The organism is Saccharococcus sp. Marseille-Q5394 (assembly GCF_946901335.1).
Classification (GTDB): Bacteria; Bacillota; Bacilli; order Bacillales_A; family Planococcaceae; genus Sporosarcina; species Sporosarcina luteola_C.
In genome coordinates this window covers 1,325,801-1,383,471 of the sequence record NZ_CAMPPQ010000001.1, presented here as the reverse complement: position 1 = coordinate 1,383,471, position 57,671 = coordinate 1,325,801, and the positions used below count along the sequence as shown (strand labels likewise).

Here is a 57,671-nt window from a genome sequence, read left to right as displayed (position 1 = left end):
GGTGACGTGCAAACACGTCACCTCAACATTTGATTTAGAACTTTAATTTTGAGGTACTCGGATAACCCACTTAGAGAAATCAGGATTATCTTTTTTAATCATTTCCTTTGGATAGATGAATGTCCAGGGTTTTGACGTGTTAGCCTTTACTTCCAGTTTTCCTAGATTGAACGAACCGTGTGCAACTACATCACCAGTGGCATCCAATAATTCTAGTGGCAGCTGTTCTACATTTATGTGTTTTGAGTGTCCGTTACGAATGAACAGGGATACAGCAATACTGCCATCATCCTGTTGCTTTACCTGGAAACCGGCAAAGTTCACTTCGCGTGGGTTCAATTTAGGCAATTGGTCAACGACTTTTGTTAGTGCATCCTTCTGGTCAGTTGTAAGTCCATCTTCCCATGCTTGTTCAAGTTCGAGTTTATGAGGTGCCATAGATTGGACATTGAAAGCAAGTTTCCACTTTTCCGCTGGCGGTTCCTCCAAAAACGTATTCTCTTTCTGGAAAACAAAAACCCATGGGCGTGCACTACGTGCCGGAAGTTCGCCTAATTCATTCAAGTCGAACTCTTGGGAAGCTATCACTTCACCTTTGTCATCCAATAGTAATAATTCAACTGGCCCAATCGAAATTTGCTGATCAAGAGAAGATCTGAAGAACGCTTTGACTAACCAGTCTCCATTTGCCGGTTCGACGTCAATGTCGATCCCGGAGAGGGAAATCTGGTTCGGCTTCAAAGGCTCCAGTTCATTTGCAAGGAAGCGGAATACGTATTCCTGTTCTTGCGAAAGTGTCCATTGGGGGTGAAAGGAAAGAGTTGTTTCCACTTCATCCGTATCTATTGATTGTGCGCTGCCTTCAAGGATTTCTTCTGAATCAATTGTGCTGTCTGAACCCGTTTTTTCGGTTTTTTTGAATAGATTGAAAAGTTTCATGATTATTGGACCTCCTGTTGTTGTGAAATAAGCTTCATAAAGCCGATAACTTCGGATGCGATATTCCGGCGAAGCTTCTGATAGTGCGTGCCGAATAATTGCAAGCCTTCACGTTGATAAATACGCATCGGATCCTCTTGGCCATATGACCGCAAACCAATACCTTCCTTAAGTCGTGCCATCACATCCAGATGTTTCACCCACATCGTGTCGATATGGCTCAACATCACTTGCGGGATGATCTCGTTCACCTGTTCATTATCAGCGAACGTATCAAGATACGCAAACAGGGCAGCAACCGGCTCTTCATAAAACTTCAATATGTCTGCAGGCTTTTCCAAGTTGCGCGGCAACGTTAACGGCTCCAATAATAGTCCATCCATCGTACGTTCAATTCGATCGAAATCGTAGTTCTCAGTGGTTTCGTGTTCCGGGCAGCTATCATAGACGACGAATTCCACCGCCTCGGACATCATCGTTTTCAATTGATCAAAAAGGTTTACGCGCTCAAGCACTTTATCCCGCAGTGAATAGAGCACACCGCGCTGGTCGTTGATTACATCATCCAGCTTCAGATTGTATTCGCGCATGGAAAAGTGGGCACCTTCGACGATGCGCTGTGTACGCTCAGTGAGCTCGTTCACGTCGGCGTTTTGGACAAGTCCGTCCGCGTTTACGACAATTTTTTTACTGAATTTCTCAAGATCATCCTTCGCAAAACGTTTGAACATATCATCTTCAAGCGAGATGAAGAATTGGCTTTCTCCGTGGTCTCCTTGACGTCCGGAACGCCCGCGCAGTTGGTTGTCGATTCTTCGGCTTTCATGTTTTTCCGTTCCTAGCACATACAATCCGCCGATCTCCTCGACGCCTTCACCGAGAACGATATCCGTTCCGCGTCCTGCCATATTTGTCGCGACCGTAATATGGCCAAATTGACCCGCTTGGGAAATGAGGTCCACTTCCTGCTCGACACTTTTCGCATTTAATAGATGATAGTTTAAATTCTCTCGATCCAAATACTCCGCAACCTTTTCAGATTGGAGAATGGAAGTGGTTCCGACAAGCACCGGTTGTCCTTTTTTATGGCGCTCCGCCACTTCTTTGGCAACCGCTTCGTATTTCTGTTCAATCGTTTCGTAGACCCGATCCGGTGAATCAACGCGGATACGTGGGCGGTTCGTCGGTATCTGGATGACTTCCATATTATAGACTTCACGGAATTCCTTTTCCTGTGTCTTCGCAGTTCCAGTCATGCCGCTGAGCTTCGGATACATCCGGAAATAGTTCTGGATTGTAATTTGCGCTTGTGCTTTATTCTCATCAGTGATCGGCAATCCTTCCTTCGCCTCGATCGCCTGGTGAAGACCGTCTGAAAGCGTTCGGCCTTCCATGATACGGCCTGTGAACATATCGACAAGTTCAACTTTTTCGTCCTTGACGATGTAATCCACATCGCGTTTGAAAATGACGTAAGCGCGAACGGCTTGAATCATATAATGATAGAGCGTCTGGTGCTCGAGTTCGTATAGATTGTCGATGCCGAACGCCTTCTCCACTTTCTCGATTCCTGCTTCCGTAAGTGAAGTCGCTTTTGTTTCATCATCAAAATCAAAATCAACGCCTTTTTTGAATCGTTTCGCGAGTCTTGCGGCTATGAAATGAAGATCAGGATCAGCCTTCATTTTGCCGGCGACGATCAAAGGCGTTTTTGCTTCGTCGATCAATACGCTGTCGACTTCATCAATGATGGCGAAATGATACGGGCGCTGAACTTTTTGGGAAGTGTGCTGGACCATATTGTCTCGAAGGTAATCAAAACCGAACTCGGTTCCGACACCATATGTAATGTCCGACATATAAGCATTTTGCTTCGCAGGTCCTTGCATCATCGGGACGTTCAAGCCGACCGTCAATCCGAGGAATCGGTGGATCTGGCCGATCTGGTCATAGTCACGTTTAGCAAGATAATCATTGACCGTAATGACGTGCACGCCCTTACCTTCCAGCGCGCGCAAGTAGGAGGGGAGGGAGGCGACAAGCGTCTTACCTTCACCCGTTGGCATTTCCGCGATATTGCCCTCGGATAGAACCATGCCGCCGATGAGCTGAACGTCAAAATGACGCATGCCCAATACCCGTTTCGATGCTTCACGGACAATGGCGAATGCGTCTGGAAGGATTGCCTGAACGGTTTCCCCTTCCTGGATCTGCAGTTTGAACACTTCTGTCATATGTGCAAGTTCTTCATCTGACAATGTTTCATACTTTGATTCCAAGTCATTTATGTGTTGGACAACTTTACGATATTTACGAAGTTGTCTTTCGCTTGTTTGATTTGAACGTTTGAATATAGATAACATATGATTGGCGCTCCTTTATCTTATCCTTCTATTAAGGATATAGGTTCTATTTTATCAAACTATATACGAAATGACTACCTTGTTACGAAATTGCCCCCGGTAAGATAAGGATACTCTATCTTACAAAAGGGTAAGGTAGTATCGAGTGCCTAGATTGACTAACTGGGATGCTTTCCGTTGACAGACGTGCTATAATACTTGTGGTTAACTAAATTATTGTTATTTACGGGGAGGAAGGACATGTTATTCCTTGCAATGGCTGCTGCATTCATAGCTTCCATCATACTGACTCCGCTCGTCATAAAATTCGCGTTCCGTATCGGGGCGGTCGATCATCCGAATTATCGGAAGGTGCATGCTTCTGTCATGCCGCGTATTGGGGGAATAGCAATTTTCGGTGCATTCGTCATCGGTTACCTATTATTGACTCCTTCAGATGAGCATGCGATCGGAATTCTTGTAGGAGCCGTCATCATCATTATTACAGGCTTCCTCGATGATATGCTTGAAATCACCGCCAAGGCGAAGCTGTTCGGCCAGCTGGCTGCAGCGATCGTCGTTGTCACATGGGGCGGTTTACAAATCGAATTCATTAACTTGCCGTTTTTCGGGCCATTTGACTTTGGCTATTTAAGTATCCCAATCACGATTCTTTGGATCATCGGCATTACCAATGCTATCAATCTCATCGATGGATTGGATGGGCTTGCTGCAGGCGTTTCCACGATTGCCCTCATTTCCATTACGGTAATGGCCATGATCATGGGCGACGTGTTCGTTGTGGCGACCGCTGCCATTTTGGCTGCGAGCACACTTGGCTTTTTATTCTACAATTTCCACCCCGCGAAGATTTTCATGGGGGATACCGGAGCGCTATTCCTAGGCTATATGATCTCCGTATTGGCATTGTTAGGCTTTAAAAATGTCGCGGTTGTTTCACTTATCATCCCGATCATTATGCTCGGTGTACCGATTTCCGATACATTCTTCGCAATCGTCCGCCGGGTTCGGATGAAGCAACCAATTTCAGCTCCGGACAAATCGCACTTGCATCACTGCTTGCTGAGGGCAGGGTTTTCTCACCGGCAGACTGTCATGATCATCTATGGACTGGCTATCCTTTTCGGTGTAGCAGCAGTGCTCTTCTCGCAAGCAACTGTATGGGGCGCCATCGTCCTGATCGCCGTCATGCTAATTGCGATTGAACTGTTCGTCGAAATCATCGGCCTTGCGGGAACAAATTACCGGCCTTTATTGAATTTAGTTCGTATGATTGGAAAATAAATGAATGCACTAAAACAGGGTGATATGCGAAATTTCGCATATCACTTTTTTTGTTTAGGAGGGGAGGAGTGGAGCGAAGATATCCACTTGGAAAGTTATCGATCATTTCTCACGGTTAATCGATCATTTCCGGGAGGTTATCAATCAATTGCCGTGAGTTATCGATCATTTCCGGACAGTTATCGATCATTTCCCAAGAGTTATCGTCATTTCGGGACCTTTGGCTCACCGTGATTCATACTCCAATTTTCTCCACGAATAAAAAAATCCCGGCTGAGAGGAATTCAGTCGGGATGGAAGTTCATTCAACTATTCAACTTAATAATCATCGCTGCCTTCAGCAGTTTCGTCCGCTGTCACGATGACATTTGAATTGCCGCTATCGGTCAACGAAGAAGAATCCGGTATTAAGCCCAAATGAGCTTTTAGCAGCTGACTCACATTCTCTAAGTCACTGTCTTTCAACTTATAATAATAGGCGCCTGTTGACCAATCGTCATAACCTTGCAAATTGATTGTGTCGATTTGCGGCATACCGCCTTTTGCATACTCCCAGAAGGAAGTCATTTCTTTGAAGGTCATGTCGGTTTTCATATTGTCTCCAACCGCTTCGATGACGTCACCATATTTTGATATGGATTTCACAGATACCATTTCTTTGATGACCGCCTGCAAGATCATTTGCTGCCGTTTTCCACGCTCGAGATCACTGTCAAGCTTACGTGTACGCGCTAGTGCGAGCGCATGTCTGCCGTCAAGCTCATGCCGCCCTTTAACTAACTGAATCGTGTTTTTGTCATTTTCATCTTTTTCAAGTCTGTTATACGGAACGTCGACTGTAATACCACCGAGTGCATCCACTACTTCAATGAAAGCATTGAAGTTCATCTTCACATAATAATCAATCGGGATATCAAGCATTTCTTCAACCGACTCGATTGCCGCATGTGTGCCGCCAAAAGCATGGGCATGGGTGATTTTGTCCCTATACCCGACCTTCGGGATATAGACATAGGAATCACGCGGAATGCTCAAAAGTTTAACTGATTTCTCTTCGGGATTGAAGGTGGCGACGAGAAGGGCATCGGAACGGCTATTGCCGTCTCCTTGCATACGTGCCTCGCTATCATCCACGCCAATTAATAGAAGGGAAACATTGTCCTTTGAAGGTTCCACTCTTGCCTCGCCCCTCATATCGGATTTCTGTGTGGCGGGAACTGCTTCAAACGCTCTATCAACTGCCTGTTCCGCTTGGTTGCGCAGCGATAGACCGTAAGCTGCAACCGATAGCAAGGCAGTTAGCGAAACTAATAGCCCGACCTTAATAGCGAGCCTCGCTTTCGACGTCTTCTTTTTCATTTTTCTATAGTCTCTTCTATTCATAGCTTGTATAGGCCTCCACCATCGGCTAAGGATTCTTCCCAAGCAGATTTAATGTTCCATGAAAAAACGGAAAGTTGACGCACACATAGATGGAATCCGCAGAATACACAATGAATCGTCAACTTTCACTATTATACTATTAATTTCCTTTGTCGTATACTGTTATTACAAATCGAATTCAAGGAAAGATGTCGAGACTTCTGAAATTTCTGCTTGCCCGTTCGTCAATTCCGTCATCCAACTGATAAATGCATCCGTTTCCACAATTGGAACGTGAAGCAGCAAGCTGACGTCCTCTTCGTAGAGGATCTCTTCGAGCGGATAAGGCGATTGCCTTGCTTCATTCTCCACTTTGCCAAGCCATGTATAATCTATAGATACTTTCATAAGTCTATGAAGCTTACGCTCGACGACGCCTGTCGCGGCAATCCCCTCGGTAGTTGCGCGGCCATATGCGCGGATGAGACCGCCGCCTCCTAATTTGATTCCACCGAAATAACGAGTGACGACAACGGCCGTATCCTTCAACCCTTGCTTCTTTAGGACCTCAAGCATAGGGAATCCTGCCGTTCCGGATGGCTCTCCGTCGTCATTCGCCTTCTGGATCTGATCATGCTCACCGATAATATAGGCAGAACAGTTATGTGTGGCAGTATGATGCATCTTTTTGATATCTTGAATGAAGTCGATTGCTTCGTCCTCGGTTTCCACGCGTTTGACGTACGTGAGGAACCTGGACTTTTGGATGACGATCTCACTTTCGCCGGAAAATTTTACCGTTTTGTAATCCGCTCGCATTTGCAGCACTCCTGTCACTTGTAATACAATCTTAATACGCAAAAAGTTTTATGATGATATAATAATAAAGTGTATAAGGAATTAAGGAATACTGCAACATTGCCTACGTTTCGATTTTTAGCATTCCAGGAGGGAGGGGTGGAGATGGCAGAAAAGACGATGGATATCCAGAATTTGGAAAAAATATTTGATAATATGGTTAATGTGATGGATCAATCCAAAAATGACATTTTCACAATAAGCGAACAAAGCCGTCAAGCCTTCCAGGAGATGCAAACAGAACTGGTTATCATTAAAGAAGATATTTCCCGGGTAATCACTGAAGGGGATTATTTGGAAGATATGACCCGCCAATCTCGAAGGCGTCTGGCCGATGTTTCCAAAAACTTCATGAATTATACCGAAGAAGAAGTACGTCAAGCCTATGAGGTGGCTAACGATTTACTCGTCAGGCTATCGATCAACCGAATGGAAGAAAAGCAATTGCGCGTTAGGCGGGACGAGTTGGACCGTCGCATTGTGGCCCTTTTGGAAACGATTGAGAAGGCGGATCATCTGGTCAATCAAGTGACGACGGTCATTACATATTTGACATCCGATTTGAAGAAGGTCGGAGAAGTGCTGGAAACAGCCCGACAGAAACAGGAGTTCGCCATTCAAATCATTCAAGCGCAGGAAGAGGAACGCAAAAGGCTCTCACGCGATATCCATGACGGACCTGCTCAGATGCTTGCCAATGTACTGCTTAGATCGGGGCTCATTGAAAAGACCTATTCCGAAAAAGGCCCGAATGCCGCGCTATCCGAGTTGAACCAGCTGAAGGAAATGGTCAGAAATGCCCTTCTTGAAGTCAGACGCATCATCTATGATCTTCGTCCGATGGCATTGGATGACCTTGGATTAATTCCGACGCTGCGAAAATATTCTTCAACAGTCATGGAATATGAAAAAGGTGTCACGATCCATTTCATGAATAATGGAACGGAGAAAAGGTTCGAGTCCAACATCGAAGTTGCGATTTTCCGTCTCGTGCAGGAATGTATTTCAAATGCACTTAAACATGGTAAATCAAGAGATGTTTGGGTGAAAGTCGAATGGCTTCGTGATACAATGAATATTGTCGTGAAGGATAATGGCGAAGGGTTCGACCCGAGTCAAACTAAAGATAAATCATTTGGCATTATAGGGATGCGGGAGCGCGTCGAACTGCTAAAAGGCGAGATGAAAATCATGTCGGCAATTGGCAATGGAACCACTGTGTTATTCCGTATTCCGTTACATGAAAATATAATTGAATAGGGTATTGGGAGGGAAATGACCATGACGAAAATTTTAATTGTAGATGATCATCAGCTATTCCGCGAGGGAGTAAAGCGAATCCTTGATTTTGAAAACTCATTTGAAGTGGTGGGAGAAGGGGACGATGGCAATGAAGTGGTTGAATTATACCGCCGCTTTGAGCCGGATGTCGTCTTGATGGATATTAATATGCCAGGCATGAATGGAGTGGAAGCAACGGAACTCCTGAAAAATGAATTTCCGGAAGCGAAAGTGATCATGCTTTCCATCCATGATGATGAATCATATGTTTCACATGCATTGAAATCGGGTGCGCTCGGTTATATGCTGAAAGAAATGGACGCAGACGCGATTGTACAAGCAATCAAAGTCGTTGCGGCAGGTGGATCTTATTTACATCCGAAAGTGACGCATAATCTTGTGTCGGAATTCCGCCGTCTTAGCGAACGTGAACATAAAGGATCTTTCCAACAAAATGACATCCGCCGTCCGCTTCATTTATTGACGAAGCGCGAATGCGAAGTTTTGCAGCTGTTGACAGATGGACAAAGCAACCGGACAATCGGGGAAACGCTTTTCATTTCCGAGAAAACGGTAAAAAACCATGTTTCGAGCATCTTGCAGAAAATGGGTGTCAACGACCGTACACAAGCGGTTGTCACAGCAATCAAAAACGGCTGGGTCGAAGTAAAGTGATGGTATACTGAAAGGGGCCTCCTACTAGGAAGGTCCCTTTTACCGTATAGGAGGAAGAATGATGAAAAAAATTCTTGTTTTTACAATGCTCATCTTCGTGCTCGTCCTTGGTGCTTGTTCGAAAAAGGAAGACGCAACGAATCAAGGATCAGTGAATGACGGGGAAGCGCCGAGCGAATTCGGTTCAATCGATCACGGCGTGGATGAGAATAAAGTAGGCTTCAACTTATCGGGTGGCACAATTGAAGAGGCGGCAAACGTGCCAGCAAAAGAGAAAGAGCTGATCATCCAATCGTTCGACACATATATCCATGCATTCAACAACCAGGACATCGATGAATATATGGGAACGCTATCCGAGAAGCCTAAAAGCTTCAACTTGGATGAAGAGCGCGAGTATATTGAAAGCGTCTTTGATCAATACGAACTATCCCGTGAGGCAAAAGATGTTACAATCGTGAAATTCGACGAAAAGACGGGTGAAGCCCAAGTGTTTGCAAACTTGGTAACGAACATGAAACAGAAGTCCACGGGCTTGGAGACGAGCCGCGATGGCAGGCAAGTGACCGTCTTTACAAAAGAGGGCGCAGATTGGAAAGTCAATTCCGTTTATTATATGGAAGAACAGAAATAACGTTTAGTTACAATTAAATCTCCACAGACTAAAACTGCCAAGCTATTGCCGGGCAGTTTTTTCATTCCTGAAATTACCTTCCCTCACCATATTGCTTTCCCGAAATGAAAAAGGTATAATGAGAACAAATGTTCCTTTTGAAGGGAGGAAACTGTAATGCCTTTAATTCCGGCAAAGGCATTGCCTCATTTTGAAAACATGATCTACTTGCCGATGGTCCTAATCGTGCTGCAGAAAGATCGGGAGCTATTTGAGAAAGGCCCGTTCAAGTTGAAGGGCCCTTACTTGAAGATTGTCGACAATACGGTGAAGCAAGTCCAAAGTGAGCTGCAGGAAACGACTTTTTATTTGCGGCGCAATAATATGAAAGTGATCCGGAAAACGAGGGATAGTATGTTCACGGAATACATTTTCATAAATGGCGGCTATGAAGACCACCGTCGCTACTTAAATGTCCGGCTCCGCAACCGGACGGAAGAATTATTGGACCTCTATTTTACAAGGTCGGGTAATCAGTTGGCGGGTCAGTAGGCGGAAACAGGAAAGAGGTACGGTCGTAACTCCTCTGCCTTTTCAAAAAGTCCCTCTCGAGCAATTTTGCCAATGCGTACTGCCGATTCATCGTCGGCACCGAAATGTCCAACTTGTATTTCATCCCATTCTCCAAAGTGACGGAAGTACCAAGGCCGTCAGCTGCGTAAAAATCGATTGCATGGTAGGAAATCCATACATTTTGATCCGATGAAGGAGATAATGTCGGTATGAAGATGAATGGAATGCCAAAACCATTCGTCAACAAGAAAGGCGCCTTCTGCTTATTATCCCCAAATAACCGCTTGGATGTATTCATGACGGTTGTATAACTGGAGCCATAAAAATTGCAGGAACTGGTCACGATATGTATCGATTTTTTTAGAACCGTCAATGTCCTGTTCCGCTCAATAACCCTCGTAAAAACCTTATTGCCATCTATCTTCGGCTGTAACATGAGGGTATCAAACGATAGATAATACCTTGGTTCGAATTCAGTCACATCCACTTCCCCCTATCCTATTATTTCCATCCCTCACTAGTATTATAGGATAAGGAACTAGAAAAACAAGTATTTTGTATGAATAATTAGAACTATTCGATTAAAACTACAAATTCACTACAAACGCATAAAAAAACCCCCATAATCAAAGGGGGATTTGATGATTTAGTCAGCCTGATAATCCAAAGCGGCAGCGCCAAGCGTTTTCGCAGCGAGCAGCATCGCCTGCTCTTCAAAATCGAACTTCGGATGATGATGGGGATATGTGTCAGCTGGCTGGGCACCTGTGAAGAAGAATGTGCCAGGCACCTTCTCCAAATAGTAAGCGAAATCCTCGCCGCCCATTTGCGGCTTGCCTTCCACGACGTGCTCGACGCCGGGAACGGATTCGGCAATGCCTTTCAAGAACTCGGTTTCTTCTTTATGGTTCACGACGGCAGGATAGCCGCGGAAATAGTCGAACCGAATTTCACAATCATTGGCAAGTGCGGTGCCTTCCACGACCCGGGCCATTTCCCGCTCCATCATGTCGCGGACATCTGGATTGAAAGTTCGCACCGTGCCGCCAAGCTTTGCGGAATCGGCGATGACATTGAACGCGTTGTCCGCAACGAATGAACCGACGGACAATACGGCCGACTCAATCGGATCGACGCGGCGGGATACGAGCTGCTGCAAGTTCATGACGAGTTGCGCACCGATAACGATGGCGTCCTTCGTCTGATGCGGCGCCGCTCCATGGCCACCTGCCCCTTGAATCGTAATTTCAAAACGGTCCGCAGCCGCCATGACCGGACCTGTTAAATATTCGATAGTTTTGTAGGGGATGAGCGACCAAAGATGTGTGCCGAAAATCACATCGACACCCTCTAGGCAACCGTCTTCGATCATTGAGATGGCCCCACCCGGCGCAAATTCCTCGGCATGCTGGTGAATGAAGACGTATTCTCCTGCGAGATCTTCCCTCAGCTCATGGATTGCCTTCGACAATTGCAGCAATGCTGCAGTATGGCCGTCATGTCCGCAAGCGTGCATGACGCCGGGTACTGTCGATTTGTAAGGGACGTCTTTTTCATCCTGAATCGGCAATGCGTCAAAATCTGCACGCAAAGCGACCGTCTTGCCGGGACGCGCTCCTTTGACCCTGGCCACTACGCCATTGCCGCCGACGCCTGTACGGACATCGACACCGAGATTTGCGTAAAAATCATGGATGTATTGCGCTGTTTTTTCCTCTTTGAAAGATAATTCCGGATGCATATGCAGATATCTGCGAATGACAATCATTTCTTCGTAAGCACAATCCAATTTTTCGAACAGTTGCTCATTCATTCCCATAACCCCTCTCGAAATGCATTAATTCTCTTACAATTATAACAATACGTTTCGAGTGACGCAATCAGGTCAGGAATCATTGGTCTTCATCAGGTTTTGCGGTATAAGTCGTAATATACGACGCACTTGAGAAAATATGTGTTGTATTGCCGGCGAATTCCTTCATGTCAGTCGATTGATGTGATTCCTTGAACGCCGGCGAATGCTTCCAACGGTCAAAGTCTGACGCATCCTCCCATTCAGTCAGGACAATATACGTGTCCGAATCGAGCGGGCGGAGAAGGCGGAAAGCGATGAATCCTTGCTGGCTTTCAATTCGTCCGCCACCGCCGGAAAATCGGTGTTCAAATACAGGCCGCCCTTCATCCGTGACGGGAATGTTATTGAAAACGAAGTAGCCCTCATCGGTCAATTTGCCGAAAGAACTTACCACTTCATACCGTCTTGGTGTCTGGAAGACCGACTTTCCTTCAGTTTCATGAACGAGCAACGACTGGCCGCCCCCATGCATGAGGACCATCCCTTTATCTGCATGGCGCTCCTGAAGTTTCTTCATGAAATCACTTGTTCCAGTAGTCAAATACATATACATTCCCTAAACCTCCTCAGAAACTTAATTAAAACATTCATTACCTATCAAACCGATTGCCGACGGTCCGAAAGAATAGATACTCTTTCATATTTTCCCTGATCGGGACAATTAAAACAAACATTGTCGATTTGGTGGCGGTGAGCAGGAAATATGAGCACAAATTGATGACAATTCGGCTCAATCACTATACATTTCAAGGGGAAACGTCTATATTTGAAGACGAATAAGTGAACTTCGATAATTATTATAAAGAAAGTGGGAATCGATTTATGACAACATTTAACGATACACTGCTTCGTGCTGCAAGAGGAGAAAAAATCGACCATACACCGGTTTGGTTCATGAGGCAAGCGGGCCGTTCGCAGCCTGAATACCGCAAAATAAAAGAGAAGTATTCATTAGAAGAAATTACTCATCAGCCGGAGCTTTGCGCTTATGTGACAAAGCTTCCTGTCGACCAATACAATGTCGACGCTGCCATTTTATATAAGGATATCGTGACGCCGCTTCCGGGAATCGGAGTGGATGTAAAAATAAAAGCGGGTGTCGGCCCTGTCATTTCAAATCCGATCCGTTCAGTGCAAGACGTCCATAATCTCGGAGAGCTTTCACCAGAGGACGATATCCCATTTGTCATCGACACGATCAAGATCTTGAAAGAGCAATTGAATGTACCGTTGATCGGATTTGCTGGAGCGCCATTCACATTGGCTAGCTACATGATTGAGGGCGGTCCTTCAAAAAGCTATAACTTAACGAAATCGTTCATGGTGTCTGAGCCTGAAGCATGGTTTGCACTCATGAATAAATTGGGCGATACAATCATTACATCGATCAAAGCACAAGTAGCAGCCGGAGCGGCAGCGATCCAAGTGTTCGATTCATGGGTCGGCGCATTGAACGTCTCCGATTACAGGATTTTCATCAAACCTGTCATGACACGCATCTTTAATGAACTTCGCGAATTGAATGTTCCATTGATTACATTCGGTGTCGGAGCAAGCCACTTGGCAAACGAATGGCATGACCTTCCAGTGGACGTCGTCGGTTTGGACTGGCGTTTATCCGTCAAGGAAGCCGGGGAAAGAGGATTGACGAAGACATTGCAAGGCAACTTGGACCCTGCATTGCTTCTAGCAGATTGGGATATCATCGAAGAACGTGCGAAAGTCATCGTTGAACAAGGCGTCGAGCACGGCAGCCACATCTTCAACCTTGGTCACGGCGTCTTCCCTGAAGTCCAACCTGCGACATTGCAGCGATTGACAGAATTCGTTCACGAATACAGCACGCAGCTTCGCAAATAAATCAAGTAAATACATTGTAATGAGGTGCAACAGATGACAAAAAGGAAAATGGGACTTTTAGTCATGGCGTACGGAACGCCATACAAGGATGAGGATATCTTACCGTACTACACGCATATCCGGCGCGGCCGTCCGCCTGCACCGGAACAACTGGAAGATCTGAAGGCCCGCTATCAAGCGATTGGCGGTATTTCCCCGCTCGCGAAAATTACGGAAAACCAGGCAAATGCACTTGGCGACCGTCTGAATGCGATGCAGGATGAAATCGAGTTCAACGTCTATGTCGGCTTGAAGCATATTACGCCATTTGTCGAAGAAGCGGTTGAACAGATGGAAGCTGACGGAATCAAAGAAGCGGTGTCGATCGTATTGGCACCCCATTACTCTTCATTCTCCGTGAAATCATACAATGAACGCGCGAAGGAAGAAGCTGAGAAGCACGGTATTTCCATGACATCGGTCGAAAGCTGGTACAAACAGCCGAAGTTCATCGAATACTGGGCGGATAAGATTCGCAACACATATGCAGGTATGAGTGATGCAGAACGTGAAAAAGCATGCCTCGTCGTTTCGGCGCACTCTTTGCCTGAAAAGATCAAGCAATTCGGAGATCCGTATCCGGAACAACTGGATGAGACAGCGAAATTGATTGCGGAAGCGGCTGAAGTTGAACAGTATGCAGTCGGCTGGCAAAGTGAAGGGCAGACGGGAGAGCCATGGCTCGGACCGGATGTCCAAGACTTGACGCGCGACTTGCATGAGCAGAAAGGCTATGAAGCATTCGTCTATACACCGGTCGGCTTCGTTTCAGATCATTTGGAAGTCCTTTATGATAATGACCATGAATGTAAAGTTGTATGCGATGAAATCGGTGCTTCTTATTACCGTCCCGCAATGCCGAATACGGACCCGCTATTCATTAACGCAATGGCGGATGCGGTGCTTGAACAATTGAAGGAAGCCTGAGGGCAGCTAGGAAGTGATGACATGAGTGAACAAAAGAAGAGAGTCGTCATCGTCGGTGGAGGGATCACCGGGCTTTCCGCAGCATTTTATTTGCAAAAAGCGGCCCGTGAACAAAACTTGCCGATTGAAGTGACACTAATTGAAGCGACGAATCGACTGGGCGGTAAAATCCAGACGGTCCGCCGTGACGGCTTTGTCATCGAACGCGGGCCGGACAGCTTCCTCATTCGAAAGAAAAGCATGGACACGTTCGCGAAGGATGTCGGCATTGGCGACGATCTTGTACGCAATGCGACGGGCCAAGCGTATATCCTCGTGAACGGTCGGTTGCAACCGATTCCGGGCGGCTCTGTCATGGGCATTCCTACGAAGGTCGGCCCGTTCCTGAAATCTGACCTGTTTTCATTGGCAGGAAAATTAAGGGCGGCAGGGGATTTCGTATTGCCGCGTTCAGGAATAGAAGGAGATCAGTCACTCGGCCACTTCTTCCGTCGCCGATTCGGCCCGGAAATCGTTGAAAACCTCATCGAGCCGCTGTTATCGGGAGTGTATGCAGGTGATATCGATCATATGAGCCTGCAATCAACGTTTCCGCAATTTTACGAAGTGGAAAAGAAACACCGCAGCCTCATCCTCGGTATGAAAAAGACGACGCCAAAGCAGGTTCCGCAGAAGGATGGACATGGCGCCTCCAAAAAAGGGGCGTTCCATTCGCTTCGGAACGGGCTTGAATCGATCGTTGAGGCGGCGGAACAGCGGTTGGAACCCGGCACAGTGAGAAAAGGCATCCGCATCGAAAGCATTTCCAAGCAGGGGAATCAAAATATTCTAAAGTTGAATACCGGTGAAACGATTGTGGCGGATTCCGTCATCTTGACGACGGGTCATGCGGCGGCAAGCCAACTATTCGCTCCCCACGGTCTGTTGGAAGGGCTGAAGGAAATCCACACGACATCCGTCGCGACAGTCGCACTCGCATTTCCTGCGGAGAATATCGTCCAAGACACGGAAGGAACAGGTTTCCTCGTTTCCCGAAGCAGCGATTACTCCATCACCGCCTGCACATGGGTCCATCGGAAATGGCCTACGACGACGCCGGAAGGGAAAGTCCTTCTGCGCGCGTTCGTCGGACGCCCGGGAGAAGATGCGATTGTCGATTTGCCCGATGGCGAGATCGAGCGGATCGTCCTCGAAGACTTAGGGAAGATCATAACAATCAAAGGCAAACCGGATTTCACAGTCATTACGCGCTTTAAGGATGATCGGCCGCAATACCGGGTCGGGCATCGCCAACGTATAGACGCCGCCCGTGCAGAACTGAAAGATGCTTTTCCGAACGTCAAATTGGCAGGAGCCTCATATGACGGCGTCGGACTGCCGGACTGTATAAATCAAGGCAAAGCGGCTGTGGAAGAGGTCATTGCTGATTTGATTACGAAATAAAATCGAAAGAGTCCGCCCTGCGCGGACTTTTTCAATTGGAAGGAAGTATATATGAAAAAACTGCTAGTCTTAATTAGTACAGCTATCCTATTAACTGCTTGTTCCATCGGAAATGAGTGGGACAATCCGATGCCGGAGGAAGACTTCCTCATCATCGGGCATCGCGGCGCTTCGGCATACGAACCGGAAAACACGATTCCTGCCTTTGAGCTTGCGGAAGACCTTAATGCGGATTACGTAGAGCTTGACGTCCATTTGACGAAGGATGGGGAATTGATCGTCATGCATGACGATGACGTGAAACGGACAACAGAAGCAGCCGGGAAGATAAAGGATTTCACATTGGCCGAATTGAAACAGCTGACCGCGGATGAGAAGAAAGGCGAGAAAATCGCCGTCAGCGGCAGAGACGAAGAAGCGTATGAAATCCCTACATTGCGGGAAGTGGTCGAACAGATGAAAGGAGACATCCGCTTTGTCATCGAGTTGAAAGATACAGAGCAATACCCAGGCATCGAGGAGGAATTGGTCCGACTCATGGAAGAGCAGGAGTTGATCGGTATCGACGCCGAAGGGTATCCGAAAGCGGTCATCCTTTCATTTGACAAGAAGGCGTTGAAGCAAGTGCATAAGATCGACCCTGAGATTCCGCTGATTCAATTGGTCTCCTTCGACGAAGGGGAGGAAGCGGCACTAACAAAGAAGGAATTGAAGGATATTCTATCGTACGCTTCAGGGATCAACGTGAGCTACGAAGCATTGACGCCTCCTTTCGTCAACACAATGCACGGCGAGGGTCTCGCGGTATATGCTTACACGGTGAATGACGCCGAAGCCGCCTTGCGGTTGAAAGCGATGGGCGTCAACGGCATCGCTACGGACGAACCCGATATTTTGGACGAACAAAACAGTCGGTGAGTGATCATAAAAGCTGGTGATTGATCATAACGGCTAGGTGAGTGATCATAAACTCCGGTGAGTGATCATAAAAGCTGTTGAGTGATCATAAAAGCTGGTGAGTGATCATAAAATCCGGTGAGTGATCATAAAAGCTGGTGAGTGATCATAAAAGCTGTTGAGTGATCATAACAGTCGGTGAGTGATCATAAAAGCTGTTGAGTGATCATAAAAGCTGGTGGGTGATCATAAAAGCTGTTGAGTGATCATAAAAGTTGGTGAGTGATCATAAAATCCGGTGAGTGATCATAAAATCCGGTGAGTGATCATAAAAGCCGTTGAGTGATCATAACAGCTGGTAAGTGATTATAACAGCTGCTTCATACAAAAACAGGACTGCTACGGGAAGACGATTAATCGACTTTCCGGGCAGTCCTCTTTTGTATTAGATGATGTTGCACTCATCGCATTTATTGCTGTAGCATTCATGCTGTTCCTCAATTTCTTTTCCGCATTCGGCACAGGTTTTCGCAGGCAGGTTCTTGAAAAACTCAATGACATTCTCTAGCATCGGTATTCCCTCCTGTCTATTTGTACTAATACTAATTAGGTAATTGGGCTAGTGTAATATAACAGCATGGGTAAAAAAATTAGACGATATTGCACTCGTCACATTTAGTACTGTAGCATTCATGCTGTTCTTCAATTTTCTCTCCACAAACTTCACAGGATTTAGCGGGCAGGTTTCTGAAAAACTCTACGATACTCTCGACCATTTCATCTTCCTCCTCTTGTTCTATAACTAAATTTGTTAGAATGATTGTATTATAACAGCGGATCAAATGTCAACACTTTTCTGTTCATTTCGGATAAAATAGAAATGAATTCATTTACATAGGGAGCGATTATTGTGTATTTCGTTGATAATAAAGGTATTACCGATCCGAGGATCAACCTTGCGATCGAGGAGTATGTATTGAAAAACATGGACATCGACAAAGATCCGTTTCTGCTGTTCTATATCAACGAACCGTCGATCATTATCGGAAAGAACCAGAATACGGTCGAGGAGATTAATACCGAGTACGTCGATGCGAATGGAATCCATGTCGTCCGTAGGCTTTCAGGCGGAGGTGCAGTCTACCATGATTTGGGGAACTTGAATTACAGTTTCATTACAAAAGACGACGGAGAGTCGTTCCGCAATTTCAAGAAATTCACCGAGCCGGTCATCAAGGCATTAGGTGAAATGGGCGTTACAGCGGAATTACTTGGCCGTAATGACATCCTCGTCGAAGGGCGGAAAGTTTCGGGGAATGCGCAATTCGCGACACAAGGCCGTATGTTCACTCACGGGACGTTGATGTTTGATACGGAAATCGAGCGGGTCGTGTCTGCATTGAAAGTGAAGAAGGACAAAATCGAATCGAAAGGGATCAAGTCGATCCGCAGCCGTGTCGCAAACATTTCGGAGTTCATCGAAGGACCGATGACGATCGAACAATTCCGCATGGAAATTCTAAAGTCGATATTCGAAGGCGAAGAGAATATCCAGTATTGGGAACTGACCGACGAGGACTGGGATAACATCCGGGCTTTATCCGCAGAGCGTTACGGCAACTGGGACTGGAACTACGGCAAATCCCCGAAATTCAATATGCAGCATTCCCACCGCTTCCCTGTTGGGGGAATCGATGTGCGCCTGCAAGTCGAAAAAGGGAATATTATTAATGACGTCAACATTTTCGGAGACTTTTTCGGCGTCGGTGATGTGGCAGTAGTCGAAGATAGTCTGAAGGGCGTCCAATACGATCGCGAATCAATTACGAAGGCTCTCGACGCGGTCGACATTCCTACCGTGTTGGGCGGAATTACGAAAGAGGAATTCATTAATTTAATCTATTAAGTTGAAAACCGGTGCAAAGCCGGTTTTTTCTTTTGCCATAGTATATGCGGAATTGGCCGGAGGGGTGTGGTCATCTCAGTTTTGAACGGAAGTGAGAGTTGAGTGGTGATAACCCTCTCCTGAGTGGTGATAAACTCCGCCTGAGTGGTGATAAAGTCGAGAATCGGTGGTGAAGTCGCCTGAATCGGTGATAACCAGTCGAGAATCGGTGATAAAGTCGCCCGAATCGGTGATAACATGCCGAGAATCGGTGATAAAGTCATCCGAATCGGTGATAACTAGCTGAGTGTCGGTGATAAACTCACGCTAAGCGGTGATAAAGTCGAGAATCGGTGGTAAAGTCCCTCGAATCGGTGGTAACGAGCCAAGAATCGGTGGTAAACCCTCGAGAATCGGTGATAAACCATTTTCAAACACAGCCTCCTCGCCCGCCGAGCGTGCATTCCGTTTTTGCGATATAATAGTTGGAATAGCGAAGGGGGAATTTGCGATGAGGAACCATCGTATCTTCATTGTTGAGGACGATAAAAAAATTGCGAAGCTGTTGGCGGATACGTTGCGTAAATATCAGTATGACGTAGCGATTGTCGAGGATTTTGATAATGTGGAGGCGGAATGTTCGGCGTTCGATCCGCATTTGATTCTCCTCGATATCAATCTGCCTTCGTATGATGGCTATTATTGGTGCCGGCAGCTTCGGCAGACGACGACATGCCCAATCATTTTCATCTCCGCGCGTTCAGGCGATATGGACCAAGTGTTTGCGCTCGAGAACGGAGGGGATGATTTCATTACGAAACCTTTCCATTACGAGATCGTCCTTGCGAAGATCAGAAGCCATTTAAGAAGGGCGTTCGGGGAATACGCACCGAGCCAGGGGGAGCGGACGGTGAAGCTCGGTTCACTTGAGCTGTTCATCGAACGGATGGAGCTGCATTTGCGCGATGAGGAAATACCGCTTCAGAAGAAGGAGTGTGTCATCCTTGAGCTGCTTATGGAGGCGTCGCCGAAAGTCGTTTCACGGGAGACGCTGCTCGAAGAATTATGGGACGATCAGTCATTTGTCGATGAAAACACGTTGAACGTGAATATGACACGCGTGCGGAAAAAGCTGACCGATTACGGCGTACTGTCTGTCATTGAGACGGTCCGCGGGTCAGGTTACCGTTTCCTCATTGCGCCGGAGGAATCATGAAGCAGATTGTTTTATTCCTGAGAGAGCATTTATCCTGGATCATTTTCGAGGTGATGCTTGTAACATTCATCCTCGTCCTCTATTGGTTGGACGGCTTCCGCGGAATCAATACGGCAATCTACTCAATCATTATGAGCTTGCTGCTGACGGGGGGCTTCCTCATCGGGAAGTTCATCACCAGGCGACCGTATTACGAAGCGATCTTGCGAAAACCCGAAAAGATGGAAGATGCGCTCATCCGCAATATACAGACGACGGAGCAGCGCCAATCGACAGCGTTCATGCGCGATTTGTATACATTGTATCAAGCCGAAGTGCAATCACTGTACGCATCGCAGCACCGTCAGTTACAGTTCGTCAATCAATGGGTGCATCAAATGAAGACGCCAATTTCTGTCATCAACTTGCTGTTGCAGGAAGACGGCGAACTCGACAAGCGCAGCCTCCGCGAGGAAGTCGATAAAATCCAGCGCGGACTTGATGTCGTACTCGTCAACGCGCGGCTTGAGACGTTCGAGGAAGACATGCAGATCGAACAAGTCGGCTTGAAGAGTCTCGTTCAGCAAATTGTGACGGACCATAAGCGGCTGTTCATTACAAATGGCGTCTTTCCGGTCATTTCAATTAATGAATCGCTCGTCGTTGCGACCGACGAGAAATGGATGAAAATCGCCATCGGCCAGTTCATTACAAATGCTGTGAAATATACGTTTGAAAAGGGGAAGCGACTTTATCTGTCGGCGAAACAAACAGCTATCGGCTTCGAGCTGACAATCCGCGATGAAGGTGTCGGCATTCCGGCTTCCGACTTAAAGCGGGTGACGAAGGCGTTTTTCACAGGTGAAAATGGCCGGCTGACCGGTGAATCGACAGGGATGGGGCTGTACATTGCCGATGAAGTCTGTTTGAAGCTCGGCCATCCATTGACGATTGAATCGGAAGTGGGGCAAGGGACTACTGTCAAGATTCTGTTTACAAATGGAGAGATAGGTGAAACGGATGAAGAACTCGATCGTGAAATTGGAGCAAGTGACGAAGATCTATGAAGGAAAAGTGATGCACCGCGCGCTGAAACGCCTTGACTTCGAGGCGGAAGCCGGGGAATTCATCGCTATCATGGGGCCCTCCGGAAGCGGAAAGACGACATTGCTGAACATCATTTCGACAATCGACATGCCGACATACGGACGAGTCATGATTGACGGCATCGAGCCCGAAACATTGAATGCGAATGAACTGGCACTGTTCAGACGTCATAATTTCGGCTTCGTCTTCCAGGACATCAATCTGCTTAAAAGTTTGACAGTGGAAGAGAATCTCGTGCTGCCGCTCACATTGGACGGGCTGCCGATCATGGAAATGAAAAAACGGGTCACCCGGCTGGCGGGTCAATTGAGGTTAAAAGAGATCCTCAACCGGCGTCCGGATGAGCTGTCGGGTGGACAGGCGCAACGGACCGCAGTCGGACGTGCGTTGATCCATAATCCTAAGCTTATTCTTGCAGATGAGCCGACAGGGAATCTCGATTCGAATTCAGCAAAGGAAGTCCTCGAATTGCTCAGCCTTGTCAATGAAACCGAGCGGACGACGATCATCATGGTGACGCATGACCCCATTGCGGCAAGTTATTGTGACCGCGTGCTGTTCATCAAGGACGGCGAGTTTTTCAATGAAATTTACAAGGATGAGCGGCGCCAGACGTTCTTCCAACGGATTTTGAATGTGCTTAGTTTACTTGGAGGGAATGTCAATGACTTGCGGATGCTGTAACAGGGACATTCGAATAGGGAGGAGTGCCTCATGACATTTCGCCAGTTCGCTTTCCGGAATGTCATGCGCAATCGGCGGATTTACGCAGCCTTTTTCATGGCAAGCGTTTTTTCGGTAATGGTGTTTTTCCTTTATTCCATGCTGCTGTTCCATCCGTCGATCGAAGGCAGTGCGCTCCAGGACATTGCGGTGCTCGGCATGAGCATCGCCGAAATCATCCTGTACATATTCACGATGTTCTTCCTGTTCTATTCGATGCGGGCGTTTTTGCAGGCAAGGACGAAGGAGTTCGGCATCCTCCTCCATTTAGGGATGGAGAAACGGCAGCTGCACCGGCTCATTTTCATCGAAACATTTATTATTGGCGCGGCGTCGATCGGGGTCGGCACCTTCTTAGGATATATGTTTTCGAAATTCTTCTTTATGGTTGTAAAAAGGATTGTCATGCTGCCAGCGCTACCCCTGTATCTATCTTGGGAGCCGTTCGCATTGACGGTCGGCGCTTTCCTGAGCCTGTTCATCATAATTTCATGGGTCGCACCGGTTTTCATCCGGACAGGCAAGCTTGATGAATTGATCCGTGGTGACGGTGGAGGCTTGGAGCAGCAAGGTTTTTCGAAGATTCGAGGAGTGTTGGGTATCGTTCTCCTTGGAATTTCCTATACGATGGCTGCTTTCACGTCGAATAGTATCGTTATCGAGCTGATTTTCCTGTTGCCGCCGCTTGCGACGCTTGGCACGTATTTCTTTTTCACGGATTCATTGCCATTCATCCTCCATCTATTCAAAGTGCGGAAGGAGTTCTATTGGCGGCATTTCCGCCTGCTCGCGATTTCCGAAGGCGTCATCCGGCTGAAAGAGAACGCCCGGATGTTTTTCATCGTGACGATCGTCTCAACGGTCGCGTTCATGTCCGTAGGAATCCTCGCATCGCTCACTTCATTCGCCTCCCAATACCGGGAAATGAACCCGCTCGGTCTTGTGTATGAAAGCTTTTCGGGCAATGAAATGGAGCAGAAGCATATCAATCAGCTTGAGCATGAACTGAGAAAGAATGAAATCGAGTACACATACGTCCAGTTCCCGGTGCTGAAACAGCGTTCGACGTTGACGGACTATACAGTCACGATCATCAAGCTCGAAAGCGTGAACAGACTGTCGAGGTCATTCGGCAATCAGGCATTTGAATTGAAGGAAGGGGAGGCGCTGTTCCTCCCGCCGACCGCTTCCACATACGAGCAGCTGAAAAGGCAATCCATCGAGACGGTGCTTGAGGAAAGCGGCATTGCGGTACGAATCAACGGCGCCTATCCATATGAACTGTTCCCAGCGCATGCGATCGGTACAAATACAATCATTTTGAACGATGCCGATTATGAAAATATAGCGTCTCTCATCGAGCCGTCATCCGTCTATCACGCGTTCGATATTCCGGACTGGCAAAAGACGAAAAACATCGGACTGACAATCGAGCATTCCGTGACGGAATCACTTTTGACAGGCACGCGAGAGAAACTTCATTTCAACTTCGATAATCCTGGCCTGAACTATTCCGTCATGCGGACGACCTTCACATTGCTGCTGTTCATCGGACTATTGCTCGCTGGCGTATTCCTCTTAGCTGCGGGAAGCTTCATCTATTTTCGGCTCTATACATCGCTCGACAGCGACCGGAAGCAGTTCAATGTGCTCCGGCGCATGGGCATTACCGACAAGGAATTCAAGAAAATCGTCAATCGGCAGCTTATCCCCCAATTTTTCGTCCCATGGGGCGTCGCGCTCGTCCATAGCTCATTTGCGTTCCTGTCGCTGCAAGTAATCTGGGACGCCCTCGCGGAAATCTCCATCGTCCGCGAACTCACAATGGTGCTCGTCGGCTTCACAGCACTGCAAGTCATTTATTTCTACCTCATCCGCTGGCGATATCTAGCGCACATCCGCACACCGGAGTAGTAGTGGAATGAAAAACGCATAAATGCCTCGAAATGTCCATAAACCGTTGCAGATACGCATAAACCGGTTTATAAGTCCATAAGTTGTACTAAATACGCATAAATCTCGCCAGACACGCATAAACGAAAATGTAATGCCTTCCCTCAACTTCCAGGGAAGGCATTTTTCAATTGTTTTCCTAAAATAAAAATAAAGCTTTCTCTCAGTTGTGATAACAGTAGTTTTCTAAAAGTATTGTGAACTTTTAATTTTTCTTATATAATAATAGTTGGGTTTACTGAATGGTGGTTCATTCAATGAAAAGGGAGGATGTTCAGTATGAATTTGGTTTCACAAGTTTATGAAACATCGAAGCTGCAACCTGGGAAAACGGCTTATCACTTTATGGGGAAAGACACTTCGTATGCCGAGTTCGACCAGTCCGTGTCCATGTTTGCTTCTGCATTGCAAGACTTAGGAGTCGAAAAGGGTGACCACATCGCATTGTTGTTAGGAAATACACCGCATTTCCTCATATCGCTCTATGCGACGATGCGGATCGGAGCGACAGCGATTCCGGTCAATCCGATTTATTCGCCTGATGAAATTTCATACATTCTACATAACAGCGATGCCAAAGCGGTCATCGCGCTAGACCAATTGCTGCCGCTAGTCGAAAAATCCGCGACACTGTTTCCTTCGATCGAGAACTATATCGTCTGTGAAATGAGCGCAGATATAGGGGAGAGATTGTCGGCGCTTTCAGATAAAGCAAAAGCTAAAGTCCAACTGTTTTCCAAACTCATTGCTACAGGCAAGCCGGATCTCGCTCCGATTGAAGTTGACGGAAATGAAACCGCTATCATCCTCTATACGTCCGGAACGACAGGCCGTCCGAAAGGTGCGATGCTGACGCATGAAAATCTGTACTCGAACGCGAGAGATGTCGGAGACTATTTAGGGTTCTCGGAAAACGACCGTATTGTTGCGACTTTGCCCGTTTTCCACGTGTTCGCGCTGACCGTCGTCGTGAACGCACCATTGCTGAAAGGCGCGACGATCTTGCTCGTCCCGCGTTTTAGCCCGGGGGAAGTGTTTGAGACAATTAAGGAGCAGCAGGCGACTATATTCGCCGGCGTACCGACAATGTACAATTTCCTCTATCAATACCCGGAAGGCGATCCAGCCGATTTCAACACAATCCGCATCGCAATATCGGGAGGTGCATCGCTGCCAGTCGCGTTGCTTCATAACTTTGAGAATAAATTCAATGTAAGGATCTCAGAGGGGTATGGCCTCTCCGAAGCGTCACCAGTCACATGCTTCAACCCGTTGGATCGTGAACGGGTCCCAGGATCAATCGGCACGAACATCATCAATGTGGAAAATAAAGTGTTCGACGAATATGGCGAGGAAGTGCCTGTCGGCGAAGTTGGTGAACTCGTCGTCAAAGGGCCGAACGTCATGAAAGGCTATTACAAAATGCCCGAAGAAACCGCTGCCGCCATCCGCGACGGCTGGCTGTACACGGGCGACTTGGCCCGGCAGGACGAAGACGGGTACTTCTATATCGTCGACCGCAAGAAAGACATGATCATCGTCGGCGGCTACAACGTCTATCCGCGCGAAGTCGAAGAGGTGCTGTTCACACATGACGACATCATCGAAGCAGCAGTCATCGGCGTGCCGGATCTTGATTTCGGCGAAGAAGTCCAAGCATTCGTCGTCCTGAAAAAAGGCGCTGTGGCGGATGCTGAGAAATTGAAGGAATTCTGTTCTAAACGTCTGGCGAAATATAAAGTGCCGAAGATCATTGAGTTCCTTGACGAACTGCCGAAGAATACAACGGGTAAAATTTTGCGGAGGTCGTTGAAGGATCAAGTTAGGCAATAAATGAAAGGGCCCTTCCACGGTGAGTCGCGGAAGGGCTCGTTTCTCTTGGCAAGGGCTCAATTAATTGCACAAGGGCTCAATTATTTGATTAAGGGCTCAATTAATCGCGCAAGGGCTCCATTATTTGATCAAGGGCTCAATTAATCGTACAAGGGCTCAATTATTTCAACAAGGGCTCAATTAATCACATCGAAGGTCCATTCTTCCGTGCTCAGGGTCCATACCTTCTCCGTCAGGGCTCATTCTTTCATTCCCACGGCCCGTTCTTTCTCGCCAAAGGACCATTCTTTCCAGTAAATCTCCCACACTAGCCAAAATAATAAGCCGAAATCTCCCGAATGAAATGCTCCTCCAATTCACCTTTCATTTTCACAAGAATAAACGTAGACACAACCGGCAACTGGAACAAATCAAAATGCGGTTGCATGAGCCGGCCTTCCGTAAGTTCGCGCCGGACAATCGAGTGGGGGAGGAACGAGACGCCGAGCCCTTCCTGGATGAACCGTTTCGCAATATGCGCCTGCGTCACCTTCATCGTGCGTACGCCCGGCACATGCTTATGCAAAATGACGAGCAAATCCTCCCAATAGACCGGATGATGATGCGTCAGCAAATAATTACCGAGCAGCGCCTCCTCCACATCAACCGGCGGGCCGCTTTCCTCGTCGTAACTATCCGTCGGTGTAATGAAAACAATCGGATCGTCATAAACTCGGATCGATTCGATGCCTTTCAAAGCCGCATCCAACGCCGAAATGCCCAAATGGACTTCTCCCGAATCGACGAGCCGCTCAATTACCTCGGACTCCTCTACTCGGATTGTCAGCTCCACATCGGCGTGCTTCTCCATGAAGGTCCGTAAGAAATAAGGCAAAATCGTTTCCGCCATGAGCGGCGAAATGGCGATTGTCCATAATCGGCGGTAACCTTGCGCGAATGCGTGCATCCGATTCACACTATCATCCAACCCGGTCAACAATTTTGCAGCCTCCGCATTAAACAATCTACCCGCGTCGGTCAACGTGACACGATTGTTGATCCGATCGAAAAGCCGGACGCCAACATGCTCCTCAAGCAGTTTGATGTGTACCGTGACGGTCGGCTGAGACAACAGCAATTTCTCTGAAGCCTTCCTGAAATTCAATGTCTCCGCAGCCACGATGAACGTACGTAACCATTGCGTGTCCACCACCGCACCCCCTTTTGATTAATAAAACTAATCAAATCATTCAAAAACATTTAATTTACCTAATTATACCTCCCGCTTATACTAAAAGAAAAGGAGGAATGGTCATGTTTCAAAAAGGCCTGAAAGATGTCGTTGCAGTACACACAAAAATCGCATCCGTAGAAGGTGATATCGGCGAACTCCGATATCGCGGAATACTTGTCGACGAATTAATCCCAAATCACTCATTCGAGGAAATTGCGCACTTCCTCTGGAACGGAAAATTTCCGGACGAAAACGAATCATATACTCTTCACGAAGGAAGGGATTTGCCTGCTCACGTAAAACTGATCATCGACGCCCTCCCGCCTGAAACGCCGGTAATGGACGCGATGCGCACTGCAATATCCGCATATTCTCACTACAATTTCACAAATCAAACAATCGAACAGCAGGCGCTCCATCTAACCGCGGCACTTCCATCGATCATCGCGAGACACTCCCGCAATGTGAAAGGTCTTCCGGTCATCGAACCCGACAAGAACCTAGCTCACACTGCCAACTACTTATGGATGCTCACAGGAACAAAACCCTCCAACGTCCACGTCGAAGCGCTCGAAACCTATTTGAAACTGACGATGGAGCACGGCATGAACGCCTCCACGTTCGCAGCACGTGTCACGGTTTCAACAGAATCCGATCTGACAGCGGCGGTCACTTCTGCGCTCGGCACGATGAAAGGCCCTTTGCATGGCGGCGCTCCTTCAGCGGTAATTGAACTGCTCGAAGAAATCGGCACGCAAGAAAACATCCGTCCTGTTATCCAGGAAAAGCTGCAAAATGGCGAGCGGATTATGGGGTTCGGCCACCGCATCTACAAAACCGAAGACCCGCGATCGATTTTATTACGAGACAAATGCGAAAAGCTCGCAGGACAAGATGGATGGCTGGATCTCGCGACAGCAGCCGAAACAGAAATCGTCACATTGCTAGAAACATACAAGCCGGGCCGGAAGCTGTATACCAACGTCGAATATTACGCAGCTGCGATCATGCGGGCAATCGATATGCCGCCCGAACTCTTCACCCCGACATTCAGCGCGTCAAGAATAGTCGGCTGGACGGCCCACGCCATCGAACAGCTGAGCGACAACACAATCTTCCGCCCGCAATCCGTCTACATCGGAAAAAAATCATGAAATAAAAAGGGGAAGCTCCTCAGGGTGTCGAAATATGTAGAATAGATAATTGAAGGGGGAATACCTATGAGAAACCTACAAACAGATGATTTATTTAAACTTCAATCCGTCACGAACCCGCAACTATCTCCTGACGGAAAAGAAGCGCTGTTCATCAAAACGCATATTGACGTAGAGGAAAACAAATATATCGCAAACCTGTACCATATCGACCTCGAGACGAAAGAAACGACGCAATGGACATACGGAAAACACCGCATCAGCTCGCCAAAATGGTCGGCGGACGGCAAGCAGATCGCTTTTTTGTCAAATCGCGACGAGAAGAATCAGTTGTACATCCAATCCGCCCGCGGAGGCGAAGCGAGGAAACTCACATCTTTCGAAAATGGCGTATCCGGCTTCGAATGGTCGCCTTGCGGCCAGAAGATCTGGTTTGACGCTTCGGTGAAGGAAGGCAAGACGTTCACGGATAAGGAAGAAAAAGATGAAAAGAAGAAGCCGGAACCTGTCCGCGTGACGAAGATGAAATATAAAATGGACGGGATCGGTTTATTGCCGCAGGATTCATTCAAGCAAATCGGTGTCATCGACCTTGAAACAGAAGAGGTAACACAGTTTACGGAAGGGAATCACCAGCATACGTTGCAGGCGGTTTCGCATGACGGCAGCAAGCTCGTCATCGGTGTGAACCGGGATGAGGAATTGGACTGGGCATTCCGTCAGCCGCTCCATTTGGTCGATGTGGAATCGAAGGAAGAGACAGTCATCGTCGATGAGGAAGGCTATTATGGCGGCGCGAGATTTTCGTTAGACGACAATTATATCGCCTTTGTCGGCTCGGATCGCACGTTCCAAAACGCTACACATAGCAATTTGTATGTATACGATACGCCACGCGGCAATACGATTAACATTACGGAAAGCGTTGATGCTCCGGTCGGCGACTATACCGTTGCAGACCACCAGCAAGGGGCGAGCGCGCCAAGTGCTGTATGGACGAAGGACAATGATTTGTACTTCCAACTGTCTGCAATGGGCGACGTCCGCCTTTATTTCGCAACGCTCGAAGGGGAGCTGTACCCGGCATCCCAGGAAAATGAGCATGTGTATGGCTATGACGTGAACCGGGAAGGCGACTTCGCGTTAGTCGCAGCGAGCGATCCTGTAAATCCGGGCGAAATTTATCAATTGACGATTGCGACAGGCGAAAGGAAAGCCGTCACTTCATTCAATAAAGACTATTTGCAAGAAGTCAAACTCGTAGAACCGGAATCAATCTTCTTCAAAGGGGCAAAGGATTGGGACGTGCACGGCTGGCTCATGAAACCGGCCGACTTCAAGGAAGGCGAGAAATATCCACTCATCGTCGACATCCATGGCGGACCGCACGCAATGTTCGGCAACACATTCTTCCATGAGATGCAATTGCTTGCGGCAAAAGGATACGGAGTGCTCTACATCAACCCGCGCGGCAGCCACGGCTACAGCCAGCAATTCGTCGATGCAGTACGCGGCGATTATGGCGGGGGCGACTATGAAGACATCATGGCGTCAGTTGATTATGTACTGGCGGAAAATGAATGGATTGACGAAGATCGGCTTGGTGTAACGGGCGGCAGTTACGGCGGCTTCATGACGAACTGGATCGTCGGCCATACGAACCGTTTCAAAGCGGCCGTCACACAGCGTTCGATCTGCAACTGGATCAGTTTCTTCGGTGTATCCGACATCGGCTACTACTTCAGCGACTGGCAAATTGCTGCTGACATGAAGGACGTCGAAACGCTCTGGAAGCACTCTCCGTTGAAATACGCGGAAAACGTGGAGACGCCGCTATTGATTCTCCACTCGGAAAAAGACTTCCGCTGCCCGATTGAACAGGCGGAGCAGTTATATATTACATTGAAAAGCATGGGGAAAGAGACGGAATTCGTCCGCTTCCCGGATGCAGACCACAACTTATCGCGGACCGGCGCACCGAATCTGCGCATTGAACGATTGAACGAGATTACGGGCTGGTTCGATAAGTATCTATAAGAACCGGAGGAATTTGTTTGACTTATACACGAGACGGCGTGACAATTCGCCCAATAAAAGAAGAAGATTTGCACCACATGTGGGAATTGACGTTCAAAGAGGAAAATCCCGAATGGAAGAAATGGGACGCCCCGTACTACCCGCATAAAGCAATAACGTATGAAGCATTTCTCGAACGGAAAGACAATGTCGTCGCAACGGACGATTACTGGGGCATCGAAGTTGATGGCGAGCTCATCGGCATGGTGAGCTACTATTGGGAGCACAAGCCGTCCCTTTGGCTTGAAATGGGTATCCTCATTTACGAGCCGAAGTATTGGAGCGGCGGCTACGGAACGAAGGCACTCACGATGTGGATCGATCATTTATTCAACGAAATGCCGCTCGTCCGCGTCGGCCTCACGACATGGTCCGGCAACGAGCGGATGATCCGCGTCGCCGAAAAGCTCGGCATGACGATGGAAGCCCGCATCCGCAAAGTCCGCTACTGGAACGGAGTCTATTACGACTCGATCCGGATGGGCATGCTGCGTGAGGAATGGGAAGCGCATAAAGCTAAGAATTGAGAGGGGACTTTTCCTCTCTTTTTTTGTTGCTGTTCCTCTCATTGGTTGTGATGCGCCTAGTATTGCTTGTGCGTTGTTTGCGTTGCGCCCGCTTTTGATTGTATTGCTCTTGTCATCGTCTACATTTTGATTGAAAATTAATGAGTGATTACTCACTTTACAATGCTAACTTCATAGATTACAATGTAGTGAGTAATCACTCACTACTGAAAAGAGGTGGCAATTATGAACGAACACGAAGTCTGCGTCTCCATCCGCAACGTTTCAAAAAGCTTCGGCAAGCATCAAGTGTTGAAAGACATCAACCTGGAAATCAACGAAGGAGAGATCTTCGGACTGCTCGGACCGTCCGGAGCGGGGAAGACGACGTTAGTGAAGGAACTGGCGGGACTTGACGAACCGACAACAGGGGAGAATCATTTATTCAACGAGAAGATGCCTTCCCTAAATCTCATTAAACGGATTGGGTATATGGCACAATCGGATGCCCTATACGAGGAATTGTCAGCGAAGGAAAATCTTCAATTCTTTTCCGAACTGTACGGGTTGAAAGGACAACAACAAGCGCAGCGCATCAAGGAAGTGATGGAGCTCGTCCAACTTTCCGGCGACATGACAAAACTCGTATCGAACTACTCCGGTGGAATGAAAAGACGCCTCTCCCTCGCGATTGCATTACTCCACAAACCGGAATTGCTCATTCTCGATGAACCTACTGTTGGAATCGACCCAGTCCTACGGAAAAGTATCTGGAACGCATTCACGGATTTGAAGGCACAAGGAAAGACGCTTATCGTCACGACCCACGTCATGGACGAAGCCGCTAAATGTGATCGACTCGGACTAATCCGTGATGGAAAACTGATCGCGGTCGGCACACCCGCCGAATTGAAAAAGGAAACCAACTCTTCAACAATCGAGGAAGCCTTCCTCGTCTTCGGAGGTGTGGAACGATGAGAGTGACTGCATTGGTGAAACGGATCCTCCGTCAACTTAGCAGGGATAAACGGACAATCGGCCTCCTCATCTTCGCGCCGATTCTTGTGCTGACGATGCTTTATTTCGTCTTCAACGGCGACGACTATACTCCGAAAATCGGATTCGTCGATATACCGGAACTGCTCGCCGACCAAATCGATAAGGAAGGGGCACAAGTAACCTCCTTCAAAACGGAAGCGGAAGCGAAGGAAAAACTTGCTGCACAGGAACTCGATGGCTATCTAAAAATCGAAGGCAACACACCTTCCATTGTCATTGAAGGAAGCGATCCAAGCGTCACGGGCGCCACGATGAAATGGCTACAAAATGCATTGCCGAAACCAACGCAAACCGTTGACATTCCGGAACCGAAGATTGACTACTTGCACGGCTCAAGCGACATGGGACAATTCGATTATTTCGGACCGGTCCTGCTCGGATTTTTCGTATTCTTTTTCGTCTTTCTGATCGCAGGTGTTTCATTCTTGCGTGAACGGACAACGGGCACACTTGAGCGGCTACTCGCCAGTCCATTGCGCAAATGGGAAATCGTCGCCGGCTATGTCCTCGGCTTTGGAATTTTCACGACAATCCAGTCTACAATCATTTCAGCGTATGCGATATATGTGCTCGGCATGGTTATGGAAGGAGCCTTCATCTATGTGCTCCTCATCATCCTCATCCTCGCGTTGACCGCACTGACGCTGGGCATCCTGCTATCATCATTCGCACATAACGAGCTGCAGATGATGCAATTCATCCCGATCGTCGTCGTGCCGCAAATCTTCTTTTCAGGATTGTTCAACTTGGAGACAATTGCCGAATGGCTCAGCTGGATCGGCTACTTGACACCTCTCTATTACGCCGCGGAAGCATTGCGCGACGTCATGGTGAGGGGTGCCGGATTTAGCGACATCATGATAAACTTGCTTATACTAGCAGGATTCTGCCTTCTGTTCATTGCAATAAACATCGCCGTGCTAAGCAAGTATCGCCGAATATAAGGAGGGCATCATGACAGACGAAAACAACCTGCTCGACGAAATGCTTCAGGAAGACGACAGCCTGACTGAAAAACAAAGGCAAATTCTCGTCGCAGCAACAGAAATGTTCGCAGAAAAAGGATTCGCCGCCACATCGACAAATGAAATCGCCAAAAAAGCGGGCGTCGCGGAAGGCACCATCTTCCGCCACTACAAAACGAAAAAGGACCTGCTCCTTTCCATTGTCACGCCGATGATGGTCAAAATGCTCGGTCCCATTATCATCAAAGACTTGAACAAAGTGCTCAACAAAGACTTCGAGCACTTCGAAGACTTCGTGCGTGCAATGATCAAAAACCGTCAGGAATTCCTCGAGAAAAACTTGAAAGTCGTCCAGATCTTTCTCCAGGAAATCCCGTTCCACCCAGAACTGCGCGAGCAATTCATCGAACACATTGGGAAAAAGGTAGTCATCCGCCTCATCCAAATCGTCGAGCATTACCAATCGAAAGGCCAGATTGTTCAACTGCCAGCAACGACCGTCATCCGGCTAACCGCCTCGACAATCATGGGCTACTTTGCCGCCAAATACATCATCAACCCGAAGTGGAACGACGACGAGGAAATCAATCAAATGATCCGCTTCCTTAAAAAAGGCCTCGCTCCAGAGGATTGAAAAAGAAGGTCCCGTACCTTCTTTTTTTTGATGGAATCAAACCGGAAACGATCATAAATCCGCTAAATCACGCATAACCGGCCACATACGCGCATAAATCCGCTAAATCACGCATAACTGGCCTCAGCCGCGCATAAATCCGTTGAATCACGCATAACCGACCCCAGACGCGCATAAATCCATTAAATCACGCATAACCGGCTCCAGATACGCATAAATCCGCTAAATCGCGCATAACCCTTCCCAGAAGCACATAAATCCATCATGACATTTCTTCTACATATCCATAAACAACATTAATTTCACCAAAGTCGATAATTATTTATTGATATTCGATAAATTATAATCTATAATCAAATCATACTAAAAACGCGAGGTGCTTTTGAATGAAACGAGGATCAACATTATTTTTAAGGATGGCAGTTTTCCTAATTGGAGCTCCTGTTCTTGCTTTAGCTATATTCGGGATCTACTATCTATTGAAAAATCCAGCCAACCCGGATTATGCACATATACTCTATCCAATCGTAATCGGAATGTATATTTCAGTCATACCGTTTTTCGGAGCGTTGTTACAGGCTTTCAAACTGCTCAGCTACATCGACAAGAACCAGGCTTTCTCAGATCTTTCTGTTACAGCTCTTAAGAAAATCAAACTCTTTGCAATGACAATCAGTGGTGTGTATGTGATTGTTCTGCCATTCATGGCAATGGTAGCGGAGCTGGATGATGCACCAGGTCTCATCATCTTCTCAATGGTTCCTATTTTTGCTCCGTTTGTAATCGCGGTCTTTGCTGCTCTCCTCCAAAGACTGCTGCAAGAAGCTATTACGATAAAATCTGAAAATGATTTAACGGTCTGAGGTGAAAACAATGGGGATTATAATAAATATTGACGTAATGCTGGCCAAAAGGAAAATGAGCGTAACTGAACTAACGGAGAAGGTTGGAATTACAATGGCGAACCTATCCATATTGAAAAATGGAAAGGCAAAAGCGATCCGATTCTCAACCTTAGAAGCGATTTGCAAGGCGTTGGACTGTCAGCCTGGAGACATTTTAGAATACAAAAACGATGAAGACGCAGAAGAATAATCAACTACAGAAAGTCGGTTCCCACTATGTGGGTATTCGGCTTTTTTGTTACGAAAAGCTCATAAATCCCTCCAGAAACTCATAAATCTAATGAATTGCGCATAAATCCTTCTAGACACGCATAAATCAATTAATCCGCGCATAACTCACTAGAATCACGCATAAACGCCAACAATCGCTCATAAATCCATAAAAGTGATCATAAAGTCCCGTGACAATAATGCTCCTTTCCTACAATTCGCATATTTTACCATTAGTGCTACAATGAATGGAAAATAATTCTTTACAAAAGGGGGTACGAAACATGCCAGTATACAACGTAATGGAAGAAGTCGTCCAAAACGTACTCCAACAATATGAAAACGAACTCAATCTCACATGCCATTGTGACCGATGCAAAGACGACATCAAGGCCATTGCGCTAAATGAAATCAAGCCGCGCTACATCGTGAACGATAAACTAAGTCCGGTCATCCGCGCAGAACACGTCGCAGACCGGCAAGGCGCAACAAACATCCTTTCCACCGTCGTCAGAGCTGCCCGCATCGTCTCCGCATCACCCCGCTGCGAAAACGCAAAAAAAGAGTAGGCCGGGAGGACCCCCAAAGCCTACTCACTTCGAAAACAACGACATCACACTATGGATATTCTGATTCACTTGCTTCACAAGCAAATGATCACCTTGTTGGCGGATATCCAGATTGACGAAATTCATCATTTCCTTCGCCATATCCGTATCCTCAAGCAACGATAGTGACTTCGTTAAGTTATTCTCGAACACAAGCGCATTCGTCAAATGATGCTCGACCGCTTCCATATTCGAACCGATACGCGTCAAATGACTGGAAACCGTATTAATCGCCTTATCGATTTTTGTAATCAAACCTTCCGCAAGGTCCCGTAATTCCAATGAAGCCCCTTCAAGGCCAAGCTCCTTAGAACTGACATCCACAAGCGTAATCTTCATCTGCTGCCCGGCATTCGCTCCGACCTGCAACGTCAATGCCCCATGCTGACCCAAAATCTTCTTCGTATTGAACTCAAGTTTCGACGCCGTATCGTCCACAGCACCAAGTAGATGATCAAGCTCCACCTGGCTCGCCGCCCGATCATTCACCGTCAGCGTATCATTCGCACTCAACACCGCAAGCTCACGCGCCCGCTGCAACAGGCCATTCACATTATTCAGCCCTTCATTCGAAGCCTCAAGAACGGACAGTCCGTCCTGCATATTGCTCTGCGCCCGGGAAATCCCGCGGATCTGCGCGCGCATCGTCTCTGAAATCGACAGCCCCGAAGCATTATCGCTGCCCTTCGCAATCTTCACCCCGGATCCGAGCTTCACCAAACTCTTCTCGATCTGCCCGGCATTCCGCATCGAACGATTCGCCGAAACCGCAATCTGCTCGCCGCTCATAACACGCATTCCATCACCCCAATTTCAACTTTCATCTGTATCTCCATCTTTATATCGGCAAATAACGATTGAAATCAACAGAAAAAAGCCGATACAAAAGAAAAAGCGACAGGAGGCACCCACATTGACAACCGTAGACATCGAAAAAGCCATCCAAATCTACAAAGAAGCTAGCGCCTCCACATTATCGATGATGGAATACGTCCTCCTCCTGCTCAACGAACTGCAGAAAAACATTCAGCAATGTAAGCAGGCAATAGAGGCAGGGGACACCGCTGAACGCAACCGCACACTGCGAAAAGCACAAGACTTCCTCTTCGAACTCATGACAACAACCGACCACCAAGCCGAACGAAGCGACCGGCTCATGGCCATCTACCTACATATGAACCAATGCCTTGTCCAAACGCATCTGACCAAAACGACCGAGCAGCTCGACCACCTTGAAGAAATGACCGTTCAGTTAATCGCGTCATGGCAAGTTGCAAAGCAAGTGACGCGCCGCAGGAATTTTACGACGGACCGGTTGTGAACGGGAACTTTTAGGTAGAGAACGAGAACTTTCTTCGGGTAATCGAGAACTTCCCGATAAAGAACGAGAACTCTTCCTGCAAAACAAAAACGCCAGGGAATTAGCGAGAACTCGCAATCCCCTGGACGCTCCTATATCATTTCCCTTTGAATTCCGGTTTCCGCTTCTCCGCAAATGCCGCTAGCGCCTCCAAACGATCCTCCGTCGGAATGGTCAACTCATACGCCTTCCGCTCAATCGCGAGTCCCGTCTGCAAATCGGCGTTCATCCCATGTTTGATTGCAAACTTCGCCTGCTGCAACGCAATCGGTCCATTCGCGAGAAGCTCCCCGACAAAACGGTCCACCGTCTCCTGCAAAAAGTTTGCGGGAGCAACTCCTGTCAACATGCCGTATAATTGTGCATCTTCCGCCTTCAGCCGTCTCGCCGTCAATATGAGCTCCATCGCCTTCGATTCCCCGATCAGCCTCGGCAATCGCTGCGTCCCGCCGGCGCCCGGAATGATGGCAAGTCCCGTCTCCGTCAGCCCCATCACCGCCGAATCCGCCGCGAACCGAAAATCGCAAGCAAGCGCAAGCTCCATTCCGCCGCCGAACGCATAGCCATTCAACACCGCAATTGTGGGTTGCGGCAGATTTTCCACCATCGTGAACACTTCGCCAATTTTATAGACATTCCGCTTCACTTGCGAATCCGACAGCGTCCTCCGCTCCTTCAAATCAGCCCCCACGCTGAATGCACGATCCCCGGACCCTGTAAATATGACAACCCGGATATCCGGATTAATGCGAATCGACTCGATCACTTGTCCTAGTTCCGACAGCATATCGTAATTGAATGCATTCATCGCTTCCGGGCGGTGCAATGTCACCTTTGCGATATTCCCCTTTTGTTCAAACATAAGTGTTTCCATCATGAATCCTCCCATTTCCTATTACTTTCTTCCAACATATCATTTTTCCCACTTCCTAGCTATTAAAATAGTTTGAAAATTAATAGTAAAAGAGGACCAGTTTTGGTATACTGTTTGCATTGAGAGGTGAGAAGATGGAGTACCTTATATTTGTAGGCAGGCAGCCGATTTTGGACAAGGAAGAGCGCATTTTTGGCTACGAACTGCTTTATCGCAATAGTGATCAGAACAGCTTCCCGGATATCGATCCCGAACAGGCGACAATCCAATTGCTCGTCAACACGTTCCTGTCGATCGGCGTGGACCAGATTTCAGGGAAATCAAAGTCATTCATCAATTTTACCGGTGACCTGCTCCTCAAGGACATCTTTTCAAGCTTAAAGCCGGAATTCGTCGTCATCGAGATTTTGGAGGATGTCGAAATCACCCCGGCACTCATTTCGAGAATAAGGGAAATCAAGCAAGAGGGATTTCAACTCGCTCTTGACGACTTCATCATACAAGACCAATATGCCTTACATACAGAACTGTTCGAGCTGATCGATTACGTGAAAGTGGACTTCCTCGCCGTTGACGCAAAGGGAAGGCGGGACATCGAACGGTTCATTAAAAAATACCCGCACATCAAGATGCTTGCGGAAAAGATTGAGACTGAAGAACAGTTCCAAATTGCCAAGAAAAGCGGATACGACCTGTTCCAAGGATATTTCTTCGCTAAGCCAGAAATTATTAAAGGCGTCGAAATCCCTGCGAACCTCAATCTTCATATGCAAATCATCAGCAAGCTGAATGACAGCGACCCTAACATCGACGAAATCGCAAATCTCATACTCCATGACATCTCACTGACATACAAACTGCTGCGCTTAATCAACACGATGAATTTCAATGTCCCGAAAAGCGTCGGTTCCGTCAAACAGGCAATCGTCCTGATCGGCATGCGCGAGTTGAAGAAATGGATGCGAATCTTGATGCTACAGGATATTAGCGACCATTCATCGAGCGGCCGCGTCAAAGCACTCGTTTCCTGCTCGATGTCACGAGCGAAAATGTGCGAGTTCGTCGCAATCCGTACGGGGTATCCGAATGGTGACGAACACTTCTTTGTCGGGCTGTTTTCATTACTTGACGCCATCATGAATCGCGATTGGGACGACATCCTGCCAATGTTCCCTTTTTCCGAGGATGTGGCGGAAACGTTGCAAGGTAAGAAAACCGACATGACGCCATACTTGGAGCTAGCTATCGCGACGGAGCGTTTCGATATGGAGAAAATAAATAAAATCAGCAAGAGATTTGGCGTGTCGAAAGAGGAGATTATCGCATTCTCCAATAAAGCGAACCATTGGGCACGGCAGCTTGAAAGATGAACCGAAAGGGATTTTCTTTTCACCTGCATTTCCAGTAGAATATGATGCAGGAGTTGATGAGTAGTGAAAACAGCAATTGTAACAGATAGCACGGCATATTTGCCGCCTTACATATTAGAGGAACTTAATATCCACGTCGTCCCTTTGACGGTGACGATTGACGGACATGCCTATGAAGAGGAAGTCGATCTAACGTCGGAGGATTTCTATAATAAAGTGCGTGGGGAAGGTCCGTTGCCGAAAACGTCCCAGCCGCCGGTCGGAAAATTTGTCGAGCTGTTTGAATCATTGAAAACGGATCATGACGCGATCATTTCCATCCATCTATCAAGCGGCATTAGCGGTACATACGGAGGCGCTGTCCAAGCAGGGGAAATGGTGGAAGGCATCGACGTCCGCACGTTCGACTCGGAACTGTCCTGCTATATCCAAGGATTTTACGTCATCCGGGCAGCTGAAATGGCGAAAGAAGGGGCAAGTCCAGACGAAATCATGGCGGAGCTCGTGGAAATGAAAAAGACGATGCGCGCCTATTTCATGGTCGACGACCTCGCCCATCTGCAGCGTGGCGGTAGACTCTCGAGCGCACAAGCCTTGATTGGCGGACTGCTCCAAGTGAAGCCGATCCTTCACTTCCACGACAAAGTGATTGTCCCCTTCGAAAAAATCCGCACACGCAAAAAAGCGATGAAACGAATCGCGGACATGCTCGCAGAAGACGCCGAAACAATGCCACTCGAAGCAGCTATCATCCATGCCAACCAGCCTGAAGAAGCGGAAATATGGAAAGCGGAACTTGAAGAACGACTGCCAAATGTCGTTTTCACAATCAGCCATTTCGGTCCAGTGATTGGTACACATTTAGGAGAAGGATCGATGGGGCTTGGATGGGTGAAGCGGAGAGTTTAATGCACAAGGGCTCAATTAATTGCCCACAGGCTCAATTGGTCAACTGCCTTCAGCGCGAAACGATATTTAATTTAATCAAAATCCAACCGCGTACAAAAACAAATAACAAAAGTGGGGGTGTGTTCATGACAAAACCATTCAATCCGGCAATCCGTGATTTCCTGGAGGGCCGTATTTGGCTGCGCATGCACACCCCTTTTCCGCGAGAAGAAATAGATGCACTTATTGATGCTGGCTACATTCAAACAATTAAAGGCATTGAATCAAAACCATCGTTCCTGAATCAAAAGCGCCACCTATGCAACCGGTGTGAAAACGAAGACAGCACCCGGTTCACGACATTCAATTGCGCCAAATGCCAAGGACCATGTACATATTGCAGACAATGCTTAAAAATGGGCCGTGTTTCGTCATGTACGAAACTCATCGTCTGGAACGGTGAAAAACCGGATTACCCGACGAACCACACAATCGCCTGGCAAGGCACACTCACGCTGCATCAGCAGAAAGCATCTGATGAACTGACCGAGAGTCAAAACAAACGATTGTCCCATCTCATCTACGCAGTCTGCGGATCTGGAAAGACAGAAATCCTATTCCCACCCATACATAAGCTGCTCACTGAAGGTAAACGAGTATGCATCGCTGCTCCCCGTGTAGATGTCATTCTTGAACTCGAACCAAGATTGCGCTCGGCATTCCCAAATACGAAAATCGAGGCGTTATACGGTGGCGCGAAGCCGACGATGGAAGCCTCTCAGCTCGTCCTCGCGACAACGCATCAGCTATACAGATTCCGTCACGCATTCGACGCCGTATTCGTCGACGAAGCAGACGCCTTCCCATATAAGGCGGATGCAACATTGCAAAAGGCTGTCAAGAAAGCGGTCAAACCGGGATTCCCAGTCCATTACGTAACCGCAACCCCATCAGAAAAGCTATTATCAGATATGAAAAAGTCGGGCTTCGTTTCGATCATCAACCGCCGCTATCACGGCCATCCATTGCCCGTTCCGACATTCACTCCGTTATGGAACTATGAAAAGCAGGTCCGGAAAGGGAATCTGCCGCGCAAACTCATCGATTGGACGGAACAGCGGCTCGCCAACAAAGAACCGTTCCTCATCTTCTTCCACCATATCGGCTTGATGGAGGAGGCGGAGCCCTTATTCCAGCTTATCGATCCACGCATCCGCTCCGTCCATGCAGCGCATCCGGACCGGAAAGGACATGTACAAGCATTGCGGAATAAAGAACTACCGGGCCTACTCACAACGACCATCCTTGAACGAGGCATCACAATCCCGAATGTCCAAGTCGCAGTCGTCGGTGCAGAACAGCAAATCTTCGACAAAGGCGCCCTCATCCAGATCGGCGGCCGTGTCGGTCGTTCCGCGGACTATCCGACAGGAGATTTCATCCTGTTCCATAACGGCATCACGTACGCGATGGACGAAGCGAATACCGAAATCCTTAAGTTGAATAAAGGGGGCGTCCGCACTTGAACTGCCTCCTATGTGAACAGAAACTTGCTTCCACACCGAGCTGGCAATCCCTTTTCGCGATTGAAACAACATCATTAATTTGTGAAAACTGTTCAAAAAGCTTCAATCGTGTCGACATAAAAGAGGAAGGCGATGTAGTCGATCAACTCACTTCCATTTATACATATAACGAAGCGATGCGCGAATATCTCCACCAATACAAATTTCTGCAGGATGTCGCGCTTGCAGGCGTCTTTGCGAATGAACTGCGTGGCGAACTCGCCCGGAAAGACGTCATAGTCGTAGCGATTCCGATGCATCCACAGAAAAAGGTTGAGCGGACTTTCTCACACGTCGAGGAAATGTTGGCGGCAGCTCGCATTCCATTCGTAGACCTGCTCATCAAGACGAACACCGAAGTGATGGGAGAGAAGACGAAGGAAGAGCGGCTTTCCATGCGCAATTTATTTTCAATCAAACCCGTAAGCGATATCCGAAAAACAACCTACATCCTTGTTGATGACATTTACACAACAGGCACGACACTCCGTCACGCCGCTACCGTCCTGAAGGAAGCTGGCGCCAGGCGGGTAGAAGCAGTCACACTCATTCGTGCCGAAAAATAGGAGGAACACATTATGGCAGAACTTAAACATTGTCCAACATGCGGCGACTTTTTCAATTACACAGGCATCCGGGAAGTATGCGCCAAATGCGCACGCGGCGAAGAAGAAATGTACGAGGAAGTGTATCGCTTCCTAAGAAGACGCGAAAACCGTGCAGCAACAATTGAACGAATCGTTGAAGTGACAGGTGTCACCGAAACGTTGCTCCATAAATGGGTACGTAAAGGAAGACTGCAACCGGCACTATTCCCGAACCTCGGCTATCCATGTGACAACTGCGGTAAACTGACGACAACAGGAAAACTATGCGTAGGTTGCACAGAGGAACTAAAAAGCGGACTCCGCCAATTTGAAGCCGCCCAAGAATTCAGGGAAGCTGTAGCTAAAAGCGAAAAGGGCACGTATTTGTCAGATCGAAAACGAGATGAATAAAGAATCAATCTCCTTAAGACCGTTACGAATAGATGATTATGAGGTCGTCCTCAACTGGAGCAAGGACGACCTCTTCTGTTCCGCAAATGGTTGGGAACTGAATCGAAACGAAGAAGAACTATACAAATGGTGGATTCATTGTCTAAACAACCAAGCCGAAGACTTCATTAGAATCGGAATCGAATTCAACGGGAAATTGATCGGCTATGCCGACCTGGCACATATAGAAGGGCACTCCGCTGAAATTGGCATCGCAATCGGTGAATCTTCGTTATGGGGAATAGGCATCGGCTATCATTCTACGTTGAGTTTAATGAACTACGCTTCCACAGAATTAGGCATCATCATCTTTAATGCAGAAACACATGAATCAAATAACCGCTCCCGAAAAATGCTTCATAAACTAGGATTTAAGGAAGTCAGCAGAATCGGCAATGAAGAATATATGGGTGAAGAGAGTCAGCTCATTCAATACAGAATGCCAATAAACGCATAAATACCTATAATCACGCATAAACAATTCCAGAAGCGCATAAACGGTAAAAAATACGCATATTCGTTTCCAGAAACACATAAATGCCTAAACTTACGCATAAATCCCTTCAAACGCGCATAAACGCAAAAATCCGGCATGTACTTGTCGGTTTTTTTCGCATTAATAGGGAATGATAAGCATGGAAAAAAGCACATTTCCTTTTTTCGTCCAAAAGGCCCTAAACGTTGTCACAAATCTGCCGAAATAAACTATAAGAGCAAATCGAAAGGAGCGAGTCAAATGAAAATCAATAAAATCAACATCCCGCCGGTCAATCCGTACCGGACGAATCAGCTGAAAGCCGAGCAAGCAAAGGAACAGGCTAAAATCAAAACGGATAAACTCGAAATCTCTTCCGAAGCGAAACAGCTTTCCGAAACATCACCAATTACAACAGAACGGAACGAGCGCGTGCAACAGTTGAAAGCCCAAATCGAATCAGGAAACTACAAAGTGGAGCCTGAACAACTCGCCTCCAACCTGATCAAGCACTTCAAAAAATAACATAAAGAAACAACAAAAGAGAAAGCAGGGGACCCTATGTCCATCGAAACAATCCTTTCCATACTCGACAACTTGGAAAAACTGCATAAGAGCCTGCTGCGCATCGCAAACGAAAAAACGGCGCTCATTAAAAGCGGCGACATCAACGGCATCGACCAGCTTATGAAAGACGAGCAGGCGCATCTTGCAGCCATCGTCCAAATGGATAACGATAGGCAAAAAGCGGTCATCGCCTACCTGAAGGGACAAGGACGTCCTGTGCCGATGAACCCTACAATCGCCAACCTGATCGAAGCAACACCCGAACCGGACAGCAAACAACTTGTGGAGGCGAAGGACCGTCTCCTGCATGCGATTCATGAATTGAAATGGCAAAACGATTTGAATCAGAAACTGACCTACCAATCCCTTCAATTCGTGAATCTTTCGCTGGACATGATCCGACCACGTCTGGAATCGGCCACCTACTCAAAAACTGAAATCACCGGCAGAAAGGAGTCGAAGGAATTACCGAACTTCGACTCGCAAGCCTAAGGAGGAACACTCACCATGCGCTCCACATTCATGGGACTCGAAACAAACAAACGCGGCATGTTCACACAACAATCCGCTCTCTATACAACAGGCCACAACATCAGCAACGCCAACACACTCGGCTATTCCCGCCAACGCGTCAACATGCAGGCAACAGCCGGCTTCCCAGGCGTCGGCCTCAACACACAAACAATGCCAGGCTTCCTCGGAACCGGCGTCGAAGCCGGCTCCATCCAACGGATCCGCGATGGATTTGTCGATCATCAGTTCAGACAGGAATCAAACAAGCTCGGTTATTGGGAATCAAGATCCAAGGCTATCGGTCAGATGGAAGACGTACTAGCAGAACCATCCGCATACGGCTTGCAGCAATCATTAAGCGAATTCTGGTCATCCCTTCAAACACTCGCAGCGAACCCTGAAAACGGAGGCGCACGCGCAGTCGTCGTTCAACGTGGGGAAGCGGTTGCGGATTCATTTAACTACATGCATAAATCCTTGACCGAAATCCAAACGAATCTTGGCAAGGAAATTGGTGTCTCGACAAAGGATATCAACTCCATGCTCGAGCAGATTGCAGATCTCAACCGCCAAATCTCAGAAGTCGAACCGAACGGCTATATGCCGAATGATTTATATGATGCGCGGGATATTTTGTTGGATGAACTTTCATCTTATATACCAATTGAGACATCCTACGAAAAATCAGGTGGACGTGCTTTAGCGATTGCTGAGGGTACGGTGACTGTTTCCTTGAAAATGAAAAATGGTCCAACAATTGAACTCGTGAAAGGTAAGGAGTTCGGAGAAATACAACCCGACCCTACAATACTTATAGATCCAACTACAAAAGGAAATGTAGCTATTACAGGCATGACAATTAGGAGTGCCAATGCAATAGCGGCAACTCCTTACGCACATTCGGCTTTCTTGGATTCCGGAAAATTAAAATCGCTCGTTGATTCATACGGTTATACCGATGGGAACGCAACAAAAGGTCTCTATCCAGATATGATCGCTGAGCTAAATAAAATGGCAGCAGCTTTCGCTAATGAAATGAATAAAGTTCATACTTCCGGTACAGACCTTCATGGCAATAAAGGCACTAATTTCTTCGACGCAAAAATACCTGGAGATCCATTTACAGCTGGGAATATTGTCGTTAACGAACAACTAAAGAAAGATCCGAATTTATTAGCGGCGTCAAACTCTCCAGTCGGCTCTGCTGAAGTTGGAAACGGTAAGAATGCAAAAAAACTTGCTGATCTCCAATTTAATGGATTAACAGAGTTAGGCGGTTCAACCATTCAAACCTATTACTCAGGAGTCATAGGGGAATTAGGTGTAAACGGCCAACAAGCCGAACGCCTTACGTTCAATACAACAACGCTATTAGGCGCTGTCTCACACCGAAGGGACTCCATCAGTTCAGTCTCGCTCGACGAAGAAATGACCGACATGATTAAATTCCAACAGGCTTACAATGCCTCCGCCCGGATGATTACAGTCGTCGACGAAACACTCGACAAAATCATCAATGGCATGGGTGTCGTCGGTCGATAAGAAGGGAGAACCAACTAAATGCGCGTAACACAATCAATGCTATCCAACAATATGCTCCGTAACTTATCGACGAGCTATAATAAAATGGGCAAACTGCAAGAACAACTCAGTTCCGGTAAAAAAGTAAATCGCCCATCAGATGATCCTGTCGTTGTAATGAAAGGTATGGGCTACCGTATGCAAGTCGACAAAGTCGCCACTTATCAAAAGAACCTCGGTGAAGTGAACAACTGGCTTGACAGCTCCGATGACGCTTTAGATGGCGTAGGACAAGTCTTGCACCGAGCAAAAGAGCTTGTAACGAATGCCGCGAATACAGGTGCAATGACACCTGAAGATCGTGAAAAGATTAAGATTGAACTTAAACAGCTTCAAGAACAAATACAAGATTTAGCGAACACAAAGGTCGGGGATAAATATATCTTCAGTGGAACGATGACTGACAAACCTTTGTATAATAAAGCTATAAATGCAAGTGGCGACGTTATTGGAATCGAAACCGGCCCTTCTTTTAAAAACAGGGTAGAAATCGAAGTGTTCGATGGAGTATCCTTAAAAGTGAATACCGATGCCGCAGAAATGTTCAAGAATATCGATGACTTGTTTAAAGAAATCGAAAATATCGGTGTTGATGGGAACGGATTCAGTGACGCCTTATCTAAAATCGACATCCATATGGATGCAGTCCTTACAGCTCGCGCAGACATCGGAGCCCGCTCCAACCGTGCTGAATTGATGAACAATCGTCTTGAAATGCAAGAAGGCGCAGCAAAAAAACAGCAATCCGAAAACGAAGACATTGACTACGAAAAAGTGATCACTGAAATGCTCACACATGAATCGATCCACCGTGCCGCTCTTTCAGTAGGCGCAAGAATCATTCAACCATCTCTAGTAGACTTTTTACGATAATCAATAATGAAGGCGTTTGGATACTCTCCAAACGCCTTTCCAAAAGGTGATGAAGCCAATGAACATCCCACAACTGCAAATCCAAACGACACGCGGCGTCGTTGGACTTCAAATCGACAAACCGATACAGGAAATCGAGCAACCAAGAGCTACACTCACGCAGGAACAGCCTGCTGCTATCCTGGAAATGTCTTCGACTCGATCGCAACTATCACTCGATACAACCGAAGTAAGAGCGGACATCGATTTGAAAAGCCCATTAAGGCGTTCGGCAGAAAACGCCCAATTCGGTATGCAACAACTCATGGAAGGTATCGACCGCCGAGCACAGGAAGGTCAACAACTCGTACAGATTGAAAATGGAGGCGGTGCAATTGCCGATATCGCCAAACAGAACGGGACACCGCCTCAAAAACAAATGGCCATGAAATTCGTCGGCGACCGGACAAAAATCCAAATGTCCTTCCAACCAGGCTCGCTTAGCATTAATGCAACACCCCAAAAAGCCATTAATAACGTCCAAATCAACAAACCGATCCACAATTATACTCAAGGCAAAGTGACCGGCGTCATGGAACAATTCCCTTCCATCCGGATTGATTGGAAACTATGAAGAACGTTAGCCAACACGTTCTTTTTTTATGCAAGAAAACTGTAACATGCTATGCTAATTAATAAAGAATCGTGCAATCAAAGGAGCGAAAGTATATGAACATTCAAACAAAATTCCACGGTGAAATCGAAATCCATTCAGACCAACTTTGGAATTTTCCAAAAGGCATTCCAGGATTTGAAGATGAAAAGGAATTTGTCCTACTTCCTATTGAAGGAAACGATATATTTCAAGTCTTGCAGTCTACCGATACACAGACCGTAGCCTTTATCGTCACAAATCCATATACGACAGTCGCAGACTATTCATTCGATATTGACGCACCGACAATAGAACTGCTCAACATCGAAAAACCGGAAGACGTATTCGTACTCGGCATTCTTACATTGAAACAACCGTTTGAATCATCGACCATCAACTTACAAGCACCGCTCATCTTCCAAATGAACAACAGGAAAGCAAAGCAAATGATCCTAAACGACAACCGCTTTACAACCCGCCACACGATCGGCCAACCGAAGGAGACAAAATAAAATGCTAGTCCTCTCTCGTAAAACGAATGAAACAATCAAAATCGGGGATGACATCGAAATCCGGATCCTCGAAGTGAAAGGCGACACAATCCGGATCGGCATAGAAGCCCCGAGGAGTGTTGACATCCTTCGCGGCGAACTAGTCCAATCCATTACCGAAACGAATACCGAGGCACTTACACTAGACGCTTCACTCTTTTCTCAACTAACAAAGAAAGAACAATAACACCTCAAAATGGATGCCTTGCAATACTCGAGGCATCCATTTTCTATTCCCTCCTCACGATTCCACAAAATAAACCAAAACCATACAAAAACTTTTAGAAAATGCTAAACACCTAGCCAACTTGTCCGATACTACTATTGTAAGCGGCAGTAACGAGTTCGGCCGGCTCTTACTCCGTGAGCAACAAACTATTTAGGGTCACAAGGACGTGAACCCATAAACACTCAAGGAGGAAATTACAATGAGAATTAACCACAACATCGCGGCACTCAACACACACCGCCAACTAGGTGCAAACAACACACAAGCATCTAAGAACCTAGAAAAACTATCTTCAGGTCTCAGAATCAACCGTGCAGGAGACGACGCAGCTGGTCTTGCTATCTCCGAAAAAATGCGCGGACAAATCCGTGGTTTAGATATGGCTTCTAAAAACTCACAAGATGCTATCTCTATGATTCAAACTGCTGAAGGTGCCTTGAATGAAACTCATGCAATTCTTCAACGCATGCGTGAATTGGCTGTTCAAGGAGCCAACGATACAAACGTTGGTCAGGATAGAAATGCTATTCAAGAAGAGTTAAATGAATTGAAGAATGAGATCGACCGAATTGGTAATACAACTGAGTTTAACAAACAAACCTTACTTAATGGTGGTTTGGGTGGAACTGTAGACCAAGACGCTAGCACTACTACAGTATTAGCAGTAGCGGGCGTCGCAAGTGCAACTACAAATGGAGCCGCAGCAGACACTTATACAATTAGTTCCGGAGCTAGTGGTGAACTAACAATGACAAATAGTGCTGGCACTAAAACCCAAACTATTACAAATGCAGCTGGAGCTCAAGAATTAAACTTCTCTGACTTCGGTATTACAATTAAAACTAATGCAGGATACGCTGCGGATGCTGCTGTTGGGAACGTTGTAGTTGATTCAGGTTCTGTTACATTCCAAATTGGTGCAAATGAAGATCAAAATCTAAGTTTAAATATCAGAAACATGAAAACTGATGGAGTATTAGACTTATCAGCACCAGGAAAAGTTGATGTTTCTTCACATGACGCGGCTAAAGCTTCAATTACTAACATTGAAAAAGCTTTAACTGAAGTTTCGACAGAGCGTTCTAAGTTAGGTGCATTCCAAAATCGCTTGGAGCACACAATTAACAACTTAAATACTTCTTCCGAAAACCTAACAGCTGCGGAATCACGTATCCGCGACGTGGATTATGTCTTAGCTGCTGCGTAAGCAGTGACAGACACAGTCGTCCTGACTGGTAACGGTCAGTGAGTACGATCGGGTGAATTGCTGGAAACCCCTGAAGCTTTCTTCCCCACAACGTAACTGGAAACGGTAAGCGTGACGGGCCGAAAAGAAGAGAGATTGGGCAATCAGCAGCCAAGCTCCTGTCTCGAAAGAGTGGAGAAGGTTCAACGACTAGGGTATACCATCTACAGCACTTGCCATGATGATGAAACCCATAGGAAACGCAAGACTGAGTACCTTGCCGATCCGAAGTGCCCGACCCCTACCGAGCAATCGAAGGGTGAAGATATAGTCTAGTCATTAGTGAAAGCTAATGTTCGCACGATGGCGAAAGAAATGATGGAGTTCACAAAGAACAACATCCTTACTCAAGCAGCACAAGCAATGTTGGCTCAAGCACAGCAATCCCCGCAAGGAGTCTTACAACTTCTACGGTAATGTTGTGAACGGGCGTCTAACTTGGTAACGAGTTAGATCATCACTGGGTGAATTGCTGGAACCTCCTGAGAGCTCTTCTGCCACAGCGGAACTGGAAACGGTAAACGCGATGGCTTGAAAAACGGAGAGATTGGACAATCAGCAGCGAAGCCCCTGTCGGGAAACCGTGGGGAACGTTCAACGACTAGGATAGACCGTCTAAGGCGAACGCTATGACGATGAAATCCGTAGGGTGTTACGAGTCGTAACATTCGAAGTGCCCAGCCCCTACAAGGTAACTTGAGGGTGAAGATATAGTCTATACCATGATTGAAAGACATGGAGGCGTAGCAAGCCAACCAACAACCACAAGGCGTACTTCAACTTCTACGTTAATCTGGTTAATAAAACGCGGTCCGGGATTTCCTGGCCGCGTTTTTTACATATAAGAATAGAAAATTACCCTACCTTAATTATGATGCGAGGAGTTAAGCAATATGGAAAAACCGGTATATGAAGAATACCTATATTTTGCCTACAAAAAGGCCAAGCACTTTGTAACCAGAGAAACTTCATTTGTAGATCATACTGATATCCTGCTTTTTGAACAAGCTTTAGATAAAAATATCGCGCGCTTATCTGAGCTATTAAGGAATCCCGATCAACTACAAGACGAGATTAAGATAATGAGAGGGTATCTTTACTTCTTCCCCAAGTCATTTGGTTCTAAAGGGGAACCAAGGGTACGTCCAAAGGTTTCTTTTCCATTCGAATATCAGGTTTTATGGGCTGGAGTTATTTTAATTATAGGGGAATGGTTTGATACGAATGAAAAAGTGAAAAATACTTATTCAATCTGTAGCCAGCATATCAGAGAAAAGTTCAGTTGGATGGTGCCATGGAGCTTTAATGGCAGAATCAAACGCTTAAGCGAGGATAATAGTGATACTTCTGACGAAGATTCCTTGCTTTCTAGTTATATTCAATATAACGATAAAAGGTTATATGAAAGTCACCAATTAGCACTAAACAAGTTTGATTTTTATCGGACGCAAATGATCCAAAAGATGTTAACTCGCCAGGTTGAGATTTACAGCGGCGATTTAGATATACAAGAATTTTTTCCAACGTTAAAAATAGAAAAGATCAAGGAAGCGCTATGTAATAGATTAGATGAGTTAAATAAAATTGAGAATTTTAGTAATGAATTTTTTAATGCAATGGAAATGAAAGAAATTATAAATTGTTTACTCAACCTAGAAATTATTTATCCTGACATTAATAATTTAGAAGATAAATATGCAAGTTTGTTAAGTACTTACTACAAGCAGCTTGTCGGGCATTCGGAAACCAATAAATTTGAGATTCAGGGATTAGTCTCATTTTTAAACAGTACTTTACCGTTGGATTTAATTGCTTCTAACTTCTTATCTAATTGCACGTTAAATCATTTTGTTGACAGGTATATTGAACGTAAGTTCGCTCAACAAACTAAAAAGGCCGAAGTCGCTATACTTCGATATACGGATGATTATTTAGTATTGTCTACTGATGAAGATATGGTAATTAACGTAATTGTCGAAATAAAACGAAGGCTAAGTAGGTTAGGTCTAAATACCTCTCGCCAAAAAACACTACCCACTAGCATGGAAGAGATTGTACTTCAGCTAGATGATCTTAATGAGAAAGATGAGATAGACAAAGAGTACCTGGGAAATTTGAGGGGCAAAATAAAGTCTGTTAACAATCTCAAAAAGATTAGAAAATCTGCAGGTAGTAAGGAGGAATTTATAGGTAAGCAACTGAAATTTTTAAAGGTAGATATAAACCCTGAAAAAATTACATTGAACTGTATGGGAACTAACCAAATTTCCAAAAATTTATCTACGACAGCAGATACAAAATTAAAAGGCTTAAGTGACCAAGAGTTGGAGCTTTTTATACAAGAAATGTTGTTTTATATGCAGGCAAGTAATGATACCGGAGAAGTAAAAGAAGAAACCATTAAGATATTTGCTGCATGGCGTTTGAACTCCTCATATCGTGAGAAATATTACCGCGTAGATTTAAAAGAAGAGGAATTTAATTATTTTCTTTGTGTTCTTGCCGAAGCTATTAAAAGTTATCCGTATAAAATGGGTTTCTACGATGTTTATCTTCTAACGGTATTTAGAATAATAGAAGAACAAGATAAGGGATATGATGTATTAAAAAATTTTTTAGTCGACTTGCGGGCGAACATGAAATCTGGTGATAAAGATGGTTCTATTTACTTTTCTGTAGTTAGAATGAGAGTTTTAAATATTTTCTCAGACAATTGGTACCGATTTAATCAACAACAGAGAAAGAGATTACGAAAGCTTATTGAAAGTGCTTTCCTTGTTTGGTACGCAAATCCCCAAATTACATGGACAGAACAATATACACTCTATTGGTCCCTAGCGGTTTTACGTATAAGGCTTCCTATATACCTTTGTGCGCATAACGGAACTAATTACCCAGTATCTCTAAAAAGACTAAATAGGGTTTATAAAAAGTATATATTCATTACGGATGAACTTTTTAATAGTACCAAGTCAACCGAATTGGATTTATACATAGCCATAGAATTATTTAGGAAAGGATTATATTGGAGTCAAAAGGACTTTGACTATGATTTTAATGATGTTGATATAGTGATTTACGGAACTTTGAAAAGTGACATTTTATCTGACAAGAGTTCAGATATTTATAACTGGCTTTCTTTTGCAAAAATATCTCATGAAAAGTTAGAAGTATCTTTATTGAATAAACTTAATAAAATTGAACTGGAGTTTCCTAACGGAACCATTGATTATGAAATTCACTTCGATGTTTTAGATTACTTGCAAACCAGTATTAAAAAATACTTTGAAGAGCCTAAAAAAAATAGTGGCATTTTTGAATGGATCCGTGTATCTGAGAAGAATAACGAAGAGAAAAAGAATGAGGAAAATCAAACATCATATTATAAAGATTATGTGCGAAATAGATTTCGTTCGTACTCTATCATAAGATCACATTATTCTATAACCGATGATCGTTTACCTAGTTTGCCTATATCCGAATTGATAGATGATAAAGAAGTGCCTGTTGCAGATTGGATATTTTACTGTGAAATGTTACCGTATGATTTAGAAACAATCCCTTCAAAACAGAATGTACTGCATCCACTTACTGAATATGAATTCGTTAAAATGTTGAAACAAATTGTGTTGTTAACTTCTAAAAGTGATTATAAAAGTTTAATAGACTTGGAAATTAAGCAAAGTCCTCTATTTTCTTTCAAGCTCACTCCAAAGTGCTGGAATAAATTCAGGCTAGAAGAAAAAGATGATTGTTTTAAATCAGAGGTAATGGGCAAACCCTCAACCTTAGATGCTATTGAATATGCAAAAGTTTTATTTTCTATGTTAACGAACCGCCCTACACATACGCATGTTACAAGAAACTTCTCTATGTATAAGTGGAATGATTTACAGAACTATTTCGAGATGACTTATTATCCTTCTACAAAAGTCGCGAGTCTTTTTGTGAACAACCTGAACATTCATCAAAATTTTTATCAAAGGATTTATAAGATGCCTTTAGAAGAGTTGCCTTATCGTGATGTTTACACTGCAAATAGAAATGAGAAAGATATAGGAAAATGGATAAGGACATATCTAAGGGATGAAAATAATTTAATTTCCAAGAAGTATAACCGAAAGCTGGAATTACTTGAAATCGATATAGACCAGTTAAGGAGTTGATAACTGTGAAAGAAATGAAGGAGAATATAAAAATAACAGTTGGACAGATAGGAAGCTTTGATTTAGGAACTGAGATATATGACAGCAAAAATGGGTTAAGTTATAAAAATCCTAAAGAGATGTGGCGGAAAATACGTAAGGCTCTCGAAGTTGCTAAACAAGATGGGGCAGACTTTTTAGTGCTTCCTGAAGTTTCTGTGCCGAGGAAATATTTGGATACCCACATACCTGAAATATGCAATGAACATAACTTAATGATCATAGGCGGTGTGGAATTTTATCATAAATACACAAGAAATGGGAAAAAGTTTATTCAGAATGAAGCTTTTATCGCTGTACCAGGTGCTGAAAAAAATTCAGGGGCAAAGGAAAGAGCGATGGTTTGGAGAATACCAAAATTATACCCGGCTTCAGTAGAAGAAAATTTTATTAAGGAAGAAGGGTACCACTTTTCTCCAAGTAATAAGCTTTACTTATTTAAAAGTGAGGAATATGGAAATTGGGCGGTTTTAATTTGTGTAGATTATTTAAACTTACCGATTCACCAAATCTTGCAAAAAAAAGTTCAAACTTTATTCATAGTAGCTTTTAATCAGGATTTAAATTATTACTATTCAATATCGGATTCTTTACACCGTATATTGTATTGCAATATCATCGTTTGCAATGTAGCTGACTACGGCGGATCACACGTCTATACGCCATTAAGAGAATCATATTTAAGGGAAGTTATGAAGCTGCACGGGAATAAAATAGAAACGGCAGTGACGGTAAAGCTCCCTTTAAAAATTATCAAAGAAATTCAAAACTCACCACGTGAAAAAAACTTTGAAGGCTATGCGAAAAAGCCCTCTGATTATGAATATATTCGATAGTAACTACTATCATGTAAAGTACAAATTAGAGTGATTAATTCTATTACTTATATTCATATTTGGTACAAATGCACCCAAACAATTATTCTTGGGACAAAAAATTAAGCGTGAGATGATGCATCTGGTCTAGCAATCTTCTGAAAATATGTGGCCAAATCTTTGACTGGATAACTTTTCTGGCTAAGCGTTCTAAATTAGGAATTATGCAAAATCGCCAAGAACACACAATCAACAACATTGGTTCATCTTCCGAAAAATTAACAGCTGAGGAACCACTTTGGCTTATGTCTAGCTGCTTCATAAGCAGTGACAGACAAGGTGTCAGACTGGTAACGGTAGACGCGGCAGCTTGAAAAACAAAGAAATCGGACAATTGAAGCGGAGCCCATGTCGGGAAACCGTGGGTACGTTCAACGACTAGGATAGACCGTCATAGGCAATTGCCATGACACGAGACGGACATCAAATAGTGGCGGTCTGGGCCTCTGGACCGCTTTTTATGAGTAATGTGATAAGTAGTGGATGGCTTAAAGAACACTACTTCATCCCATTCTTTTTTCATCCAATTCAGCGTCATCCTCGCTAGTATAATACGCTCAGTTTAGCCGTATTTTTAAGAAGAATAAATATTTCATTAGAAATATTAAAAAGCACCGTACTAAATACGTGTGCTTCATGTAGGTTAGATATTTGATCCATAACTTCGCAGCTAGCAAGCAACTTACTAGCATAAGCGAATAGAGTTTGGCACCTTACAAACATTGAATCTTTGCTACTTTGAAAATAGCCGTAATAATTCCCAATAGCTCCAACAGCATCAATTGAAGAAACAAGTGAAAAAGCTTATCCCTCCAAATAAATACATGTGAACGATTCCTAAACCTTGCAAATTAACAACCTTATTAGGATGTTCTTGTGAAGGATCAATAACTCACCTTATTATAACGATTTAGAATGTGTTTGGAGGTGCTTGTTAGATAACGAGTTACTTCGTTTTCTCCTACGAAATATCCGTCTTCTTCCGCAAGATGATGGAGTTGTCTTGCTTCTTCAAAATACGGCACATGAAGCCTCCTTATTATTTCTACAAGCTCCTCATTGTTTTCCTCAGTATCATATTGCACTTTTGATAGCAAAGATACTAGTCCGTCATGGCCCACATAATGGTCAAGGTGCATATCAGCAGTCAATTTATTCTCTTTGTATAATAGCCGGGCATTATACATACACCTTGAGTCATGATGGACAATTCGATATCCTTTATTTTTGCCTATTTCATCATCCGGCAGTATATCTCTATACCATTCTAACCATCCACTCTCGGCATTAGGAATAATTTCGCCACAAGCATCACAAATCCATTGTTTTATAGGCTCTAAGTCGTTTTTTATAAACTCCATTAGAACAATCACTCCCTTCTATCTCCACATTTCGACAGAGAGAGGGTAAACCCTTCTTATTCCCTGTAAATATTTATAAGATTTTTCAACTGATCCTGTTCCTTCTTTTGCATTCCTGCCCCTCCTGTCCTTTCTCTGTTTGGGATAATGAAAAAAGAACGCCGTTGTGGACGTTCTCATTCGAAATCGACTTTAAAACACGAGTCTTTGACTATTATGTCAGTAACATTTTGCATCAGCCTGTCCTTGTCAATAATCTTCAAAGACACTTCTTCATCTGCCTTTTCGCATCCTCGATTACTTCTAAATTTCTACCGCCATTCTGAAAAAACCATTTAAATTCTTCACCGCAATCCGGTTTATCGCATAATTGTTTTCCTTTGATAACTTGTCCGGATTTAAATTGCTCAAGTCTTGTGAACATAAATCTTCCTCCCATTCTTGTGATAATCTACAATACAAGAAAGAGAGAATTACCTTTGATGCTTACCTTAATAGGTGGTTGCCGAATACGTCCAGGATTTGAGGAAGGAAGAAGCATCTTCTTATTCAAGAACGATATATGTTTGATTATGCATTTTTGTTAAACTGAAATAATGTCCATACTAACCGATATAACCAATAGCACTGCAAATTTGGATTTGATGGAGGCAGCAATTTTGAAATTGATTATCGGGGAACAACATATTGAGTATAAAGTGAAACCGTTAGTAGAAGAAGTGATTGAACGGATTAATGAGAACGTGACGGAAGGGTATTATTTCAGTCATTTTATTGCTGATGGTACAGAAGTTTACGATGAGCATGAAGAGTATTTGGAGAGTAACTTGGACGAGATCAAGGTGCTTGAGGTCGTCATTAAGACAGAAAAGGAATTCATGAATGATGTCCTTCTGTCGGCAGAGGAGTATTTGCAGCGTGTAATCCCGGAAGTGAGCACACTTGCCAATGATTTTAACCGCGTTCCGACGAGCGATACATGGGACAGATTTGAAATGCTGTTAGGCGGGGTAGAGTGGCTGAATGATATGCTCAAAGTAGTTAGTAGTAGCAAGGAGCGCCCTTCCGACTGGGAAATGTATCAACAGATGACGTCCAACATGCAAGCCGAGCTTTCGAAGCTTGGGAAAGCGGTTGAAAAGAAGAAAACCAATCAAATTTCATCAATTATCAAAAATGGCCTGTTGCCGATTTTTGAAAAACTTGAAAGGGAATTTGGAACAACGATCGATTCGGAGTTTGTTCGTAGGAATTTGAATTAAATTGCTGTAACACTAAAGTGAAAATCTCTGAAGAGTTTACTCTTTAAGAAAATGTGAGTATGAAATTGACGTTTAGTCAATGACATACTCGTTTTTTATTATTCCAAGCTTTGTATATAGTAAAAGCACCCTCATGTAGGTACCCTACAAAAAAAGTAATCATCTTTGTTTATAATTGACATAGAAGTACGAGACCCTACTCGGTAGAATTCGATTATAGTTAGAATATTTGAAAGGGGTAATCAATTTGGATTTCACTATAAATGATGATGTTAAAGAAGTTCTTGCAGCAATAAACAAATTTATTGAAGCAGAAGTTGTCCCACTTCAAGAAAAGTATAAGCGCGAGTTGGAAAATGAACGTTATTTTTATAATGAGGATGGAACCTATTCCGCAAACGTCGTGGAAGCATTTAAACAGATTCGGATGAAGTCGGCCGAAGCTGGATTTTACAATATGTTTGGGGAACCTGAATTAGGCGGATCAGGTGACATTTTCGGTCCTGTTTCAATTGCCTTGATCTTTGAACATATGACAAAGAAGCACGGCATCGACCCTTTTTCTTATGAAATGTTCCCAAGGGGCTTATTCACAGGTGGATTAACACCTGTATTGCTTGGTCTACAAGAAGAGATCCGTGAAGAAGTGCTGAAAGAAATTTCTGGTGGAGAAACATTGCTCTGCTTTGGTCTAAGTGAGCCGGATGCTGGTTCAGATATTTGGAATATGCAAACTAAGGCTGTACAAGACGGGGACGAATGGGTGATCAATGGAACGAAGCAATGGATAACAAATGCCCATTACGCCAAATATGTGATGACTTTCGCGATTACAGATCCGGAACTAGCAAAGGCGAGAAAAGGTGGAATCAGTTGTTTTCTCGTTCCAATCGATGGCGTGACGGTTGTCCCGACATCGACGATTCCAGTGCTAGGTCATTTGGGATCTGCAACGGCAATCATTTCATTTGAAAATGCCCGTGTCCATCAGAAGTATATTATTGGAGATTTACATCAAGGGTTTGGGAAAGCGTTAAAAGGAGTGGATTTGGGACGTATCGTCATGGCGGCTTTATGTGTAGGTGTTGCACAATGGGCATTAAAAATTGCAGTCAATTATGCGAATGAACGTAAAACGTTCGGGGTGACGATCGGGAACCACCAAGCGATTCAAATGATGTTAGCTGATTGTGCGATGGATATTTACGCC

The 57,671-nt window shown here is 45.5% G+C and carries 59 protein-coding genes (1 of these 59 cut by a window edge); 45 read left to right on the top strand and 14 right to left on the bottom strand.

Going from position 1 to position 57,671, the window contains the following annotated elements; genetic code table 11:
- Positions 1-42: 42 nt before the first annotated feature.
- The gene (locus OC538_RS06880) at positions 43-939 is read right to left on the bottom strand and encodes an accessory Sec system S-layer assembly protein (protein WP_262173872.1); all 897 of its coding nucleotides are present in this window, start codon (positions 937-939) and stop codon (positions 43-45) included.
- Positions 940-941: 2 nt separating this feature from the next.
- The gene (gene secA2 / locus OC538_RS06875; protein WP_262173871.1) at positions 942-3,302 is read right to left on the bottom strand and encodes an accessory Sec system translocase SecA2; all 2,361 of its coding nucleotides are present in this window, start codon (positions 3,300-3,302) and stop codon (positions 942-944) included.
- A gap of 240 nt (positions 3,303-3,542) precedes the next feature.
- Between secA2 and OC538_RS06870 the strand changes: the two genes are divergently transcribed.
- Positions 3,543-4,586 carry a glycosyltransferase family 4 protein gene (locus OC538_RS06870; RefSeq protein WP_251693841.1) on the top strand — a complete coding sequence of 348 codons (1,044 nt, stop codon included), beginning with the start codon at positions 3,543-3,545 and terminating at the stop codon, positions 4,584-4,586.
- A 318-nt stretch (positions 4,587-4,904) separates the two neighbouring features.
- Here OC538_RS06870 and OC538_RS06865 read toward each other — a convergent pair whose 3' ends face one another.
- Together OC538_RS06865 and OC538_RS06860 are read right to left on the bottom strand one after the other, a co-directional pair.
- Positions 4,905-5,969: an LCP family protein gene (locus OC538_RS06865; protein WP_251693842.1), complete on the bottom strand. Its 1,065-nt coding sequence runs from the start codon at positions 5,967-5,969 to the stop codon at positions 4,905-4,907.
- A gap of 165 nt (positions 5,970-6,134) precedes the next feature.
- Positions 6,135-6,767 carry a YigZ family protein gene (locus OC538_RS06860; RefSeq protein WP_262173869.1) on the bottom strand — a complete coding sequence of 211 codons (633 nt, stop codon included), beginning with the start codon at positions 6,765-6,767 and terminating at the stop codon, positions 6,135-6,137.
- 144 nt (positions 6,768-6,911) lie between these two features.
- Here OC538_RS06860 and OC538_RS06855 point away from each other — a divergent pair, with 144 nt between their 5' ends.
- The 4 genes from OC538_RS06855 (at position 6,912) to OC538_RS06840 (ending at position 9,927) form a co-directional block, all read left to right on the top strand.
- The gene (locus OC538_RS06855) at positions 6,912-8,066 is read left to right on the top strand and encodes a sensor histidine kinase (RefSeq protein WP_251693844.1); all 1,155 of its coding nucleotides are present in this window, start codon (positions 6,912-6,914) and stop codon (positions 8,064-8,066) included.
- A gap of 21 nt (positions 8,067-8,087) precedes the next feature.
- On the top strand, positions 8,088-8,762 hold the full coding sequence (locus tag OC538_RS06850; RefSeq protein ID WP_285846907.1) for a response regulator: 675 nt from the start codon (positions 8,088-8,090) through the stop codon (positions 8,760-8,762).
- A gap of 61 nt (positions 8,763-8,823) precedes the next feature.
- Positions 8,824-9,396: a nuclear transport factor 2 family protein gene (locus tag OC538_RS06845; protein WP_262173867.1), complete on the top strand. Its 573-nt coding sequence runs from the start codon at positions 8,824-8,826 to the stop codon at positions 9,394-9,396.
- 156 nt (positions 9,397-9,552) lie between these two features.
- Positions 9,553-9,927 (top strand): hypothetical protein, encoded by a 375-nt coding sequence (locus OC538_RS06840; RefSeq protein WP_251693847.1) that lies wholly within the window; start codon positions 9,553-9,555, stop codon positions 9,925-9,927.
- Here the strand turns inward: OC538_RS06840 and OC538_RS06835 are convergent.
- From OC538_RS06835 to OC538_RS06825, 3 genes are all read right to left on the bottom strand, one after another.
- Positions 9,893-10,429, bottom strand: coding sequence for a competence protein ComK (locus tag OC538_RS06835; RefSeq protein WP_262173862.1), 537 nt, complete (start codon positions 10,427-10,429; stop codon positions 9,893-9,895). The two genes, OC538_RS06840 and OC538_RS06835, sit on opposite strands and share 35 nt — an antisense overlap.
- A gap of 165 nt (positions 10,430-10,594) precedes the next feature.
- Positions 10,595-11,761, bottom strand: a complete 1,167-nt coding sequence (locus tag OC538_RS06830) for a M20 family metallopeptidase (protein ID WP_262173860.1) — start codon at positions 11,759-11,761, stop codon at positions 10,595-10,597.
- A gap of 79 nt (positions 11,762-11,840) precedes the next feature.
- A complete protein-coding gene (locus tag OC538_RS06825; RefSeq protein ID WP_262173859.1) occupies positions 11,841-12,356 on the bottom strand; it encodes an antibiotic biosynthesis monooxygenase family protein in 516 nt (171 codons plus the stop codon).
- A 269-nt stretch (positions 12,357-12,625) separates the two neighbouring features.
- Between OC538_RS06825 and hemE the strand changes: the two genes are divergently transcribed.
- The 4 genes from hemE to OC538_RS06805 are packed head-to-tail and all read left to right on the top strand — an operon-like array spanning position 12,626 to position 16,990.
- Entirely contained in the window at positions 12,626-13,663 is a 1,038-nt protein-coding gene (gene hemE, locus OC538_RS06820) for a uroporphyrinogen decarboxylase (protein WP_262173856.1), read from the top strand.
- Between the two features lie 33 nt (positions 13,664-13,696).
- Positions 13,697-14,629 (top strand): ferrochelatase, encoded by a 933-nt coding sequence (hemH, locus tag OC538_RS06815; RefSeq protein ID WP_262173854.1) that lies wholly within the window; start codon positions 13,697-13,699, stop codon positions 14,627-14,629.
- 21 nt (positions 14,630-14,650) lie between these two features.
- Positions 14,651-16,072: a protoporphyrinogen oxidase gene (gene hemY / locus OC538_RS06810; RefSeq protein WP_262173853.1), complete on the top strand. Its 1,422-nt coding sequence runs from the start codon at positions 14,651-14,653 to the stop codon at positions 16,070-16,072.
- Positions 16,073-16,123: 51 nt separating this feature from the next.
- Complete coding sequence (locus OC538_RS06805; RefSeq protein WP_262173851.1) at positions 16,124-16,990, top strand: glycerophosphodiester phosphodiesterase; 867 nt, start codon at positions 16,124-16,126, stop codon at positions 16,988-16,990.
- Positions 16,991-17,414: 424 nt separating this feature from the next.
- Here OC538_RS06805 and yhfH (OC538_RS06800) read toward each other — a convergent pair whose 3' ends face one another.
- Positions 17,415-17,540 (bottom strand): protein YhfH, encoded by a 126-nt coding sequence (yhfH, locus tag OC538_RS06800; RefSeq protein ID WP_082713641.1) that lies wholly within the window; start codon positions 17,538-17,540, stop codon positions 17,415-17,417.
- Positions 17,541-17,619: 79 nt separating this feature from the next.
- Positions 17,620-17,745, bottom strand: a complete 126-nt coding sequence (gene yhfH, locus OC538_RS06795; protein WP_251693856.1) for a protein YhfH — start codon at positions 17,743-17,745, stop codon at positions 17,620-17,622.
- Between the two features lie 134 nt (positions 17,746-17,879).
- Between yhfH (OC538_RS06795) and OC538_RS06790 the strand changes: the two genes are divergently transcribed.
- The 6 genes from OC538_RS06790 (at position 17,880) to OC538_RS06765 (ending at position 25,665) form a co-directional block, all read left to right on the top strand.
- Positions 17,880-18,875 carry a lipoate--protein ligase gene (locus OC538_RS06790; protein ID WP_262173847.1) on the top strand — a complete coding sequence of 332 codons (996 nt, stop codon included), beginning with the start codon at positions 17,880-17,882 and terminating at the stop codon, positions 18,873-18,875.
- A 490-nt stretch (positions 18,876-19,365) separates the two neighbouring features.
- On the top strand, positions 19,366-20,070 hold the full coding sequence (locus OC538_RS06785) for a response regulator transcription factor (protein ID WP_262173845.1): 705 nt from the start codon (positions 19,366-19,368) through the stop codon (positions 20,068-20,070).
- Entirely contained in the window at positions 20,067-21,116 is a 1,050-nt protein-coding gene (locus OC538_RS06780) for a sensor histidine kinase (RefSeq protein WP_262173844.1), read from the top strand. Before OC538_RS06785 ends, OC538_RS06780 begins: the two co-directional genes overlap by 4 nt.
- Entirely contained in the window at positions 21,070-21,840 is a 771-nt protein-coding gene (locus OC538_RS06775; protein WP_262173842.1) for an ABC transporter ATP-binding protein, read from the top strand. The genes OC538_RS06780 and OC538_RS06775 overlap by 47 nt, the downstream gene beginning before the upstream one ends.
- A gap of 30 nt (positions 21,841-21,870) precedes the next feature.
- On the top strand, positions 21,871-23,793 hold the full coding sequence (locus OC538_RS06770) for an FtsX-like permease family protein (protein WP_262173839.1): 1,923 nt from the start codon (positions 21,871-21,873) through the stop codon (positions 23,791-23,793).
- A gap of 318 nt (positions 23,794-24,111) precedes the next feature.
- Complete coding sequence (locus tag OC538_RS06765) at positions 24,112-25,665, top strand: fatty acid--CoA ligase family protein (RefSeq protein WP_262173837.1); 1,554 nt, start codon at positions 24,112-24,114, stop codon at positions 25,663-25,665.
- A 307-nt stretch (positions 25,666-25,972) separates the two neighbouring features.
- On the opposite strand, the gene OC538_RS06760 is transcribed toward OC538_RS06765, so the two are convergent.
- Positions 25,973-26,854 (bottom strand): LysR family transcriptional regulator, encoded by an 882-nt coding sequence (locus OC538_RS06760; protein ID WP_262173836.1) that lies wholly within the window; start codon positions 26,852-26,854, stop codon positions 25,973-25,975.
- 104 nt (positions 26,855-26,958) lie between these two features.
- Here OC538_RS06760 and OC538_RS06755 point away from each other — a divergent pair, with 104 nt between their 5' ends.
- The 9 genes from OC538_RS06755 (at position 26,959) to OC538_RS06715 (ending at position 34,956) form a co-directional block, all read left to right on the top strand.
- On the top strand, positions 26,959-28,032 hold the full coding sequence (locus OC538_RS06755; RefSeq protein WP_262173835.1) for a citrate synthase/methylcitrate synthase: 1,074 nt from the start codon (positions 26,959-26,961) through the stop codon (positions 28,030-28,032).
- Positions 28,033-28,098: 66 nt separating this feature from the next.
- Positions 28,099-30,069: a S9 family peptidase gene (locus OC538_RS06750; RefSeq protein ID WP_262173833.1), complete on the top strand. Its 1,971-nt coding sequence runs from the start codon at positions 28,099-28,101 to the stop codon at positions 30,067-30,069.
- Between the two features lie 17 nt (positions 30,070-30,086).
- On the top strand, positions 30,087-30,635 hold the full coding sequence (locus tag OC538_RS06745; RefSeq protein WP_262173831.1) for a GNAT family N-acetyltransferase: 549 nt from the start codon (positions 30,087-30,089) through the stop codon (positions 30,633-30,635).
- Positions 30,636-30,860: 225 nt separating this feature from the next.
- Positions 30,861-31,592: an ABC transporter ATP-binding protein gene (locus tag OC538_RS06740; RefSeq protein ID WP_262173830.1), complete on the top strand. Its 732-nt coding sequence runs from the start codon at positions 30,861-30,863 to the stop codon at positions 31,590-31,592.
- Positions 31,589-32,617, top strand: a complete 1,029-nt coding sequence (locus OC538_RS06735; RefSeq protein ID WP_262173828.1) for an ABC transporter permease — start codon at positions 31,589-31,591, stop codon at positions 32,615-32,617. Before OC538_RS06740 ends, OC538_RS06735 begins: the two co-directional genes overlap by 4 nt.
- A gap of 10 nt (positions 32,618-32,627) precedes the next feature.
- Positions 32,628-33,272: a TetR/AcrR family transcriptional regulator gene (locus tag OC538_RS06730; protein ID WP_262173826.1), complete on the top strand. Its 645-nt coding sequence runs from the start codon at positions 32,628-32,630 to the stop codon at positions 33,270-33,272.
- A gap of 386 nt (positions 33,273-33,658) precedes the next feature.
- Complete coding sequence (locus OC538_RS06725; protein ID WP_262173823.1) at positions 33,659-34,135, top strand: DUF2975 domain-containing protein; 477 nt, start codon at positions 33,659-33,661, stop codon at positions 34,133-34,135.
- Positions 34,136-34,145: 10 nt separating this feature from the next.
- The gene (locus OC538_RS06720) at positions 34,146-34,367 is read left to right on the top strand and encodes a helix-turn-helix domain-containing protein (RefSeq protein WP_262173820.1); all 222 of its coding nucleotides are present in this window, start codon (positions 34,146-34,148) and stop codon (positions 34,365-34,367) included.
- A gap of 304 nt (positions 34,368-34,671) precedes the next feature.
- Positions 34,672-34,956: a late competence development ComFB family protein gene (locus OC538_RS06715; RefSeq protein ID WP_251693870.1), complete on the top strand. Its 285-nt coding sequence runs from the start codon at positions 34,672-34,674 to the stop codon at positions 34,954-34,956.
- A 24-nt stretch (positions 34,957-34,980) separates the two neighbouring features.
- Here the strand turns inward: OC538_RS06715 and OC538_RS06710 are convergent, their stop codons facing one another.
- Positions 34,981-35,793: a flagellin gene (locus OC538_RS06710; protein WP_262173818.1), complete on the bottom strand. Its 813-nt coding sequence runs from the start codon at positions 35,791-35,793 to the stop codon at positions 34,981-34,983.
- A gap of 115 nt (positions 35,794-35,908) precedes the next feature.
- On the opposite strand from OC538_RS06710, the gene fliS reads away from it, so the two are divergent.
- Complete coding sequence (fliS, locus tag OC538_RS06705; RefSeq protein ID WP_262173815.1) at positions 35,909-36,316, top strand: flagellar export chaperone FliS; 408 nt, start codon at positions 35,909-35,911, stop codon at positions 36,314-36,316.
- A 136-nt stretch (positions 36,317-36,452) separates the two neighbouring features.
- Here the strand turns inward: fliS and OC538_RS06700 are convergent, their stop codons facing one another.
- Positions 36,453-37,229, bottom strand: a complete 777-nt coding sequence (locus OC538_RS06700) for an enoyl-CoA hydratase-related protein (RefSeq protein WP_262173813.1) — start codon at positions 37,227-37,229, stop codon at positions 36,453-36,455.
- 134 nt (positions 37,230-37,363) lie between these two features.
- On the opposite strand from OC538_RS06700, the gene OC538_RS06695 reads away from it, so the two are divergent.
- From OC538_RS06695 to OC538_RS17955, 18 genes are all read left to right on the top strand, one after another.
- Positions 37,364-38,599: an EAL and HDOD domain-containing protein gene (locus OC538_RS06695; protein WP_262173811.1), complete on the top strand. Its 1,236-nt coding sequence runs from the start codon at positions 37,364-37,366 to the stop codon at positions 38,597-38,599.
- A gap of 63 nt (positions 38,600-38,662) precedes the next feature.
- Positions 38,663-39,508, top strand: a complete 846-nt coding sequence (locus OC538_RS06690) for a DegV family protein (RefSeq protein ID WP_262173808.1) — start codon at positions 38,663-38,665, stop codon at positions 39,506-39,508.
- A gap of 125 nt (positions 39,509-39,633) precedes the next feature.
- Positions 39,634-41,013 (top strand): DEAD/DEAH box helicase, encoded by a 1,380-nt coding sequence (locus tag OC538_RS06685; protein ID WP_262173806.1) that lies wholly within the window; start codon positions 39,634-39,636, stop codon positions 41,011-41,013.
- Entirely contained in the window at positions 41,010-41,618 is a 609-nt protein-coding gene (locus tag OC538_RS06680) for a ComF family protein (protein ID WP_262173804.1), read from the top strand. Before OC538_RS06685 ends, OC538_RS06680 begins: the two co-directional genes overlap by 4 nt.
- Before the next feature lie 12 nt (positions 41,619-41,630).
- Positions 41,631-42,050, top strand: coding sequence for a TIGR03826 family flagellar region protein (locus OC538_RS06675; protein ID WP_262173801.1), 420 nt, complete (start codon positions 41,631-41,633; stop codon positions 42,048-42,050).
- Positions 42,043-42,546, top strand: coding sequence for a GNAT family N-acetyltransferase (locus OC538_RS06670; protein ID WP_262173800.1), 504 nt, complete (start codon positions 42,043-42,045; stop codon positions 42,544-42,546). The genes OC538_RS06675 and OC538_RS06670 overlap by 8 nt, the downstream gene beginning before the upstream one ends.
- 279 nt (positions 42,547-42,825) lie before the next feature.
- Positions 42,826-43,089, top strand: a complete 264-nt coding sequence (flgM, locus tag OC538_RS06665; protein WP_262173799.1) for a flagellar biosynthesis anti-sigma factor FlgM — start codon at positions 42,826-42,828, stop codon at positions 43,087-43,089.
- 36 nt (positions 43,090-43,125) lie between these two features.
- Positions 43,126-43,623: a flagellar protein FlgN gene (locus OC538_RS06660; protein WP_262173796.1), complete on the top strand. Its 498-nt coding sequence runs from the start codon at positions 43,126-43,128 to the stop codon at positions 43,621-43,623.
- Between the two features lie 15 nt (positions 43,624-43,638).
- Positions 43,639-45,186 carry a flagellar hook-associated protein FlgK gene (gene flgK / locus OC538_RS06655; RefSeq protein WP_262173795.1) on the top strand — a complete coding sequence of 516 codons (1,548 nt, stop codon included), beginning with the start codon at positions 43,639-43,641 and terminating at the stop codon, positions 45,184-45,186.
- 18 nt (positions 45,187-45,204) lie between these two features.
- Complete coding sequence (gene flgL, locus OC538_RS06650) at positions 45,205-46,098, top strand: flagellar hook-associated protein FlgL (protein WP_262173794.1); 894 nt, start codon at positions 45,205-45,207, stop codon at positions 46,096-46,098.
- 58 nt (positions 46,099-46,156) lie between these two features.
- Positions 46,157-46,711: a DUF6470 family protein gene (locus tag OC538_RS06645; protein ID WP_262173793.1), complete on the top strand. Its 555-nt coding sequence runs from the start codon at positions 46,157-46,159 to the stop codon at positions 46,709-46,711.
- 95 nt (positions 46,712-46,806) lie between these two features.
- A complete protein-coding gene (gene fliW / locus OC538_RS06640; protein WP_262173792.1) occupies positions 46,807-47,244 on the top strand; it encodes a flagellar assembly protein FliW in 438 nt (145 codons plus the stop codon).
- Between the two features lies 1 nt (position 47,245).
- Entirely contained in the window at positions 47,246-47,470 is a 225-nt protein-coding gene (gene csrA, locus OC538_RS06635) for a carbon storage regulator CsrA (protein ID WP_262173791.1), read from the top strand.
- Between the two features lie 241 nt (positions 47,471-47,711).
- Positions 47,712-48,719 carry a flagellin gene (locus OC538_RS06630; RefSeq protein WP_316044279.1) on the top strand — a complete coding sequence of 336 codons (1,008 nt, stop codon included), beginning with the start codon at positions 47,712-47,714 and terminating at the stop codon, positions 48,717-48,719.
- Positions 48,720-49,061: 342 nt separating this feature from the next.
- Positions 49,062-49,175 carry a flagellin gene (locus tag OC538_RS06625; protein ID WP_373866398.1) on the top strand — a complete coding sequence of 38 codons (114 nt, stop codon included), beginning with the start codon at positions 49,062-49,064 and terminating at the stop codon, positions 49,173-49,175.
- 476 nt (positions 49,176-49,651) lie between these two features.
- Positions 49,652-52,924 (top strand): hypothetical protein, encoded by a 3,273-nt coding sequence (locus OC538_RS06620; RefSeq protein WP_262173790.1) that lies wholly within the window; start codon positions 49,652-49,654, stop codon positions 52,922-52,924.
- Between the two features lie 5 nt (positions 52,925-52,929).
- Complete coding sequence (locus OC538_RS06615) at positions 52,930-53,799, top strand: hypothetical protein (protein WP_262173789.1); 870 nt, start codon at positions 52,930-52,932, stop codon at positions 53,797-53,799.
- A 119-nt stretch (positions 53,800-53,918) separates the two neighbouring features.
- Positions 53,919-54,152, top strand: coding sequence for a flagellin (locus OC538_RS17955; RefSeq protein WP_410055865.1), 234 nt, complete (start codon positions 53,919-53,921; stop codon positions 54,150-54,152).
- Between the two features lie 570 nt (positions 54,153-54,722).
- Here OC538_RS17955 and OC538_RS06605 read toward each other — a convergent pair.
- Both OC538_RS06605 and OC538_RS06600 read right to left on the bottom strand, forming a co-directional pair.
- Positions 54,723-55,199 (bottom strand): hypothetical protein, encoded by a 477-nt coding sequence (locus tag OC538_RS06605; protein ID WP_262173788.1) that lies wholly within the window; start codon positions 55,197-55,199, stop codon positions 54,723-54,725.
- Between the two features lie 259 nt (positions 55,200-55,458).
- A complete protein-coding gene (locus OC538_RS06600; RefSeq protein ID WP_262173787.1) occupies positions 55,459-55,623 on the bottom strand; it encodes a hypothetical protein in 165 nt (54 codons plus the stop codon).
- A gap of 235 nt (positions 55,624-55,858) precedes the next feature.
- On the opposite strand from OC538_RS06600, the gene OC538_RS06595 reads away from it, so the two are divergent.
- Positions 55,859-56,461, top strand: coding sequence for a hypothetical protein (locus tag OC538_RS06595; protein WP_262173786.1), 603 nt, complete (start codon positions 55,859-55,861; stop codon positions 56,459-56,461).
- A gap of 247 nt (positions 56,462-56,708) precedes the next feature.
- Positions 56,709-57,671, top strand: the 5' portion of a protein-coding gene (locus tag OC538_RS06590) for an acyl-CoA dehydrogenase family protein (RefSeq protein WP_262173785.1). Its footprint extends 276 nt past the window's final position; the window shows 963 of its 1,239 coding nt (coding positions 1-963); its start codon is at positions 56,709-56,711; the stop codon falls past the right edge of the window.

Coding starts and splice junctions, on each gene's coding strand:
- OC538_RS06880 (WP_262173872.1), bottom strand. CDS start 939: ATGAAACTTTTCAATCTATTCAAAAAAACCGAAAAAACGGGTTCAGAC.
- secA2 (WP_262173871.1), bottom strand. CDS start 3,302: ATGTTATCTATATTCAAACGTTCAAATCAAACAAGCGAAAGACAACTT.
- OC538_RS06870 (WP_251693841.1), top strand. CDS start 3,543: ATGTTATTCCTTGCAATGGCTGCTGCATTCATAGCTTCCATCATACTG.
- OC538_RS06865 (WP_251693842.1), bottom strand. CDS start 5,969: ATGAATAGAAGAGACTATAGAAAAATGAAAAAGAAGACGTCGAAAGCG.
- OC538_RS06860 (WP_262173869.1), bottom strand. CDS start 6,767: ATGCGAGCGGATTACAAAACGGTAAAATTTTCCGGCGAAAGTGAGATC.
- OC538_RS06855 (WP_251693844.1), top strand. CDS start 6,912: ATGGCAGAAAAGACGATGGATATCCAGAATTTGGAAAAAATATTTGAT.
- OC538_RS06850 (WP_285846907.1), top strand. CDS start 8,088: ATGACGAAAATTTTAATTGTAGATGATCATCAGCTATTCCGCGAGGGA.
- OC538_RS06845 (WP_262173867.1), top strand. CDS start 8,824: ATGAAAAAAATTCTTGTTTTTACAATGCTCATCTTCGTGCTCGTCCTT.
- OC538_RS06840 (WP_251693847.1), top strand. CDS start 9,553: ATGCCTTTAATTCCGGCAAAGGCATTGCCTCATTTTGAAAACATGATC.
- OC538_RS06830 (WP_262173860.1), bottom strand. CDS start 11,761: ATGAATGAGCAACTGTTCGAAAAATTGGATTGTGCTTACGAAGAAATG.
- OC538_RS06825 (WP_262173859.1), bottom strand. CDS start 12,356: ATGTATATGTATTTGACTACTGGAACAAGTGATTTCATGAAGAAACTT.
- hemE (WP_262173856.1), top strand. CDS start 12,626: ATGACAACATTTAACGATACACTGCTTCGTGCTGCAAGAGGAGAAAAA.
- hemH (WP_262173854.1), top strand. CDS start 13,697: ATGACAAAAAGGAAAATGGGACTTTTAGTCATGGCGTACGGAACGCCA.
- hemY (WP_262173853.1), top strand. CDS start 14,651: ATGAGTGAACAAAAGAAGAGAGTCGTCATCGTCGGTGGAGGGATCACC.
- OC538_RS06805 (WP_262173851.1), top strand. CDS start 16,124: ATGAAAAAACTGCTAGTCTTAATTAGTACAGCTATCCTATTAACTGCT.
- yhfH (WP_082713641.1), bottom strand. CDS start 17,540: ATGCTAGAGAATGTCATTGAGTTTTTCAAGAACCTGCCTGCGAAAACC.
- yhfH (WP_251693856.1), bottom strand. CDS start 17,745: ATGGTCGAGAGTATCGTAGAGTTTTTCAGAAACCTGCCCGCTAAATCC.
- OC538_RS06785 (WP_262173845.1), top strand. CDS start 19,366: ATGAGGAACCATCGTATCTTCATTGTTGAGGACGATAAAAAAATTGCG.
- OC538_RS06780 (WP_262173844.1), top strand. CDS start 20,067: ATGAAGCAGATTGTTTTATTCCTGAGAGAGCATTTATCCTGGATCATT.
- OC538_RS06775 (WP_262173842.1), top strand. CDS start 21,070: ATGAAGAACTCGATCGTGAAATTGGAGCAAGTGACGAAGATCTATGAA.
- OC538_RS06770 (WP_262173839.1), top strand. CDS start 21,871: ATGACATTTCGCCAGTTCGCTTTCCGGAATGTCATGCGCAATCGGCGG.
- OC538_RS06765 (WP_262173837.1), top strand. CDS start 24,112: ATGAATTTGGTTTCACAAGTTTATGAAACATCGAAGCTGCAACCTGGG.
- OC538_RS06755 (WP_262173835.1), top strand. CDS start 26,959: ATGTTTCAAAAAGGCCTGAAAGATGTCGTTGCAGTACACACAAAAATC.
- OC538_RS06750 (WP_262173833.1), top strand. CDS start 28,099: ATGAGAAACCTACAAACAGATGATTTATTTAAACTTCAATCCGTCACG.
- OC538_RS06740 (WP_262173830.1), top strand. CDS start 30,861: ATGAACGAACACGAAGTCTGCGTCTCCATCCGCAACGTTTCAAAAAGC.
- OC538_RS06735 (WP_262173828.1), top strand. CDS start 31,589: ATGAGAGTGACTGCATTGGTGAAACGGATCCTCCGTCAACTTAGCAGG.
- OC538_RS06730 (WP_262173826.1), top strand. CDS start 32,628: ATGACAGACGAAAACAACCTGCTCGACGAAATGCTTCAGGAAGACGAC.
- OC538_RS06725 (WP_262173823.1), top strand. CDS start 33,659: ATGAAACGAGGATCAACATTATTTTTAAGGATGGCAGTTTTCCTAATT.
- OC538_RS06720 (WP_262173820.1), top strand. CDS start 34,146: ATGGGGATTATAATAAATATTGACGTAATGCTGGCCAAAAGGAAAATG.
- OC538_RS06715 (WP_251693870.1), top strand. CDS start 34,672: ATGCCAGTATACAACGTAATGGAAGAAGTCGTCCAAAACGTACTCCAA.
- OC538_RS06710 (WP_262173818.1), bottom strand. CDS start 35,793: ATGCGTGTTATGAGCGGCGAGCAGATTGCGGTTTCGGCGAATCGTTCG.
- OC538_RS06700 (WP_262173813.1), bottom strand. CDS start 37,229: ATGGAAACACTTATGTTTGAACAAAAGGGGAATATCGCAAAGGTGACA.
- OC538_RS06695 (WP_262173811.1), top strand. CDS start 37,364: ATGGAGTACCTTATATTTGTAGGCAGGCAGCCGATTTTGGACAAGGAA.
- OC538_RS06685 (WP_262173806.1), top strand. CDS start 39,634: ATGACAAAACCATTCAATCCGGCAATCCGTGATTTCCTGGAGGGCCGT.
- OC538_RS06675 (WP_262173801.1), top strand. CDS start 41,631: ATGGCAGAACTTAAACATTGTCCAACATGCGGCGACTTTTTCAATTAC.
- OC538_RS06670 (WP_262173800.1), top strand. CDS start 42,043: ATGAATAAAGAATCAATCTCCTTAAGACCGTTACGAATAGATGATTAT.
- flgM (WP_262173799.1), top strand. CDS start 42,826: ATGAAAATCAATAAAATCAACATCCCGCCGGTCAATCCGTACCGGACG.
- OC538_RS06660 (WP_262173796.1), top strand. CDS start 43,126: ATGTCCATCGAAACAATCCTTTCCATACTCGACAACTTGGAAAAACTG.
- flgK (WP_262173795.1), top strand. CDS start 43,639: ATGCGCTCCACATTCATGGGACTCGAAACAAACAAACGCGGCATGTTC.
- flgL (WP_262173794.1), top strand. CDS start 45,205: ATGCGCGTAACACAATCAATGCTATCCAACAATATGCTCCGTAACTTA.
- OC538_RS06645 (WP_262173793.1), top strand. CDS start 46,157: ATGAACATCCCACAACTGCAAATCCAAACGACACGCGGCGTCGTTGGA.
- fliW (WP_262173792.1), top strand. CDS start 46,807: ATGAACATTCAAACAAAATTCCACGGTGAAATCGAAATCCATTCAGAC.
- csrA (WP_262173791.1), top strand. CDS start 47,246: ATGCTAGTCCTCTCTCGTAAAACGAATGAAACAATCAAAATCGGGGAT.
- OC538_RS06630 (WP_316044279.1), top strand. CDS start 47,712: ATGAGAATTAACCACAACATCGCGGCACTCAACACACACCGCCAACTA.
- OC538_RS06625 (WP_373866398.1), top strand. CDS start 49,062: ATGGCGAAAGAAATGATGGAGTTCACAAAGAACAACATCCTTACTCAA.
- OC538_RS06620 (WP_262173790.1), top strand. CDS start 49,652: ATGGAAAAACCGGTATATGAAGAATACCTATATTTTGCCTACAAAAAG.
- OC538_RS06605 (WP_262173788.1), bottom strand. CDS start 55,199: ATGGAGTTTATAAAAAACGACTTAGAGCCTATAAAACAATGGATTTGT.
- OC538_RS06600 (WP_262173787.1), bottom strand. CDS start 55,623: ATGTTCACAAGACTTGAGCAATTTAAATCCGGACAAGTTATCAAAGGA.